The 57,671-nt window shown below is 65.3% G+C and carries 57 protein-coding genes and 1 pseudogene (1 of these 58 running past the window's edge); 44 read left to right on the forward strand and 14 right to left on the reverse strand.

Translation table 11 applies throughout. The features are described 5' to 3' along the window. The 3 genes and pseudogenes from NS6_RS16020 to NS6_RS16030 form a co-directional block, all read left to right on the forward strand. Positions 1-378 (forward strand): annotated as a pseudogene (locus tag NS6_RS16020) (signal recognition particle protein); the annotation flags it as partial. Between the two features lie 35 nt (positions 379-413). Then, positions 414-1,961, forward strand: coding sequence for a recombinase family protein (locus NS6_RS16025; RefSeq protein WP_068042618.1), 1,548 nt, complete (start codon positions 414-416; stop codon positions 1,959-1,961). Positions 1,962-2,179: 218 nt separating this feature from the next. Further along, positions 2,180-2,689: a DUF3558 domain-containing protein gene (locus NS6_RS16030; RefSeq protein ID WP_245669385.1), complete on the forward strand. Its 510-nt coding sequence runs from the start codon at positions 2,180-2,182 to the stop codon at positions 2,687-2,689. Here NS6_RS16030 and NS6_RS16035 read toward each other — a convergent pair. The 3 genes from NS6_RS16035 to NS6_RS16045 all read right to left on the reverse strand — a co-directional run bounded on the left by NS6_RS16035 (position 2,686) and on the right by NS6_RS16045 (position 4,179). Beyond that, positions 2,686-3,054, reverse strand: a complete 369-nt coding sequence (locus NS6_RS16035) for a hypothetical protein (protein WP_068042621.1) — start codon at positions 3,052-3,054, stop codon at positions 2,686-2,688. The two genes, NS6_RS16030 and NS6_RS16035, sit on opposite strands and share 4 nt — an antisense overlap. Before the next feature lie 8 nt (positions 3,055-3,062). After that, positions 3,063-3,278 (reverse strand): helix-turn-helix domain-containing protein, encoded by a 216-nt coding sequence (locus NS6_RS16040; protein ID WP_068042622.1) that lies wholly within the window; start codon positions 3,276-3,278, stop codon positions 3,063-3,065. 352 nt (positions 3,279-3,630) lie between these two features. Continuing rightward, positions 3,631-4,179, reverse strand: a complete 549-nt coding sequence (locus NS6_RS16045) for a hypothetical protein (protein ID WP_068042624.1) — start codon at positions 4,177-4,179, stop codon at positions 3,631-3,633. Positions 4,180-4,340: 161 nt separating this feature from the next. Here NS6_RS16045 and NS6_RS16050 point away from each other — a divergent pair, with 161 nt between their 5' ends. From NS6_RS16050 to NS6_RS16075, 8 genes are all read left to right on the forward strand, one after another. Further along, on the forward strand, positions 4,341-4,544 hold the full coding sequence (locus NS6_RS16050; RefSeq protein WP_157112787.1) for a hypothetical protein: 204 nt from the start codon (positions 4,341-4,343) through the stop codon (positions 4,542-4,544). Positions 4,545-4,569: 25 nt separating this feature from the next. Then, a complete protein-coding gene (locus tag NS6_RS16055; protein WP_157112788.1) occupies positions 4,570-5,010 on the forward strand; it encodes a hypothetical protein in 441 nt (146 codons plus the stop codon). A 1,634-nt stretch (positions 5,011-6,644) separates the two neighbouring features. Next, positions 6,645-6,860: a hypothetical protein gene (locus NS6_RS34750; protein ID WP_157112789.1), complete on the forward strand. Its 216-nt coding sequence runs from the start codon at positions 6,645-6,647 to the stop codon at positions 6,858-6,860. Further along, positions 6,857-7,888, forward strand: coding sequence for an AAA family ATPase (locus NS6_RS16060; RefSeq protein ID WP_068042632.1), 1,032 nt, complete (start codon positions 6,857-6,859; stop codon positions 7,886-7,888). Before NS6_RS34750 ends, NS6_RS16060 begins: the two co-directional genes overlap by 4 nt. A 981-nt stretch (positions 7,889-8,869) precedes the next feature. After that, on the forward strand, positions 8,870-9,076 hold the full coding sequence (locus NS6_RS16065; protein WP_068042634.1) for a hypothetical protein: 207 nt from the start codon (positions 8,870-8,872) through the stop codon (positions 9,074-9,076). Then, positions 9,069-9,599 carry a hypothetical protein gene (locus NS6_RS34755; RefSeq protein ID WP_157112790.1) on the forward strand — a complete coding sequence of 177 codons (531 nt, stop codon included), beginning with the start codon at positions 9,069-9,071 and terminating at the stop codon, positions 9,597-9,599. The genes NS6_RS16065 and NS6_RS34755 overlap by 8 nt, the downstream gene beginning before the upstream one ends. A gap of 14 nt (positions 9,600-9,613) precedes the next feature. Continuing rightward, positions 9,614-10,444, forward strand: a complete 831-nt coding sequence (locus NS6_RS16070; protein ID WP_068042636.1) for a hypothetical protein — start codon at positions 9,614-9,616, stop codon at positions 10,442-10,444. Between the two features lie 219 nt (positions 10,445-10,663). After that, entirely contained in the window at positions 10,664-10,984 is a 321-nt protein-coding gene (locus NS6_RS16075; protein ID WP_068042638.1) for a hypothetical protein, read from the forward strand. Between the two features lie 1,347 nt (positions 10,985-12,331). On the opposite strand, the gene NS6_RS16080 is transcribed toward NS6_RS16075, so the two are convergent. Next, positions 12,332-14,230 carry a vWA domain-containing protein gene (locus tag NS6_RS16080; protein WP_245669379.1) on the reverse strand — a complete coding sequence of 633 codons (1,899 nt, stop codon included), beginning with the start codon at positions 14,228-14,230 and terminating at the stop codon, positions 12,332-12,334. A 335-nt stretch (positions 14,231-14,565) separates the two neighbouring features. Here NS6_RS16080 and rpsP point away from each other — a divergent pair, with 335 nt between their 5' ends. The 5 genes from rpsP to NS6_RS16105 all read left to right on the forward strand — a co-directional run bounded on the left by rpsP (position 14,566) and on the right by NS6_RS16105 (position 17,815). Continuing rightward, the gene (gene rpsP, locus NS6_RS16085; RefSeq protein ID WP_068042640.1) at positions 14,566-15,009 is read left to right on the forward strand and encodes a 30S ribosomal protein S16; all 444 of its coding nucleotides are present in this window, start codon (positions 14,566-14,568) and stop codon (positions 15,007-15,009) included. Continuing rightward, entirely contained in the window at positions 15,009-15,251 is a 243-nt protein-coding gene (locus NS6_RS16090; RefSeq protein ID WP_030521790.1) for an RNA-binding protein, read from the forward strand. Before rpsP ends, NS6_RS16090 begins: the two co-directional genes overlap by 1 nt. Next, a complete protein-coding gene (rimM, locus tag NS6_RS16095) occupies positions 15,252-15,776 on the forward strand; it encodes a ribosome maturation factor RimM (RefSeq protein WP_068042642.1) in 525 nt (174 codons plus the stop codon). It abuts the gene before it with no gap. A 10-nt stretch (positions 15,777-15,786) separates the two neighbouring features. Then, on the forward strand, positions 15,787-16,473 hold the full coding sequence (trmD, locus tag NS6_RS16100) for a tRNA (guanosine(37)-N1)-methyltransferase TrmD (RefSeq protein ID WP_068042644.1): 687 nt from the start codon (positions 15,787-15,789) through the stop codon (positions 16,471-16,473). A gap of 427 nt (positions 16,474-16,900) precedes the next feature. Further along, the gene (locus NS6_RS16105; protein ID WP_174552603.1) at positions 16,901-17,815 is read left to right on the forward strand and encodes a Fic family protein; all 915 of its coding nucleotides are present in this window, start codon (positions 16,901-16,903) and stop codon (positions 17,813-17,815) included. A gap of 62 nt (positions 17,816-17,877) precedes the next feature. Here NS6_RS16105 and NS6_RS16110 read toward each other — a convergent pair whose 3' ends face one another. Beyond that, on the reverse strand, positions 17,878-18,732 hold the full coding sequence (locus NS6_RS16110; RefSeq protein ID WP_068042648.1) for a helix-turn-helix transcriptional regulator: 855 nt from the start codon (positions 18,730-18,732) through the stop codon (positions 17,878-17,880). Positions 18,733-18,821: 89 nt separating this feature from the next. Here NS6_RS16110 and NS6_RS16115 point away from each other — a divergent pair, with 89 nt between their 5' ends. The 13 genes from NS6_RS16115 (at position 18,822) to NS6_RS35195 (ending at position 32,452) form a co-directional block, all read left to right on the forward strand. Then, on the forward strand, positions 18,822-20,453 hold the full coding sequence (locus tag NS6_RS16115) for an AMP-binding protein (protein WP_068042650.1): 1,632 nt from the start codon (positions 18,822-18,824) through the stop codon (positions 20,451-20,453). Between the two features lie 105 nt (positions 20,454-20,558). After that, positions 20,559-23,042: a Tex family protein gene (locus tag NS6_RS16120; RefSeq protein WP_068042749.1), complete on the forward strand. Its 2,484-nt coding sequence runs from the start codon at positions 20,559-20,561 to the stop codon at positions 23,040-23,042. Positions 23,043-23,068: 26 nt separating this feature from the next. Then, a complete protein-coding gene (locus NS6_RS16125) occupies positions 23,069-24,019 on the forward strand; it encodes a hypothetical protein (RefSeq protein ID WP_068042652.1) in 951 nt (316 codons plus the stop codon). 125 nt (positions 24,020-24,144) lie between these two features. Further along, complete coding sequence (rplS, locus tag NS6_RS16130; protein ID WP_062996305.1) at positions 24,145-24,486, forward strand: 50S ribosomal protein L19; 342 nt, start codon at positions 24,145-24,147, stop codon at positions 24,484-24,486. Between the two features lie 113 nt (positions 24,487-24,599). Further along, positions 24,600-25,388 (forward strand): signal peptidase I, encoded by a 789-nt coding sequence (gene lepB / locus NS6_RS16135; RefSeq protein ID WP_068042751.1) that lies wholly within the window; start codon positions 24,600-24,602, stop codon positions 25,386-25,388. Positions 25,389-25,422: 34 nt separating this feature from the next. Continuing rightward, a complete protein-coding gene (locus tag NS6_RS16140; protein WP_084471098.1) occupies positions 25,423-26,148 on the forward strand; it encodes a ribonuclease HII in 726 nt (241 codons plus the stop codon). 150 nt (positions 26,149-26,298) lie between these two features. Next, entirely contained in the window at positions 26,299-26,604 is a 306-nt protein-coding gene (locus NS6_RS16145) for a DUF2469 domain-containing protein (RefSeq protein WP_011210678.1), read from the forward strand. Positions 26,605-26,902: 298 nt separating this feature from the next. Then, complete coding sequence (locus tag NS6_RS16150) at positions 26,903-27,259, forward strand: YraN family protein (protein ID WP_068042656.1); 357 nt, start codon at positions 26,903-26,905, stop codon at positions 27,257-27,259. Beyond that, the gene (locus NS6_RS16155) at positions 27,259-28,767 is read left to right on the forward strand and encodes a YifB family Mg chelatase-like AAA ATPase (protein WP_068042658.1); all 1,509 of its coding nucleotides are present in this window, start codon (positions 27,259-27,261) and stop codon (positions 28,765-28,767) included. The genes NS6_RS16150 and NS6_RS16155 overlap by 1 nt, the downstream gene beginning before the upstream one ends. Then, entirely contained in the window at positions 28,764-30,029 is a 1,266-nt protein-coding gene (gene dprA / locus NS6_RS16160) for a DNA-processing protein DprA (RefSeq protein WP_084471099.1), read from the forward strand. Before NS6_RS16155 ends, dprA begins: the two co-directional genes overlap by 4 nt. 378 nt (positions 30,030-30,407) lie before the next feature. After that, complete coding sequence (locus NS6_RS16165) at positions 30,408-31,331, forward strand: tyrosine-type recombinase/integrase (protein WP_068042753.1); 924 nt, start codon at positions 30,408-30,410, stop codon at positions 31,329-31,331. Positions 31,332-31,733: 402 nt separating this feature from the next. Beyond that, positions 31,734-32,120, forward strand: a complete 387-nt coding sequence (locus tag NS6_RS16170; protein ID WP_084471100.1) for a YidH family protein — start codon at positions 31,734-31,736, stop codon at positions 32,118-32,120. Positions 32,121-32,128: 8 nt separating this feature from the next. Further along, a complete protein-coding gene (locus NS6_RS35195) occupies positions 32,129-32,452 on the forward strand; it encodes a DUF202 domain-containing protein (RefSeq protein ID WP_168443475.1) in 324 nt (107 codons plus the stop codon). A gap of 158 nt (positions 32,453-32,610) precedes the next feature. On the opposite strand, the gene NS6_RS16180 is transcribed toward NS6_RS35195, so the two are convergent. Further along, positions 32,611-33,087 carry a M23 family metallopeptidase gene (locus tag NS6_RS16180; RefSeq protein WP_068042661.1) on the reverse strand — a complete coding sequence of 159 codons (477 nt, stop codon included), beginning with the start codon at positions 33,085-33,087 and terminating at the stop codon, positions 32,611-32,613. A gap of 2,228 nt (positions 33,088-35,315) precedes the next feature. Here NS6_RS16180 and rpsB point away from each other — a divergent pair. The 5 genes from rpsB to NS6_RS16210 all read left to right on the forward strand — a co-directional run bounded on the left by rpsB (position 35,316) and on the right by NS6_RS16210 (position 40,058). Then, positions 35,316-36,182, forward strand: a complete 867-nt coding sequence (gene rpsB, locus NS6_RS16190) for a 30S ribosomal protein S2 (protein WP_068042664.1) — start codon at positions 35,316-35,318, stop codon at positions 36,180-36,182. A 148-nt stretch (positions 36,183-36,330) separates the two neighbouring features. Next, positions 36,331-37,155 carry a translation elongation factor Ts gene (gene tsf, locus NS6_RS16195; protein ID WP_068042666.1) on the forward strand — a complete coding sequence of 275 codons (825 nt, stop codon included), beginning with the start codon at positions 36,331-36,333 and terminating at the stop codon, positions 37,153-37,155. 259 nt (positions 37,156-37,414) lie between these two features. Continuing rightward, positions 37,415-38,143, forward strand: coding sequence for a UMP kinase (gene pyrH / locus NS6_RS16200; RefSeq protein WP_068042668.1), 729 nt, complete (start codon positions 37,415-37,417; stop codon positions 38,141-38,143). 50 nt (positions 38,144-38,193) lie between these two features. Continuing rightward, complete coding sequence (gene frr / locus NS6_RS16205; protein WP_068042670.1) at positions 38,194-38,751, forward strand: ribosome recycling factor; 558 nt, start codon at positions 38,194-38,196, stop codon at positions 38,749-38,751. A 230-nt stretch (positions 38,752-38,981) separates the two neighbouring features. Then, complete coding sequence (locus NS6_RS16210) at positions 38,982-40,058, forward strand: phosphatidate cytidylyltransferase (protein WP_245669380.1); 1,077 nt, start codon at positions 38,982-38,984, stop codon at positions 40,056-40,058. Positions 40,059-40,073: 15 nt separating this feature from the next. On the opposite strand, the gene NS6_RS16215 is transcribed toward NS6_RS16210, so the two are convergent. Next, positions 40,074-40,454: a LapA family protein gene (locus NS6_RS16215; protein WP_068042672.1), complete on the reverse strand. Its 381-nt coding sequence runs from the start codon at positions 40,452-40,454 to the stop codon at positions 40,074-40,076. A gap of 124 nt (positions 40,455-40,578) precedes the next feature. Here NS6_RS16215 and rlmN point away from each other — a divergent pair, with 124 nt between their 5' ends. After that, entirely contained in the window at positions 40,579-41,688 is a 1,110-nt protein-coding gene (gene rlmN, locus NS6_RS16220; protein WP_068042674.1) for a dual-specificity RNA methyltransferase RlmN, read from the forward strand. A gap of 91 nt (positions 41,689-41,779) precedes the next feature. Beyond that, entirely contained in the window at positions 41,780-42,976 is a 1,197-nt protein-coding gene (lhgD, locus tag NS6_RS16225; protein WP_068042675.1) for an L-2-hydroxyglutarate dehydrogenase, read from the forward strand. A gap of 131 nt (positions 42,977-43,107) precedes the next feature. Here lhgD and NS6_RS16230 read toward each other — a convergent pair whose 3' ends face one another. Together NS6_RS16230 and dxr are read right to left on the reverse strand one after the other, a co-directional pair. Then, complete coding sequence (locus NS6_RS16230; RefSeq protein ID WP_068042677.1) at positions 43,108-44,310, reverse strand: M50 family metallopeptidase; 1,203 nt, start codon at positions 44,308-44,310, stop codon at positions 43,108-43,110. Positions 44,311-44,435: 125 nt separating this feature from the next. Continuing rightward, a complete protein-coding gene (dxr, locus tag NS6_RS16235) occupies positions 44,436-45,575 on the reverse strand; it encodes a 1-deoxy-D-xylulose-5-phosphate reductoisomerase (protein ID WP_068042678.1) in 1,140 nt (379 codons plus the stop codon). A gap of 95 nt (positions 45,576-45,670) precedes the next feature. Here dxr and NS6_RS16240 point away from each other — a divergent pair, with 95 nt between their 5' ends. From NS6_RS16240 to NS6_RS16255, 4 genes are all read left to right on the forward strand, one after another. Beyond that, entirely contained in the window at positions 45,671-45,934 is a 264-nt protein-coding gene (locus NS6_RS16240) for a DUF2631 domain-containing protein (RefSeq protein WP_068042680.1), read from the forward strand. Positions 45,935-46,092: 158 nt separating this feature from the next. Next, complete coding sequence (gene ispG, locus NS6_RS16245; RefSeq protein WP_068042683.1) at positions 46,093-47,250, forward strand: flavodoxin-dependent (E)-4-hydroxy-3-methylbut-2-enyl-diphosphate synthase; 1,158 nt, start codon at positions 46,093-46,095, stop codon at positions 47,248-47,250. Between the two features lie 124 nt (positions 47,251-47,374). Continuing rightward, entirely contained in the window at positions 47,375-48,238 is an 864-nt protein-coding gene (locus NS6_RS16250) for a GNAT family N-acetyltransferase (protein ID WP_084471103.1), read from the forward strand. An 86-nt stretch (positions 48,239-48,324) separates the two neighbouring features. Next, on the forward strand, positions 48,325-50,112 hold the full coding sequence (locus NS6_RS16255; protein ID WP_068042685.1) for a penicillin-binding transpeptidase domain-containing protein: 1,788 nt from the start codon (positions 48,325-48,327) through the stop codon (positions 50,110-50,112). A gap of 47 nt (positions 50,113-50,159) precedes the next feature. Here NS6_RS16255 and NS6_RS16260 read toward each other — a convergent pair whose 3' ends face one another. The 5 genes from NS6_RS16260 to NS6_RS16280 all read right to left on the reverse strand — a co-directional run bounded on the left by NS6_RS16260 (position 50,160) and on the right by NS6_RS16280 (position 54,142). Beyond that, a complete protein-coding gene (locus NS6_RS16260) occupies positions 50,160-50,372 on the reverse strand; it encodes a hypothetical protein (RefSeq protein WP_068042687.1) in 213 nt (70 codons plus the stop codon). Positions 50,373-50,586: 214 nt separating this feature from the next. After that, positions 50,587-51,084: a peroxynitrite isomerase gene (locus NS6_RS16265; RefSeq protein ID WP_068042689.1), complete on the reverse strand. Its 498-nt coding sequence runs from the start codon at positions 51,082-51,084 to the stop codon at positions 50,587-50,589. An 85-nt stretch (positions 51,085-51,169) separates the two neighbouring features. Beyond that, the gene (locus tag NS6_RS16270; protein ID WP_068042690.1) at positions 51,170-51,697 is read right to left on the reverse strand and encodes a hypothetical protein; all 528 of its coding nucleotides are present in this window, start codon (positions 51,695-51,697) and stop codon (positions 51,170-51,172) included. Between the two features lie 80 nt (positions 51,698-51,777). After that, positions 51,778-53,166 carry an APC family permease gene (locus tag NS6_RS16275; protein ID WP_068042692.1) on the reverse strand — a complete coding sequence of 463 codons (1,389 nt, stop codon included), beginning with the start codon at positions 53,164-53,166 and terminating at the stop codon, positions 51,778-51,780. A 115-nt stretch (positions 53,167-53,281) separates the two neighbouring features. After that, complete coding sequence (locus NS6_RS16280) at positions 53,282-54,142, reverse strand: helix-turn-helix domain-containing protein (RefSeq protein ID WP_068042694.1); 861 nt, start codon at positions 54,140-54,142, stop codon at positions 53,282-53,284. Positions 54,143-55,194: 1,052 nt separating this feature from the next. On the opposite strand from NS6_RS16280, the gene NS6_RS16290 reads away from it, so the two are divergent. The 4 genes from NS6_RS16290 to NS6_RS16305 all read left to right on the forward strand — a co-directional run. Beyond that, complete coding sequence (locus NS6_RS16290; protein WP_068042761.1) at positions 55,195-55,554, forward strand: DUF4254 domain-containing protein; 360 nt, start codon at positions 55,195-55,197, stop codon at positions 55,552-55,554. A gap of 165 nt (positions 55,555-55,719) precedes the next feature. After that, the gene (locus tag NS6_RS16295; RefSeq protein ID WP_084471105.1) at positions 55,720-56,487 is read left to right on the forward strand and encodes a GntR family transcriptional regulator; all 768 of its coding nucleotides are present in this window, start codon (positions 55,720-55,722) and stop codon (positions 56,485-56,487) included. Positions 56,488-56,569: 82 nt separating this feature from the next. Further along, the gene (map, locus tag NS6_RS16300; RefSeq protein ID WP_068042699.1) at positions 56,570-57,433 is read left to right on the forward strand and encodes a type I methionyl aminopeptidase; all 864 of its coding nucleotides are present in this window, start codon (positions 56,570-56,572) and stop codon (positions 57,431-57,433) included. Continuing rightward, positions 57,430-57,671, forward strand: the beginning of a protein-coding gene (locus tag NS6_RS16305; protein WP_068042701.1) for a cobyric acid synthase. Its footprint extends 1,396 nt past the window's final position; 242 of the gene's 1,638 nt are visible here — the first part of the coding sequence; it begins with the start codon at positions 57,430-57,432; the stop codon falls past the right edge of the window. The genes map and NS6_RS16305 overlap by 4 nt, the downstream gene beginning before the upstream one ends.

Genomic DNA, 57,671 nt, shown 5'->3' on the forward strand with positions numbered 1-57,671 from the left:
GCGGAACGGGACAACCCGAAGATCATCAACGCGTCCCGGCGGCTGCGGATCGCCAACGGGTCCGGAGTGCAGGTCTCCGATGTCAACCAGCTGGTCGACCGGTTCTTCGAAGCCCGCAAGATGATGACCGCGATGGGCCGGCAGATGGGGATGCCGGGCGGTAACCGGCGCACCAAGAACAAAAAGGGGAAGAAGGGCAAGAAGGGCGGTCGCGGGCCGACTCAGCCGAAGATGCGCGGCGGCTTCCCGGGAATGCCCGGTATGCCCGCGGGCGGCGGCGGCATGCCGGACCTGTCGAATATGCCGCCCGGACTCGATCAGCTGCCGCCCGGGCTGGAGAACTTCGATCTGTCGAAATTTCGGAAGGATCTCCAGTAGACGGGTAGCTTACGGGCTACCCAGGAGGTAGCCACGTGACCACCAGCATCACACGCCGGGTACTAGGGCGTATCCGGCTCAGCCGGGCCACCGACGAAACCACGTCACCCGAACGCCAACGCGAGATTATCCAGCAATGGGCGAACACACATGACGCTGTCATAGTCGGCTGGGCCGAAGACTTGGACGTATCCGGGTCCGTGGACCCGTTTGATACCCCGTCGCTCGGGCATTGGTTGAACCACCGGGTACACGAGTGGGACACGCTCGTAGCGTGGAAGCTCGATCGGCTGGGCCGGAACATCCTCCAACTGAACGGGCTGATCGGCTGGGCTGAGAAGCACGATAAGACCATCGTGTCCTGCAATGAGAATCTGGACTTTGCTACCTGGCAAGGTCAGATGCTCGCGGGAATCATGGCTGGACTCGCGCAAGGCGAACTAGAAGCCATCAAAGAGCGCACCGGGGCTGCGCGAAGGAAACTGGTCACCTCCGGCCGCTGGTTCGGAGGCAGACCCCAGTACGGGTACCGCGCGGTTCAGTCCGGAGACGGGTGGACGCTGGAACACGACCCGGAAACACTTCCTGTGCTGCGGCAGATTATCGCTGACACTATCGGCGGTGTGCCCGCAGCGGCGGTGGTCCGGGAGTTGAACACGCAGGGGGTGTTATCGCCCTCTGACAGCTACCGGAAGCGCCAAGGGAAGCCGCTTAGGGGTACGCCCTGGAACCCGACCACGCTGCTTCAGATGCTCAAATCTCGGTCACTGCTGGGTGAGGTCACGCACAACGGGGCTACCGTACGGAACGACGACGGTAGTCCGATACTTGCCGGACCACCTTTGATCAACCTCGACACATTCCAGCGGCTACAGCAAGCTTTGGACAAACGAGCCATCGGTCGGGCTAACCCGCGTGTGGATACGTCCCCTTTGCTCGGCGTTGTCGTCTGTGCGGTGTGTGGAAAGAACCTGATCTACCAACAGCAGTACGACAAACGGAACGGGAACACCCGGAGGTACTACTACTGCCGCGACCGGTGCGGGCAGAACATCCGAGCGGCAGAGTTGGAAAGCTGGCTCGAAGAAACGTTTTTGGACGAACTCGGTTCGTACGAGGTAACCGAGCGGGTCTGGGTACCTGCCAGCAGCAACCAGCAGGAACTACGGCAAGCGCAAGAGACGTTGGACGAACTTCTCACGTTGTTACCGTCTATTGGGTCTCACACTGCACGAGAACGGCTGACGAAGCAGATAGCAGCCATCGATAAGCGGATAACCGAGCTAGAGAACGAGCCGGGGTCCGAAGGCCATTACGAGTACCACGGTACGGGGGAGACCTACGCCGAGGTATGGGCACGCGGGGATCAACGGCAACGGCGCACACTGTTGCTGAAGTCTGGGATATCCGCTACCGCTCGTGTATACGCTCGTACTCGCGGCAGCGGCGGTGCACACGAGTTCAATATCCGCATACCGGGTGACCTACTCGAACGGATGGACGCCGGATCAACCGAAGAGCACTTCAAGCGACGAGAGGCCGAGGCCGCAGAGCTTCGCAAAGGACTCGGTATAGACAAATAAGCGACAGCCCCTGGGTTTCTGACCCAGGGGTTTCGTCGCTTCCCAAGGTAGAAATACCCCCGAACAGTTGTGGGTCCCCCTGCCCCGGCGTTGGTCGCCGGATGGAGCCCCTGTATCGCTCCCCAGATACCCCCGATGTGTAGATCTCGGACCGAGGATGATCGGATACCGTGGGCAGCAACCGAACCGAAGGGGGAGCCGTGCGGGTACGAACCGCCGTGTTGGGCGCTGGTGCGCTACTGCTGGCTGCTGGGTGCGGAACCACCGAGACGGGTACGCCGACCACTGCGGCGGCACCTCCGCCTGACCCCTTCAACGTATGCGAGGACTTGCCTGATGCTGCCCTCGCGACGACTGGCCTGAACCCAGCTACGAAATCGACCGTCACCAACGCACCCTCCGGGCCTACGTCGTGGATCGTGTGCGCATGGGAGCCCACCCAGCCCCCGGCGACGTACCGGGTAGAGGTGTACAGCACCAGTCACACCATGGACGAGACTCGGAAGAACGAGAACCTCACCGACCTCACCGAGGTCGAAATAGCTGGACGTCAAGGACTCACGTTCAAGGAGACGAACACCGCCGATACCCGGTGCCGTGCAGCGTTCGGCGCCGAGCAAGGATCGTTCATCGTGTCCACGGCGTGGTTCGAAACAGGTGCCAAACCGGACCTGTGCGGACTGGCCGTGCAGTACCTGACCGATCTGGAGCCAGCACTACCGGCCTAAGCCAGACCCGTGTTTCCGAGCGCTTGTGACGTCTGCTGGTCCGTCTCGGTGAGCTTGCCGATTGCGGCAAGGTAGGTGTCACGCATCAGCTCGGCAATCTCTATCAGGCCATTCAGACGGTCTACAGCCTCCACGGCCGCTATGGTCTCGAACTTCTTTTTCATGTCCAGCGCGGACGGTAGTCCGCCGTACCCGGACAGGAACCCCAGAGCTTCGGCATCCAGTTTCCGGTTCCGGAGATTCGTCAGAAGCGTTTCACACTCATTCGCCAGAGCTTGACCCATGTCCGGTTCCAGGGTCATATCGCCATTGATCGCTTGCTGCTTGAGCCCTTGCCAGTGCTTGAGCTGGTCTTGCTCGGACACGGCTCCCCCTACTTCAGTAGCTCGATCGGATCAACCCCCAGAGCTTCGGCCAGCCGCTCTACAGATCTCAACGTCATGTTGTGGCGCCCGGCCTCGATGCCTGCCACGTACCGGGTAGAGAGCCCAAGGACATCGTTCGCCAACCGTTCTTGGCTCAGCTTCATCTCACGGCGTATCCGGAGCAGGTTGGTACCGACGACGCGTTGTAGCTCTCCCTCGGCCATAGGTACATGCTCAGGTTCTTGACACGCACATGCCACGATGTCATCAAAGCTGGTAACTATCTGTATCTGAATCGATGACAACCAGAAGTGATAGCTTCATACTCGGTACATGACTACTTTTCAGGTTCAGTGCAGACCGACCCCCGAAGGGGGCTGGTACGTCTACGCCCCGGCGTTCGGTGTAGGGCGCTATGTACGTGCGGAGGATGTCCCCCGGGTAGCCCGGGAGATGATCGCTGCCTGTGGGGCAGCGCCTAGAGAGTTCGGTATCGAGTTCGATAAGGGGTGAGATACCCCCGAACGGTCAGCGCTCCAGAATATTTCGAGCCGCTTCGGTGAGGCGCTCACCCGCCTACCTGTCGACGCGACGAGGGTCGGGTGGCTCCATCCGCTGAAGGACCGTCAATGCCTCTATGGTCAGTTCCCCACCCTTCCGCCCTATGGAGCCAGTGAGCAGGTTTCGTTTGCGTGCCTGCCACAGATGGCCGCGCACGGTTTGAGTCGACTTGCCCAATTCTTCCGCGATCTTCTCAACCGGCTTGGATTGCCCGTCGCTGACTCGGTAGACGTACTCCTTCGACAGCAGGGCTAGGTACTCGGCCGTGATGCCGTTGGCCAGTTCGGCTCGTAGCTTTTTCATCGGCTCGGTTCGATCCCGCCAGCGCTGTTTCATCTGCTCCATGAACCCGACTGGGTTCTTTCCGACATCTTCGTGCAGCTTCGCTGAGGCCCCCCGAAAGTCGATCTCTCGCAGGACTGTGCTGGAGATGCCCCCGGCTGGGGGAGATTCCTCTTCTATCGGCCGGATGAACACCGTAGCTGGCCCGCCTTGGAAGTTGCCTTCGTGCCACTGCATCTCGACTACCCACGGCCCAATTTCTTGGAAGACGAATCGACCCATATGCGCAGCGTATCAGGTCACCCAACATGTTGGGATTGACAAACGTGTTGGTTCCCCGCATTCTGATGTCAGTTCGAACCATGAAGGCCGCCGGCCGGAGGGGGTCGGATCGAAACCCACAAGTCCGCTTCATGGGCGGCCCCGGATCCCAGGAGATTCCGATGACCTTCATTGAGGCCAATGAGTTTGTCGCTTCGGTAGCCGCCGAGCACGGCGTCAAGCTCTCAAACCGCAAGCGGCGCGAGGTCGCCAAGCAGTGGATAAACCCGGCGACCCGGGTTGCCCGCAAAGGCAAAGGCGGCTACGCCGATCCGACCGGCGACACCGCCGTCAGGAATGTACTGGCGCTGCTCCGGCAGCGGTAACAACACCAACCAGATAGGAATCCAGATGAACGACGAACAGATTTTCGAGCACTTCCAGAACAAGGCCAACCGCGACGCGGTTATGGCGAACACGAACAACGAGAAAGCTGGAGACATTTTGGATATCGCAGCTCTCCGCGCCGCCCCTGAGGCGTCGGAAGTCGAGTACGGCGAACAGCAGGGTGGTATGTGGTTCAACGGGTGGAAGCTCGGACTGTGTACCATGCATGGAATTCGGCTGTGGGAGTCGCGTGGTGGGGAAATCGTCATCAAAGGCGTCGAAGGGATGTCAACGGATCAGCTTGACCAGTTCATCGGGTGGGTGGAGAAACTCCAGAAAACCCACATTCAGATACCGATCGGTGTGGATAACTGGCAAACCAGTGAGCAGGATCTTCAAGACCTGCTGATGTCTGACCACGACACGATCATGGAGTTCGGTCATCCCAACGGGGTGGGGGGATGAGCACTTATCGACTCGAAGTATTCGCAGACGGAGAAGACGAACTAGCCTGCGCTCTCGACGAACTCGGCGGTAGGTACCAGTACGCCATTATTGACCAGACACAGGAAGAGAACGAGAAGTGAATTTCACCGAAGACACCGGTAGCCCGCTGGCACCTGGCGGAACTGTCCGCTACCTCATTCATGACGCTATGGGCCGGTTCGTCGGATACATCGGGGATAAGAACGGGCGGTGGTGGATGTCGTACTGTCCTACCCCGGAGTCCCCTCTACTGATCCGGCGCGGGTTTAAGTCTCGGGATAACGCCGAGAAAGCATTGGTAAAGATTGTAGTGGATGAAATTGTGTCCTCGACTTTCAAGGGTGTCTGACATGACAATGACGATGAATATCGCTGAATGCGAGTTCGACGGATGTATCCGACCGAAATCGTCTGTCGGATTGTGTACGACGCATTACCAGCAGAAGCGGAGGGGTAAGACTCTGACACCGATTCGTACAAAACGATCCCGGGAGCTGACATCTCCGGATGTCACCTTCTTCGAAGGATTCCCGCTGGTTACAGATGTCGAATCAGACGGCACCCTGACAATCGTGTCTGTCGAATCTCTTGACATCGACGACATTCACCGTCGATATGCTGAAAGTCATTACGGCAACAGCGTTGCTTGTCAGCTTCGTCACGAGTACGTAAATCGGTTTGACCAGGTTCGGATTATGACAATCTGGACCGTGGATTAATTACTACAAACCCCCGGGCGGAACCTACCCGCCCGGGGGCAGTGGGCACACTACAGGAGAGATGAATGAGAAAGCCTTACGCCACCCGTGCCGACCAGTGGAGACGGGAGCACCCTAACGCCTTACGGCAGTGGCCAGCTAAGTACGGCACGGTGTCACAGTTCTGGGGTTTCCGGGTGTACTGCGGTCGGTGCAAGGATTGTGGGTCGCCAGTGACCACCCGCCGGAACGTGTCCGCGCACAACTGGGGTGAGACCCGGATAGGCCGCTGGCCTGCTCTCTGCGCGGAGTGCAGGGAGGCAAAGCGGCGGCACTATCGGGAACTGGACTCTGACCGAGCCCGGAAGCGGATGGCCGAACGCCGGCGCTGGGACCGATACGTCCGAGACGGCGACCGCGCGGAGCATGGCTTGCCATCGGTTCGGCAAGGCGTCAAGGCCGAGGTAAACGACGCGTACGTAAAGAGGTTTGGAAACAAATAAGCTCTACCTCTGTTCGGGCACTTATTACGATAAGGGTAGAGGGTGAGGAGAGGGCCGCCTACGGGCGGTCCTTTTTTCTGGGCTGAATACCTGATGTCCACAGGAGGTGAAATGGATATGGACAAGCGGTGCCCCAAAGGGCACCTGATCGGATCAACGCAACAGGATCGGGACACCACTGGCTACTGCCGGGAATGCCGTAGGGCGGACACTGCCCGTAGGCAGAAACAGTCTCGTGCTGCGCTACGGATCATCACAGCGCTGAGGAACCGGCGAGAGCCGGACCCTGAGGATTTCCAGGCCCTGGAAGTCCCGTAGGGCCACGAACACCACAACCGAATACCGATACCTACCTGAGCCCCTGACGCCCCGTTAGGAGGCTCGTTTTTATGCCTGGATGAAAGAGAATGAGATGACCAAGGCAGTAACCCCCACCGAAGCGCCCTACGCAGAACGAGCCATGGTCGGCCAATGGTGGTACGACATCACCCCCGGGACGTTCGTTGTTCACGAGGGTTTCTACGAGTTCAAATACAAGCCCCGTTCGCGGCGATTCGGTGATCCGGATCGGACTATGCGACTCCCTCACGACAAGCTTGAAGCTATCCAGATCGCGAGCGCTGAATGATCGACATCGCGACCCGGTTCCCGCGAACCAGCCTCAAGGAGGCATGGATACGTTCCCAGCAGTCCGAGAAGTGGGTATTCCCGGATACGGTCTGTTCGTCCGTGACCATGATCTACGGACGGAGCAACGTCGGTAAGGCGTACCTGGTTTCATCCATGCTGCTGTCGCTGATGGTGGACGACCGGGAGTTCCTGGGGATGCAGCCGACGAACCGTACGAAGGTGTGGCGGCCGGCCATCTTGTGGACCGATCCCGGTTCCGACGAAGAGTACGCCGAGCGGATCTATCCCGAGCTTCCTGAGGAAGCAGAACTAGGGATATTCCATACCGGTCGGACCACGCAGGTTGCAGAGTGGGCAGCGCTGGCCGATCACCTGGTATCCGAAGGGTTCAACTTCGTTGTCGTCGACAACCTGCAAGGGGTCACCGGCGACACGAACGAAGCAGGCACCGTTACAACGGTGTTCGACGGGCTGACCAAGCTCACGAACCGGGGTGTCCCGGTGGTCGTCCTACACCACGAATCGGAGAAAGGGAGGGTGGTCCCTGGGGCATCCCCGATGGGGACGTCTACGGCCGTCCAGAAGTCCAGAACATGGATTCAGGTCCGGCAGACTAACCGTCGCGGCCTACGCGGCGGCAACACGGCGATGGTGATTCAGTCCAACGCTCTGGACCAACCGCAACAGCTCGTTGCCGAACCACTGACCGGCCCTGCTTATCGACGGGTGAACCGGGGTCCATGGACGTCCACGGACAACGAGGAGAAGGCGCCGAAGCAGGATCGCAATGTGCAGGTCTTGGACCGCAACGCCGAGGTCGTGGAATGGATCGTAAACAACGGGCAGGGTGTCGGCGTGAACAAACTTCAGGATCAACTCACCGAGAAGTTCCCGGAGAAGAAAGCCAGCACGTGGCGATATCAGCTACTCCAAGGTGCGTTGTCCAAGATGCTCCGTAGGACCGGAGAGGGTGATTCGACCCGTTGGGTAGCAGTCTCAGGTGGTAGTCAGGGTGGTAGTGCCTGATTGTATCGTCGCAGGTCAGAGTGAGTGGTAGTAGTGGTATCCCCCTATAGGTGTTCGTACCTCACACCACCCCCACTCTTAGATAAGCGCTGGACGTCCAGCGCATAAGGATCATCCCCCGCGCAGCGGGGAAGTAGGGGCCCACGGGCCCCGATTCTTTTTAATCCCTATGCGGGGTACCCCGCAGGATGAATACAGAAAATCAGTCGGCCGTGCCGACATAGGGGGACCACGGGTCCCGAATAGTTTTAATCCGTAGCGTGGTTAGCCACGCAGTGATAAACAAGAGGAGATGTCGACCGTGTCGACTATTGGATTTCACGAAGCTGGGCTTCGTCGTAAGTGTATCGACGGAACCGTGTACCGTCGTGACGATAAGCTAGCCACGTGGCTAGCTGTATCCGCCGGGGAAATCCCCGGTATTATCGAATCGCTCGTACGCGAAGGCGTCCTTCGCTTTGATGGAATTTCCTCGAAAGGAACCGAGCGGTACAAGCTCGGACCTAGGTGCATCTGTTTCGGATCCTCGCGTAATACCGCGTGCGTGGTGCACGCATCGGACCCGTTCAATACCTAATACACCGATTCAGCGCTGTATGTAGTGGCGCTACATAGCGCAGAACGATTATCTGGCCCGGGCATTCCGTTCCGGGCCTTTTCTATGTCCGGAGGACACGATTGATTACCGATGAAGCCGACCGCGAGTCGGCGTTCCAAGAATACTGCTCAAAACTGAACCGTATTTCGATGCCGTCCGCGAACGCGGCGGTACTCCGTGGTTCACCTCGGTCGAAGGACGGCGGGAACTGTTCATGCGCCGGTTCACCCAACCCGCCCCGCCGGATGTCGATGCCTGGTACCCGTTCCAGAAAAAGGAAGCCGAATGATTTGGGTCGTCCTCACAGTCGCCTCTATGGCGGCTACGTCAGGTTCGCTGTGGAGTGTGTACTGCCGCGGTAAGCACCTTCGGAGGATTCTACGGTGAATTCCCGCAAGGTGTTTGTGTTGGTGGATACAGCCGGTAACCGTCGGCGTGCGCCACGGTTCAAATTATTCGATCCGGAGAACCGAATCGGGATGTCGATGCATCCCGAGACCTTCCGCAGATTTCTTGATGACGCCGAAGAGAAATGGGATCTGTGGGAGCAGTCCCAGATACAGAAAACAGAAAGTAAAAGCCATGAGTGAATTTGCAAAACATCTGCAAAACGCCCTGAACGGCACCAATGACTCAGTGTCACGTGACGAACTGAAGGAGATGCTGTCGGGTTATCTACACACCCCTGCGAAGCCTGTGTATGACCCTGAAGCCGAAGCTCTGGGCGAAGCTATCCAAGAAAAGCTGTCGGGCAGGGATAGCCTTAAAGATGAACTTCTAGGGCGTATGCATGCTGCCGGTATGGATGTCCGAAACTGGACGCCACCGGCGGTTGACCCTTTAACCGCGATGGACAATCGGCTAGGTGAATCTATTAAACGTGAGCGAGTAAAGCATGAGGCGATGCTTGCCGAATACCGGGCTTCAGTTGACCCTGAAGCCCAGCGATTGAACGATCTCGCCGACGAGCTTCAGCGTGAGGGTGAAGCACAGAATACACAGGAAATCCGAGGCCCGGTGGACCTCGGTTGGAGTCCCGCCGGTCCCGGTGCTCTTAATCATGATTTCCGAGAGCACAACCACACTTACAACAATATCGCTGACATCTACTAACGATAGGAAAAACTATGTTCAACGAAAACGCCTACGACCTTCACACCAGTAACGCTCGTCTGGTTGCCGCTCACGGCGGTACATTGTCCAAGCGCTGGCACGAGATCGATAACAACTATGACGCCTACCGGTACCGTCAGGCTTCGTGGGCTCACGACCTCGCCCAAGCGGTTATCGAAGGTAAACCCGAATCGGAATTGAATCAGATGCACGCGCTTGCTATGGCTGCCGCAATCGGAAGCCAGAACGGTACCTACACCGGGCAGGTAGGGGGTACCGCTGAAGCGATGATAAATACCCATGTTCGGGAGCGGGTTACTGCTGCGCTGGTCCAGGAGTACAACAAGACCAGTGCCGACAACTTTAAAGCCGTTGGTGCTCATCTCGGCCTCAATATCCAACAGTTCCGTGCCTTGGCTGAACAGGTCGATCCGGACACTGATCCGGCCAAGCTGGTCGGTATCCCGATGGAACAGCAGCAAGCGTGGTTGCAGGCGGCTGAGGTAGTAGCGGATATCGAAGCAGGGTTCAACGCGTTTCGTGCCGCTGCTGCTCTTGAGGGGCGGGTGCTGACCAAGAATGATTCGCTGGTGGGCTTGGTGTGCCCGACCACGGGAACCGGCGCCGACCGCCGGAAGCTCTGGGATGCTTGGGATTCTAAGGGCCGAACCGGAAGGTTCGGTGCCCTCATCAAGGCAGGGATCGAAGTGAATCCCATCGGTTCGGTCCGTGAGTATCGGAGCTACGACCGGCCGATGTCCGAGAACAAGATTGTGCGTGGCGCTATGGGCGGTATGCAGCAGTTCTTGGTGGACTCTGAAGACGATTCAATCGTCCTGCGGTAGTACCGGAATCGCCCGTAGACGGGCGTTCGTAGATTCTGAGGGTCTGGGTATAGGTGCAGGAATTCCAGGCCCTCTTATCGAAGCTCTGACCTGCACGTATGGGGGTAGGGGGAGGTTCCCCCTCCCTTCTGGTACGGCCCCACCTCGGCCATACAGGTCAATTTATTTACGAAGGGGGGGAGGGGGTCGGCTCAGGCATCCCGACCCCGGAAAGGAACCATGGAAAACCACGATAATGCCCTTGACCAGCTCAATGCGTTGAAACAAGAACTCGTCGCGAGGATGAGCGAAGCTTCGCCGGGAGTGCTCCCGCAGTTCGCTAAAGCGATCGCTGATCTTACCGAGCAGATCGCCGGGATACAGTGGACCGCCCGGCAGTCGCTGACCCCGCTCGCGGTTGTCCAGCTGCGGAAACTCACCGACCCCGGAACCGACCCCGGGGTGCGGAAGATGAATAAGCAGCAGCTTGTGAAGTCCGGTGTGCTCGATCAGATGTCGGCCGACCTCTTGGAGTACGTTCCCGCTCGAGATTCGGCCTAGTCTCTGCTACGGCCGCCAACGGGGCACGTGCCGTGCGCGACTTCGTACCTGCACAGCACAAGGGGGTGACAGAAATCGTCACCCCTGGTGGAAAATAGCAGGTCACAGTGGTTAGTGAGGCCGGTGTTTACCGGTTGATTATGCGTAGCAAGGTCCCCGGCGTCTGTGACATGTTCCCCAAGGCGGCCCGTTCGGGCCACTTTGGGTTAGGCTCGACTAACGAGCCGGACCCGTCCGGTGCTGCAACACCGAACGGGTCCATGAAGGTTCGTTATCACCTCCTCTTGCTGAGCCAGCGGCCAGCGAAGGTCAGCCCAGCCCCGAGTACTGAAATGATGAAGGGGAAGGGCGGGACGACATCAAGCAGCGGCAGTGCCGGTGCTGCGGTGCGAATGATTCGGCCGGTGGTGGTCATGTATTTGCCCACCACCGCCCACTTTTGGGCTGGGCGCGGATCATCGTCTGTAGGCTCAGGGGAACCCGTGGATGTAGGATGCGGAGTGTTCATGCTGTGCTTGCCTTTGCGCTGGGCCCCGTATGGTTACTGGGGCTGTGGATAGTGCTTGTGGCATAAGGGCTGTCCTTCGTTAGAGGAAAGATCACCGGGAGATTTGCGGTGTGATGAGCTGGCCCGGGCTCACCCCGGCTCGGGATTGAGCCGACAGTGAGAAACACTAAACCTTGTGTCTAGAAGGTCAATCTTCTACTACATGTTGTGGTTTGTGATCGAGATCACGCCGAACAATATCGGCTTTGGGTGACAAAATTTCTACCTGCCACGATCTGAACTGGACGCATGTCAAAAACCGGCGAGTAACCACTGAAATTGTGGCGACCATCACATCGATTAGCGGCGGTCGGATAGCGTGGCGCACAGGGTTTTTGGGTCTTAACCCACCGCTGCCCACCACCCTCAGCTGACTCTGAACGCGTATGAGGCCATGCCGCATGGGGCTGATGTCGTCGACGCGGCCGCGGTCTGCGGTACTCGCGTACATCCCTCACTAGGGGAACCGAGAGTAAGTGATTGATCCGGAGGATCTACCTCGAATGCTTGTGACCGAGGTAAGGCAGTCGGAATGCGCCCCGTGGACTCGGTAGGCCGTGTGCACCGCCGCTGCGAAGTGGTCAAATGTCGGCAGTGTATGTTTGGAGATGATCCACAAGTTTCGATCTCTCCAAGTTCAAGTTCCCGGATAAGTAGTAGCCCCGCTGTAAACCGTTGATGCTGCGCCGCCCCTTTTCCGCAAAGGGGCGGCGCAGCATCGTTGTATTCAGGAACGTGGTTGCGGTGCAGCCAACGGCCGGGCCCCCGAGCGATTTCGCCTGCTCAGGGGTCCGGCCGGCTCAGTGCCTGCGCCGGCGGGCCAGGAGCAGTGCGCCGGCGAACGCCGCCACTGCTACCACCACTGCGCCCGCAACCGCGACCCACACCAGCGGCGATATTCCGCTGTCGGAGGTTTCCCCGGCCTGCTCGGCCGAATCGCCGGCGGCCACCTGCTTCGCTTTCTCGCCGAATGTTCCCTCGCCCGCGGCATCGCCTTGCGCGTACTGCGGACCGGGTTCCGGCGCTCCGGTGACGGCGACCTCCAGCTCGATCGGTACCGGCGCGACCGTACGGGTGCTGTGGATCGTCGGGCTCAGTTTCACCGCGATGTAGTGCCAGCCCGCCACCGCCTGATCGGCGACTTTGCCGCGTTCTTCTCGATTGAGGTAGCGGATCGGGACGGTCGCCAGCGCCGCATCATTGGCCGGCAGGACGCGTTCGGTACCGGCGTAGGAGGTGGTATCGGACTCGAGTTCCGCGCGGTACGGATTGTAGAGCGTGGTCGCGATATTCGAGGTGTATTCGCTGCCTTCCTCGGCGCTGCTGCCGAACCGCACCCGGTAGGCCAGCCCCTGGCCCCAGTCCACCTTCACCCGGTAGAAGACGAACTCGCCCCGCTGCACGGTATCGGTGTAGCGGCCCGCGCCCGGGAGATCCGTTGCAACATTGAACGAACCGCCGCCGACAACCGGGACGACAGGCGTTGTGGGAGCGCTGAACTCCACCGGCTGCGGGTCCGCCGCGGGACCGGGGTCGGTGACCGCCGGTTCCACACCGATATTCAGCTCGATCGGCAACTGCCCTGGTGCACCGTCGGAAACATGTGCCCATTCGAGCGCGAAATAGTAGTGGCCGCCACCCCGGCAATTGTCCGTACCCGTGTTACCGGAATCGGCTTCGGCGGCACCCCGCCAGGCACTGCTCACCGTCAGCGCCACCCCGTCGACGGAACGGGTCGCCAACTCGCTTTCGCGGCTGTGGCAATCTTGGCCCTCGGCGCCGTAGACCTGCAGATCGAGCCGGTTGTTCGAGGTGGACGCGTTGGTGCGGTCACCGCGCGGGAACGACACGGTACCGCTGAAGTACGCGTTCGCGCCGTCGGGTACGTCCACCGCGTAGTACTGCGGTTTCTTCTGCCCGATCACGTCCAAATATTGCCCTGGTTCGGCCACCGGCGCCTCGCGGTAGCCCGATGCGCCCGTGATCGGGAGCCCGACCGGGGCGTAGCTGCGCAAGGCGACGGCACTGACACGGGGTAGCACCTGCTCGAGTGCCGCGCCGTCGGCGGCATCGGTGTAGGTGCCGCCGGTGCTCTGGGCGATACAGGTCAACTGTGCGCGTGAGGCATCGTCGACCCCGAAACCGATGGCGTGCATCACGATTTCGTTGCCCTGGGCGCTGAGTTCGCGGGCGACATCGCAGGGGTCCGGTGGAGCGCAGGTGTCCAGGCCGTCGGAAACCAGCACGATCGAGCGCGGTCCCTCCTGCGGCAGTGCGGCAGCGGCAGCGCGCAGCGATGCCCCGATCGGGGTGTAGCCGCGCGGGACGATCTGGTCCGTGGCCGCGGTCAGCCCCGGCTTGTCGATGGTTTCGGCCGGATGCAGGATCTGCACGTCCTGACAGCCCGCGGCCTTTTCGGCATCAGAGTTGCCGGTGCCGGTGCCGTAGGCAGAGAGCCCGACCTTCGCGTTGCCGGGTGCCGCGGTGACGAAATTGCGGACGGCGTTCTTGGCCGCGTCCATCTTCGTGCCACCGCTGGGGTCGGCCGCCAGCATCGACCCCGACGCGTCCAGTACCAGCATTGTCGGGGCGTATTCGGTCCTGGCCTGTGGCGACTGCTGCGCGAGTGCGGGCATGGCGACAGGCACCGAGGCGATTACCGCCGCGGCCGCCGTTGCCAGGACTCTGTTCAGAAACAACACGCTGTCCGTACTCTCGATCGTTCCCGCCGCGCGGACAGCGCGACCCAGCGGACATTACGCACGCGCGTCACGGCCCGCCACCCCGCGAGATGGTTGTTCAGCATTCGGGCGTCCTCGATCGGTGAGCCGGGCGCCGGAAGCAGGACGGGGCGGGCGCGATTTCGGGCTCGGACCTGCATCTGGCAGAATGGTCGATCGTCCTTCCGGACAGTGTCAGCCCGTCTCCGGTTACGTACCGCGCGGCGGTCACACACTCCTTTCGCAAAACCGGGCTCGCGAACCGCGTGAGCCGCTGAATTGCGCCGTGACCACAACGAAAGGCAGATCAGCAGATGGCTGTTCGCATCAAACTCACCCGTTTGGGCAAGATCCGCAACCCGCAGTACCGCGTCGTCGTCGCGGACGCCCGTACCCGCCGTGACGGCCGGGCCATCGAGTCCATCGGCAAGTACCACCCGAAGGAAGAGCCCTCGCTGATCGAGATCGATTCCGAGCGCGCCCAGTACTGGCTGGGTGTCGGCGCGCAGCCGACCGAGCCCGTGCAGCGGCTGCTGGAGATCACCGGCGACTGGCAGAAGTTCAAGGGCCTGCCGGGCACCGAGGGCACCCTCAAGGTCGCCGCGGCCAAGGCGTCCAAACTGGACCTGTTCAACGCCGCACTGGCTGCCGCCGACAACGAGCCGGTCGCCGAGGCCGTGACCCCGAAGAAGAAGGCCAAGAAAGACAAGGAAGAGGGCGCCGCCGAGGCGACCGAATCCGCCGAGGCTGCCGAGTAATGAGCGTCGTCGTCGCCGATGCCGTGGAACATCTGGTCCGCGGCATCGTCGCCAATCCCGATGATGTGCGCGTCGAGCTGATCACCGGCCGCCGCGGGCGCACGGTCGAGGTGCACGTCCACCCCGATGACTTGGGCAAAGTCATCGGCCGGGGCGGTCGCACCGCGACTGCGTTGCGCACGCTCGTCGCCGGTATCGGCGGCCGCGGTATCCGGGTCGACGTGGTCGACACCGATCAGTAGATGGAACTCGTAGTCGGCCGGGTCGCCAGATCGCACGGCGTGCGCGGCGAACTGGTCGTCGAGGTCCGTACCGACGAACCCGAGGCGCGTTTCGCGCCCGGCTCGACCCTGCGGGGCCGGGCGGCACGGTCGAAAGATGTGCGGAATTTCACCGTGGAGTCGGCCCGGGAGCATTCGGGCCGGCTTCTCGTGCAACTCGCCGGTGTCACCGATCGTGGGGCCGCGGACGCCCTGCGCGGCACCTTGTTCCTGGTGGACAGCGCGGATCTGGGCTCGGCGGCGGACCCGGACGAGTTCTACGATCACGAACTCGAGGGTCTGCGCGTTGAACTCACCGACGGTTCCGCAGTCGGCACCGTTACCGACGTACTGCACTCCGCGGCGGGTGAACTGCTGTCGGTCCGTGCCGCCGGCGACGACCGCGAAATCCTGATCCCGTTCGTGACCGCTATCGTGCCGACGGTGTCGATCGCCGACGGGCTGATCGTGATCGACCCGCCCGAAGGCCTGCTGGATCCGGAATGAGGCGGTCGTCGTGAAGCTCGACGTGATCACCATTTTCCCCGAATATCTGGAACCGCTGCGCACCGCTCTGCTGGGCAAGGCCATCGACAACGACCTGCTCTCGGTCGATGTCCACGATTTGCGCCGATGGACTCGCGATGTGCACAAATCCGTCGACGATTCGCCGTACGGCGGCGGCCCCGGCATGGTGATGAAACCCACAGTCTGGGGTGCTGCACTCGACGACGTGTGTCCGGACGATGCCCTGCTCGTCGTACCGACACCGGCCGGGGTGCCCTTTACCCAGGACACGGCCGCCCGCTGGTCCGGTGAGCAGCATCTGGTCTTCGCCTGCGGCCGGTACGAGGGGATCGACCAGCGAGTATTCGACGATGCGGCCCGCCGGGTGCGTGTCGAAGAGGTCAGTATCGGCGACTACGTACTGATCGGCGGCGAAGCCGCGGTCCTCGTGATGACCGAGGCGATGGTGCGGTTGATTCCCGGGGTGCTCGGCAATCAGCAGTCCCACGAACAGGATTCGTTCTCCGACGGGCTGCTGGAAGGCCCCAGCTACACCCGCCCGGTATCGTGGCGGGGACTCGAGGTCCCGCCGATCCTGCTGTCCGGTGACCATGCCAAGGTGGCGGCCTGGCGCCGGGAACAAGCGCTGATCCGCACACGGGAACGTCGCCCGGACCTCCTGCCCGGAGACGACTGACCGGATCTCGGGTCGATCTGCGACGTCAGGGCACTGCTGGTGAGAGGTGGCGCAACGACCGGACGAGCTTTGCCGTGGGTCGCTTCGATACGGCGGCGACGAGCCGCACCTGGGGCCGAATAGCGGAACCCTGCACGCTTCGTGGAAGATCGACGAAACGCCGCTAGGGTGAGCAGGATCTGGGATGCGGATCAGCAGGGCCATTGCCGACATATTTCGTGATCGAATAGTGCCGGGAATTCGTCGGGCGGGTGAGGTCGCCGAACTCGATGCGAGGGTCGTGCGCAGGATCGGGACCGAGGCGAGAACGGCCGCGCACAGGGCGGAAACCGCCGACCGGGCGGGCGCGAGGCAGATTCTTGGAAGTCGAACCGACGCTATCGGTGGTTCGCTGCGAGAACCGGGCGTACCGGCACCGCAGCGCACTGTGTCCCGGCAGCCGCCGGACGACGAAACACCGTCGGATGTAATCGAGAACCGGTCGGCCGCGCTGGGGCTGAACACCCCGTCGCAGCGTGCGATGGAGTCGAGTTTGTTCATCGACGAGCCGGTCCATCACGCGGCCCTGATTTCAGGTCATCCGCGACCGGATCTGATGTTCGGTGAGAAAGCATGGGCGGGCTATCTGGACGCCCGCGCATTCAGCCGCCGTAACGGCGACCGGGAATTATCCATGCCGTTCATCACCGAACTCCATCAACGGGTTGCGCGTTTCGAGGGACCCGGTGGCGGCGTCATCGCTGTGCGCGAGCGATGGTTCATCTGCGGGAGGCCCGTCACTCCCGAAGAGATAGCGAACGTGGAGGCGAATCCCTTGCTGGCACGGATCCCCGACGGAACCGTGCCTCTGAAACCCAATATCGGCGCAGTTTTCTACAAGCTCAAGGATCCAGTCGTAATACGCAACGAACTCGATTCCCTGTGTGACTGGTACAACACGGCGCGCAGCGCGCCAGGAACCGATCCCTATCGGCTTGCTGCCGAACTCCAGCAGCGGTTCGTATCCATCCACCCGTACGGGGACTACAACGGTCGCACGTCGCGACTCCTGATGAACTGGTCATTGGAGCACAACGGGCTGTCGCCCAGCGTACTGCCGGATTTCAACAAGGATATTCTCTCCTCGACCGATCAATGGACGGACGCAGTTCGCGCGGGCAGCCAGACCTTCGCCGACCGCACGGATCGACTCCAGCAATTGGGGGTTTCGGCGGACCCGGTCCAGACATTCGGCCTGCAGGATCTGCAAGAACGCTATCGGAATCACAACGGGGAGACCGAGCCACTCGGGTCGGGATATCACGACGTCGATTGGTGGCGAGACTTTCTGGAAGAGCTATAGGTCCACGCCGGATAACCGTGCTGATTCCGTCCAGGAATTTGTCGGCGGTATTGCATCACACATCACGGGATGAGACCGAAGCGGCGCGCGGCGACCACGGCTTCGTGCCGGGACCGGGCGTCGAGTTTGTGCATGGCGCTGCGGAGATAGCTCTTGACCGTTTCGGGGCCCAAGGAAAGACGTTGTGCGGTCTCCTGATTCGAGCACCCCAGCGCGACCTGTACCAGCACATCGATTTCCCGGCGAGCGAGCCGGGGCGCCTCCGGGGCAGCAGGACCCGACAGGGCCCTGGCCAGTTTGTCGCCGATCCCTCGCAGGGCTGTGCTCAGCTGTGTATCGGCGTAGCCGTCCGCGAGAGTATGGAGCTCCGCCTGGACGGCGCGGATTTCCTCGGCCAGCGCCCCGCCGGCCGCGGGCGACGGGGCTGCTGCGTCCAGCAACCGCAGCCGCCGATCGACCTCGTCTCGGATCATGATCTCCGACGCCAGTCGGCGACCTGCCTGTAGCAGTGCCTCGGCGGTGCGGCCGCCGATCGGGTCCGGGCCGCGCATTGCCGCGTACAGCACAGCGCGCGACCGGTCTTCCACGACCACGGGCACCGCCAGAACCGAACGGATTCCCTCACCGAGCACGGGGCCGTCGTAGTGATGGGTGATCGACAGTGCGCTGCGATAGTCGGTCACCGCCGCGGGCCGCCGCGAATCGAGGACCTGGCCGCCCAGACCGGACGCGCGCCGGACCGACAACCCGCGCAGCCCATTGGTGCGGATCCCGCAGAACTCGCTGAGCAGCAGCGTATCGGTCTGAACTTCGCCACCGAAGAACACCGGAACCCCGGTAGCGCCCGCCAGCCGGCGGATTTCGGCGCGCAGCGCGTCACTGTCACGGGGGCGGAGCAGCGCGGGATCTGCGGTCATGAAGTTTCACCCCTTTTCGGGGGTAGTGCCGACGAACTGTGACCTACATCCTATTGCAACACCGGATCGATGAACCGAGGAGATGCGAGATGGGTGCCGACCCGAATACGCGGGTGCGTGAACTGCTGGACACCTACGACCGCGGCGATGCGTGCGCAGCCGAGTTGCTCTGCGACCGGCACCCGGCCGAGGCCGTCGCGTTCACGGTTGTCGAGAGCGACCTCTCGTCGGTCGACCTGACCTACGGTGAGCTGCGTGAACGCTCCGAACGGTACGCGGCTGCGCTGGCCGGTCTCGGGATCGGCCCAGGCGATCGGGTCGCGACGTTGATGGCGAAATCCGCGGATCTGGTGGCCGTGCTGCTGGCGGTCTGGCGCCGCGGCGCGGTCCATGTCCCGTTGTTCACCGCCTTCGCCCCACCGGCCATCGCTTTCCGGTTGCGCGCCGCGGATACCGCCGTCGTGATCGCCGACCCGGATCAGGCCGGAAAGCTGGCACCGGGCGGGGATATGCCCGCGGATCCGCCGTGGCGCACTGTCGTCACCGGCCAGGACGATATCGCGGGCGCCGTGCGGCTGGCCGATCTCCCGGCGTCGGACACCGGCGCACCAGCGGTGACGGTGGGCGGGGACGGTCTGCTGGTCCAGTTGTTCACCAGCGGTACCACCGGCACCCCGAAGGGCGTGCCGATTCCGGTGCGTGCGCTGGCGTCCTTCCACGCCTATCAGGAATTCGCGCTCGACGTGCGTCCCGACGATGTCTTCTGGAACGCCGCGGACCCCGGCTGGGCCTACGGTCTCTACTACGCCATCCTCGGACCTCTGGTATCGGGCACCCGGAGTCTGCTGCTGCACGCCGGCTTCTCTCCGGAACTGACCTGGCAGGTGCTGGACCGGTTCGGGGTCACCAACTTCGCGGCCGCGCCGACGGTCTATCGGGCGCTGCGGGGCGGATCCGAGGGGCATTCGGCCCGATTGCGCCGCGCGTCGTCGGCGGGCGAGCCGTTGACGCCTGATGTGGTTGCCTGGTCGGCCGAGGCGCTCGGTGTCGCGGTCCGTGATCACTACGGCCAAACCGAACACGGCATGGTCATCTGCAACGCCTGGCACGACGAACTGAACGCCATCGCACCCGCAGGGTCGATGGGCCGTTCTCTACCGGGCTGGGCCTGTACCGTGCTCGCCGACGAGGCCGATATCGAGGCCCCGCCCGGACAGCTCGGCCGGATCGCCATCGACACCCGGCACAGCGCCCTGCTGTGGTTCGTCGGCTATCTGGGCGACCCCGAACGCTCAGCGCAGCGTTACACGTCCGACGGCCGCTGGTACCTCACCGGTGACGCCGGCTCCCGCGACAGCGACGGATTTTTCCACTTCTCGGCCCGCGACGACGACGTGATCATCATGGCCGGCTACCGGATCGGCCCCTTCGAAGTGGAAAGTGTGCTGGTTCTGCACTCCGGTGTCGCCGAAGCTGCGGTCGTCGGTCTGCCGGACGAGCTCCGCGGCGAGGTGCTGGAAGCGTTCGTGGTTCTGCGCGAGGGGGTTACGGGCACCGACACACTGGCCGAAGAGCTGCAGACCCTGGTCAAGAAGAAATTCGCCGCACACGCCTATCCACGGCGCGTGCATTTCGTCAGGGATCTGCCCAAGACGCCCAGCGGCAAGATCCAGCGTTTCCTGCTCCGGGATCAGGGACGTACCGCGGCCGGTCAGCGGTAGCGGTGCCGGGCCGGTAGTGCAAGACCGGGCCGGGTTCGCCTGTCACCAGGCGCAGGTAGTGTGCGGGTCGTGACGACAGCGCCAGAGACCTCGGGTCCCGACACGATCCAGACAGACTCGACTGCCACCACCGGTACCGGCCCGGCCGTTTCCGGCACCGTGACCCGGCGCATCGCCGACGAACTGGCGGTGCGCGAGAACCAGGTCGCGGCCGCCGTCGAACTACTCGACGGTGGATCCACGGTGCCGTTCATCGCGCGCTACCGCAAAGAGGTCACCGGCGGCCTGGACGACGCCCAGCTGCGCACTCTGGAAGAACGCCTGCACTACCTCCGGGAACTGGACGAACGCCGGGCCACTGTTATCGAATCCATCCGCAGCCAGGGCAAACTCGACGATGCCCTGCACCGGCAGCTGCTGCTGGCCGAGACCAAAGCCCGCCTCGAAGATATCTACCTGCCCTATAAACCCAAGCGCCGCACCAAGGCTCAGATCGCCCGCGAGGCCGGTCACGAACCCGTCGCGGATGCCCTGCTCGGCGATCCGGCCACCGATCCGGCCGGTTACACCGCCGAACAGCTCGACGGGGCGCGGGCCATTCTGGTCGAACGGTTCGCCGAGGACGCCGATCTCGTCGGCGAACTCCGGGAGATGATGTGGAGCCGGGGCCGGGTTACCGCGACTGTGCGCGCCGGAAAGGAAGAGGCCGGCGCGAAATTCGCCGATTATTTCGATTTCGCCGAGGAATTCACCGGCCTGCCCTCACACCGGATCCTGGCGCTGTTGCGCGGTGAGAAAGAGGAGGTGCTCTCCGTGCACCTCGATCCCGAACCCGCGGATTCCGAACTCGAGCCCGGTGAGCGCAGCGTCTACGAGGCGCGGATCGCGCAGCGGTTCTCCCTGGCCGCTCGGGGCCGCCCCGCAGATTCCTGGCTGCTGGATACGGTGCGCTGGGCCTGGCGGACCAAACTGCAGGTCAGCCTCGGTATCGATACCAGGATGCGCTTGCGGCAGGCCGCCGAACGCGATGCGGTCGAGGTGTTCGCCGCCAATCTGCGAGATCTGCTGCTGGCCGCACCGGCCGGTACTCGCGCCACCATGGGCCTGGATCCGGGCTACCGCACCGGCGTGAAGGTTGCGGTGGTCGACGGTACCGGCAAGGCCGTGGCGACCGAGGTCATCTATCCGCACAAACCGCAGAACCAGACCGAGAAATCGCTGGCGGCCCTCGCCGCCCTGGTGGAGCGGTTCGGGGTCGAGTTGATCGCCATCGGGAACGGCACCGCCTCGCGGGAAACCGATGCGCTGGCCGCGCAGTTGATCGAACGGATTCCGGAGAACAAACCGACCAAGATCGTGGTGTCCGAGGCAGGCGCCTCGGTGTATTCGGCCTCCGCCTATGCCTCGCAGGAGCTTCCCGAAATGGATGTCTCGCTGCGCGGCGCGGTCTCCATCGCCCGCCGATTGCAGGATCCGCTGGCCGAACTCGTCAAGATCGAACCGAAATCCATCGGGGTGGGGCAGTATCAGCACGATATCTCCGAAACCTTGCTGGCTCGCTCCCTGGGCGCGGTGGTCGAGGACGCGGTGAACGCGGTCGGTGTCGATGTGAACACCGCCTCGGTTCCGCTGCTGTCGCGGGTTTCGGGCATCACCGGTTCGGTTGCGGAAAGTATCGTCGCCCACCGCGACCACAACGGTCCTTTCCCGAGCCGGACCGCGCTGCTGGACGTTCCGCGGTTGGGCCCCAAGGCGTTCGAACAGTGCGCCGGCTTCCTGCGGATCCGCGACGGCGTCAACCCGCTCGATACCTCGGCTGTGCACCCGGAGGCCTATCCGGTGGTGCACCGCATCCTCGACTCCACCGGCAGCGGAATCGCCGAGATCATCGGCAACGGATCCGTGCTGCGTGGCCTGCTTCCCGCCGAATTCACCGACGAGACCTTCGGCGTACCGACCGTCACCGATATCATCGGCGAACTGGAGAAACCCGGTCGCGATCCGCGGCCGGAATTCAAAACCGCCGAATTCGCCGCCGGTATCGAGAAGGTCGCCGATCTGCAACCCGGAATGGTGCTCGAGGGCGTGGTCACCAATGTCGCCGCGTTCGGTGCGTTCGTCGATGTGGGCGTGCACCAGGACGGGCTCGTCCACGTGTCGGCGATGTCGAAGAATTTCGTCCGCGATCCGCGGGAGGTCGTCAAATCCGGTGACGTGGTCAAGGTGAAGGTCCTCGAGGTCGATATACCGCGCCAGCGGATCGGGCTGTCGTTGCGGCTCGACGACGAGCCCGGCGCCGGTAAACCGGAACGCGGCCAGGGGCCGGGTGGTGACCGCGGCCGCAGTTCCGGTGGACGCGACGATGCGGGCCGTGCCGGCGGAGGGGATCGCGGTGGTCAGGGCCGGGCCGCGAAGAACCGTGGGGGCCAAGGTAATGCTGCCGGTCGCGCCGGTGGTCAGGGCGGCGCCGGTGGCCGCGCGGGCGATCCGGGTCGCAATCGAGGCCAAGGGCGTGGGAATCGGCGGGATAATGCACCTGCGAACGGCGCCATGGCCGATGCGCTGCGGCGGGCGGGTTTCGGAAAGTAGCGCCTTCGGAGTGAAGGAGAGCCGGTATGCGGCAGTGGTGGTCCGAGGACGTCATTGCCGCGGGCAGGCTCCCGCTCCTGTGCTTCCTGTTCGGATTCATCATCGGATTCCTGGTGATCCGGGTCAGCGTCCGGCTGATCCGGGCTCAGGTGCGCTGGTGGCCCGGCAATCTGAAACCCGGTGGTGTGCACATCCACCACATGGTGTTCGGGGTGGTGCTGGTCCTGATCTCGGGGATCGGGATGATCGCCACCGCCGACGCAGGTGGTGGTCCGGCCGTCGCAGCAGGGTTGGCTGCATCGTTCGGTGTCGGTGCGGCGCTGGTCCTCGACGAGTTCGCGCTGCTCTACTACCTACGCGACGTCTACTGGGAGAAACAGGGCCGCACCTCGGTGGATGCGGTTTTCGTCGCGCTCGCCGTGACCGGCCTGCTGCTGCTCGGTTTCCACCCGCTGTGGCTGCTCGAGATCAACGGCCTGCGCGATTACCCGGGCGCGTGGGTGCGGGGGGCAGTCGTCGCGTTCGCGCTGGGGAATCTGGCGTTGGCCGCCGTGGTGATCGCCAAGGGCAAGATCTGGACCGGTCTGTTCGGGATGTTCTTCCTGCCGTTGCTGGTGGTGGGAGCCCTGCGGCTGAGCCGGCCCGGGGCCCCCTGGGCGCGCTGGCGCTACGGTAACAACCGGCGGCGGCTGATGTACCGGGCGATCGTGCGGGAACGGCGCTACCGCCGCCCGGTGATCCGGGCCAAGATCTTCGTCCAGGATCTGATCGCCGGGAAACCGGATGCCGAGCATGTCCGGTCGGCGGCGGAGGAAGAACTGGCCCGCCGGGTGGTTGCCGCGCCACCCGCGCCACACCGGGATCACCCGCTGCTGCACGATCTGAACCGGTGGGCGCACGGCGGCACGGCAGAAACTGCCGAGGACTCCGTCGACCCGCAGGCCGCACCGGGGCCCATTTCCGGAAGCGATCCCTGATCTGGCACAATGCACGGGTTGCCCTGGTCGCATTCGGCCCGGCGCATCCCACATTCGGAGCACGAACCGGTCGAGCGCCCGCGCCGCCAGGTTCCTCTGTTCGCGCGACCATCAGAAGGATGATCATGAACACCCTTGATTTCGTCGACGAGAGCTCGCTGCGCAGCGATGTCCCCGACTTCCGTCCGGGCGACACCCTCAATGTGCATGTGAAGGTCATCGAGGGCTCCAAGGAGCGTATCCAGGTTTTCAAGGGCGCCGTCATCCGGCGCCAGGGCGGCGGTATCCGCGAGACCTTCACCGTGCGCAAGGTGTCGTTCGGTGTCGGCGTGGAGCGCACCTTCCCCGTGCACAGCCCCACCATCGATCACATCGATGTGGTGACCCGCGGCGATGTCCGCCGGGCCAAGCTGTACTACCTGCGCGAGCTGCGCGGTAAGGCCGCCAAGATCAAAGAGAAGCGCTGACCTGCCCTTGATCGCCGACACCCGCGCGCCCTCATGCGTGCCGGTGACCTCGGCGAACGGCATAAGTAGCCCGGTACCGCGTAACCATCGCGGTGCCGGGCTACGCTGTTCGCGTGGCAGACGAGAGTTGGTCGAGATCGGGGTCGGATCCCGCGGACGGGCAGCCCCGCAGGCGCCGGTCGCGGCGGGCCGTCAAAGCGAAGAAACAACGGCCGTTCTGGCAGGAGCTTCCCATCCTGCTGGTGATCGCGGCGGTGATCGCCGCTCTGATGGTGACTTTCGTCGGCCGTCCCTACGTCATCCCTTCCCAATCCATGGAACCGACCCTGCACGGCTGCGCCGGTTGCACCGGCGACCGGATCTATGTGCAGAAGGTGAGCTACTACTGGAGCGACCCGAAGCCGGGTGACGTCGTGGTCTTCGTCGGGCCGCCCTCCTGGAACGGGCACTACCGTTCCATCCGCTCGGACAATACGGCCGTCCGCGGTGTGCAGAACTTCTTCTCGTTCTTCGGTCTGGTACCGCCGGATGAGAACGACCTCGTCAAACGCGTTATCGCGGTCGGCGGGCAGACCGTGGAATGCTGTGACGACCAGGGCCGGGTCATGGTCGACGGGCAGCCGCTCGTCGAGCCCTACGTCGAGGACGATTACCCGTGGATGCCCGGTCAGGCGAACGCCTCCTACCCGGTGGGCCGCGTTTTCGGGCCGGTGACCGTGCCCGAGGGCAATCTGTGGGTGATGGGCGACAACCGCAACGAATCCGCGGATTCCCGGGCGCATATCGGTGACGAACTCCAGGGCACCGTGCCCATCGACAACGTCCGCGGCAAGGCGGTGTTCAAGATCTGGCCCCCGGGCCGGATCGGGCTCATCGATGGAACGAATCCGCAGGAGAATTGAGCCGGGGCGGATCGAGTTGGCGACGAATACGCGTATGAAAACAGTACGAGACCAAAGCTGGCCGCCGCGGGCTGTGATGCGCCGGGCGGGTGGATTGCGGACCCTGGAATCGGCACTGCATCGCTGCGGGCTGGGGCCGGTCGCCGGAGTCGACGAGGCGGGGCGCGGCCCGAGCGCAGGGCCACTCGTGGTGTCCGCGTGTGTCCTCGGGCCCCGCGCGCACGACGCGCTGGCCGGGCTGGACGATTCCAAAAAGCTCAGCGAGGCGACCCGTGAGGCCCTGTATCCGGTGATCACCCGGCTCGCTGCGGCCTGGTCGGTCGTGGTGATCCCGGCGGCCGAAATCGACGCCATCGGTATCCACGTGGCGAATATCCAGGGGATGCGCCGGGCCGTCGCCGGTCTCGGGCGAAGCCCCGGCTATGTGCTCACCGACGGGTTCCGGGTACCGGGACTACCGGTGCCGTCACTACCGGTGATCGGCGGGGACGGCACCGCGGCGTGTATCGCCGCGGCCAGTGTGCTGGCAAAGGTCACCCGCGACCGGATGATGGTCGAACTCGATCAGCGCCTGCCCGGATACGGGTTCGCCGAACACAAGGGGTACAACACCACCCGGCATACGGAAGCGCTGCAACGGCTCGGACCGTGCCCGGAACATCGCAGGTCATGGCGCAATGTGCGGGACAGTGAGGTCGCGCTGTCCCCGGCCGGCGACATACTGGTGGAGGTCACCACCGGGGCCGGTGGAGCCGCCTGACGTGCCACACGGCGGGTCTGGCCACCTGTGGTTGCGGCAGGTTACGCCCGGAGCCGAGGGGTGGTCGACCGGCCCACGGTGACATGCGCAGGCGGCATGAGCGATGATGACAACATACGCATGGCGGCGAGAAGGAGGACGTTCCACCCGATGAGTGCCGAGGACCTCGAGAAATACGAAACCGAGATGGAACTCTCGCTGTACCGGGAGTACAAGGACATCGTCGGTCAGTTCTCGTACGTGGTGGAAACCGAGCGCCGTTTCTATCTGGCCAACTCCGTGGAACTGCGGCCGCAGAACGCCGACGGCGAGGTGTACTTCGAAGTCCGGATGAGCGATGCCTGGGTGTGGGATATGTACCGGCCGGCTCGGTTCGTAAAACACGTCCGGGTGATCACCTTCAAGGACGTCAATATCGAGGAGCTGGAGAAGCCGGACCTGCGGCTGCCGGAGTGATCGACCCCGGCCCTGACCGTTGATTCCGGTCCGGCGCCGGCCCCGATCGCGGCGTGCATCGGCGCCGGTGGCCGGGCCCGTCCGATGGCGAACGCACGTGGTGCTGTCATCGTGGTCCCGGCAGTGCTCGTGAGCCCGGTATTCCGGGAAAGAACCGGGGCGGCACGATTCCGGATTCGGTGCAGTCCTTCCCGCCTGCGCTTGCCGATACTTGTCCACAGGATCTGGTTGTCCACAGGTTCGGTGTCTTCCCAGGTCGCCGACCCGCACCGCGGCGAACGCCCGCGATGCTGAGCGGGTGGCACACAACACGGCGCTCGGCGCACAAGGGGAGGAACTGGCGGCGCAATATCTTCAGGCCGCCGGAATGGAAATCATCTGCCGCAACTGGCGCTGCCGGTACGGCGAACTGGACCTGATCGTCCGCGATGCCGGGATCACCGCATTCGTCGAGGTGAAGACGAGGTCTGGTCTCGGGTACGGCACACCGGCCGAAGCCGTCACCTACGAGAAACAGCGGCGGATCCGCCGGCTCGCGCTGCTCTGGCTCACCGAGCAGGACGGGCCGTGGCAACGCATTCGGTTCGATGTGGTCTCGGTCCTGCTGGCGAAAACCACCGAACCCGTGATCGAGCACCTCGAGGCGGTGTTCTGATGCCGCTCGGCCGGGCCTGCTCGATCGCCGTCCGCGGGATCGATGGACAGGTCGTGGAGATCGAAGCCGACATCGGACAGGGGCTTCCTTCTGTGCACCTTGTCGGCCTGCCGGACACCTCGCTGCAGGAATCACGTGATCGAGTGCGGGCCGCCGTGGCCAACACCGGTGAGAAATGGCCCGATGGGCGCGTCATCCTGGCGTTGTCCCCCGCGACGCTTCCGAAAGTCGGCTCGACATACGACCTGGCGCTGGCCGTCGCCGTGCTGGACGCGGCCGATATCGTGCCTTCCGCCAAACTCGCCGGTACGGTCCTGCTCGGCGAACTTGCGCTCGACGGCCGGCTGCGGCGGGTCCGTGGGGTCCTGCCCGCTGTGCTGGCGGCGCGGCAGGCGGGCCGGAAAACCGTGATCGTCCCCGAGGAAGCGTTGTGCGAGGCGGGGCTGGTCGCGGGGATCCGGGTCCTGGGGGCACCCACATTGCGCGCCACCCTCGATTGGTTACGTGGAGAGCGAGAGCTTGCGGAATCACGCGGCCTGCCGGCGCATCAGGCGTCGCCGGTGGGCGATCTGCGCGATGTCGCGGGACAGCACGAGGCACGGTGGGCGCTGGAGGTCGCCGCGGCCGGCGGGCACCATCTGCTGTTGACCGGTTCACCCGGTATCGGCAAGACCATGCTCGCGCAACGGTTGCCGGGCGTGCTGCCGTCGCTGTCGGAGAACGAGGCGCTGGAGGTCACCGCGATCCATTCGGTGGCCGGCACCCTCTCCGAGGAACAACCGCTGATCACCACCCCACCGTTCGTCGCACCCCACCACTCGACTTCGGTGAGTGCCATGGTCGGCGGTGGGTCGGGTTCGGCCCGGCCCGGCGCGGTCAGCCGCGCCCACCGGGGTGTGCTGTTCCTGGACGAATGCGCCGAAATCGGTGCCAAGGTGCTGGAGGCGATGCGCACCCCGCTGGAGGAGGGCGAAGTCCGGATCGCCCGGCGCGACGGGGTCGCCCGGTTCCCGGCCCGGTTCCAGCTCATCCTGGCCGCGAACCCCTGCCCCTGCGCCCCTGCCCGCGACGTGGACTGCATCTGCGCACCGCTGGCCCGGCGCCGGTACCTCGGCAAACTGTCCGGTCCGCTGATCGACCGGATCGATATCTGGATGCAGATGCATCCCATGTCGTCCGCCGGTCTGGCGGCCGCGGAAGCCGAGGACAGCGCGACGGTACGGACAAGGGTCACAACCGCCCGCTCGGCCGCTGCGGCTCGCTGGCGCGAATTCGGCTGGCTGACCAACAGCGAAGTACCGGGCCACGTCCTGCGGCGGCAGTTACCGCTACCCGCCGAGTCCACGGCACCGGTAGAAGCCGCGCTGCGGCTGGGGCGGATCTCGGCACGGGGAGCCGACCGCGCGCTCCGGGTCGCCTGGACGGTATGTGATCTGCGCGGCGGCGATGTGCCCACCGCACACGACGTGATGCAGGCGCTCAACTTCCGGCAGCGGGGAACGCAGTGACAGCCGGGCGGCCCGGAGCGTCGGCTGCGCAGGGGGCCGCCGACGATCCCGGCCGCAGACAGCTCGCGTGGGCCTATCTGTCCCGGGTGGTCCTGGGGCCGTGCCCGGCGCTCACCGCATTGATCGAATCCGTCGGCGTAGTAGAGGCGGCACGAGCCGTCCGGGAACGGGAACTGCCGCAGGTTCTGCACGCCGCGACAGCATCGCGCCGCGCGGAAGACCAGGCGGCCCGGGACCTGGAGACCGTTGGCGGGCTGGGCGGCCGGCTGGTCACACCCGACGATCCGGAATGGCCTGCCTGGCGGATGCTCGGCCTATCGCAGCTACCGCCGGGACGTGATCCCGACGGCGCGGTTCCGCTGGTGTTCTGGGTACGCGGCACCCGCGATCTGACAGAGCTGACCGAACGCTCGCTGGCAGTGGTCGGAGCCCGCTGCAGTACCGGATACGGTGATCGGGCCGCCGGCGCGCTGGCCGGAGAGCTCGGGGCCCGCGGCTGGACCATCGTCTCCGGTGCTGCCTTCGGTATCGACGGTATGGCTCACCGTGCGGCACTCGCTGTCGGCGGCGCCACCATCGCCGTGCTGGCCTGCGGAGTGGACCGGCCCTATCCTGCCCAGCACGATCGCCTGATCGACCAGATCGCCGAAACAGGTCTGGTGGTCAGCGAATATCCGCCGGGCGTTACCGCACGCAAACATCATTTCCTGGCACGGAACCGGCTTATCGCGGCCCTGTCCGATGGTGTGCTGGTGGTCGAAGCAGGGGTGCGCAGCGGGGCGCGCAATACCGTGAAATGGGCTCGCCGTATCGGTCGTCCTGCCATGGCGGTCCCCGGGTCGGTGGATTCCGCGGCGTCCGCCGGATGCCATCGGATGATCAGCGAGGGGGAAGCGGTCCTGGTCGGCAGCGTGGACGAGGTACTGGCCGTCGCCGCACCGCTGCACCTACCATCGGCCGGCGACTCGGAACCACCTGCCGCACAACAGCTCACAGCAGCACAGTCGTCGGTGTGCGCGGCTCTGCCCGATACCGGCGGACGCTGGCCACACGAATTGTGCGCCACCACCGGGCTGACCGTCGCCGAGGTCCGTGCCGCGCTTGCGGCCCTGGATATGGCCGGATTGGCCGAGAGCGCCGGGTCGGGCTGGTTCCGGCTACACAACGGAAAGCGCACTCCGGCGGACCGGCCGGCGGACAGCGGTGTCGTACCGGGGCTCACGTTGCACAGTGATTCGAGCAGCATGAGCAAAGGATGCTGATCCATACCGGCACCGCCGGTCGGGGGAATCTTCGAAGGTGAGGACCAGCTTCGTCGGCGGCTGAGCTGCACCGTTCCCGGGTTTTTGTGGGGAGGCCGGGCGATTCGTCGCGGACGTGCGGGTGGGTTCGTCTCCATCAGTCGGGCCGCGATCGCTGTCCCGACCAGGATGCGCGAACCCGATCCGGGCCACGACGCCGCGCCGGCTGTGTGCCGGCGCAGTTGATCCGACTGGCCCAGGAGCCGCGCGGCCGAACGCCCACCCGACGACGAGCGCTGTGCACCGCCCTACCGGACTCGTAGTCCGGCAGCGGGCGAGCGCTGGTGGTCGGTCCCGGCGCGTGGGGTTGCGGAGCCGCGGGCCGCGAGCAACGGTGTGGTGGTGGAACTACCCGAGGACCTCGAAGCATTGCTGACCGAATACGGGCGATACCTGGAACTCGGCCGTAACCGGTCGGCGCATACCGTGCGCGCATACCTCGGCGACATCCGATCGCTGCTGCGGCATCTGCTCGGCCAGTCTGCCGATGCTTCGCTGCGCGAACTCGATCTGACCACGTTGCGATCATGGCTGGCGGTGCACGCGGACCAGGGGGCCGCACGCACGAGTATGGCGCGGCGTGCCTCCGCGGCCCGGGCCTTCACCGCATGGCTCACCCATACCGGCCGGCTCGACCGTGATCCCGGTTTGCGGCTGGCCGCGCCCAAAGCGCACCGCAGCCTGCCCGCAGTATTGGGTCAGGAACAGGCCGCCCGGATCATGTCTGCGGTGGAATCGGGTGCGGCCCAGCACGACCCGATGGCATTACGAGACAGGCTGATCATCGAACTGCTCTATGCCACCGGTATCCGGGTCAGCGAGCTGTGCGGCCTCGACATCGATGATGTGGACCGGGAACGCCGAGTCGTGCGCGTACTCGGCAAAGGACGCAAGGAACGGGCCGCACCGTTCGGGCTGCCGGCCGACCAGGCGGTACACAACTGGCTGAATCACGGCCGGTCGATGCTGGCCGTCCCGGATTCCGGTCGCGCCCTGTTACTGGGCCGGCGCGGCCGGCGCCTCGACCAGCGCCAAGCCCGGACCGTCGTGCACTCGGCCATTTCCGCAGTGCCGGGAGCCGCCGATATGGGTCCGCACGGGCTGCGTCATACGGCGGCCACGCATCTCCTCGAAGGCGGCGCCGATCTGCGGGTCGTGCAGGAACTACTCGGCCACGCCAGCCTGGCCACCACCCAGCTCTACACGCACGTATCCATCGAACGCCTCCGCACAGTGCACGACCAGGCGCACCCACGGGCGTGAGAGAGGGGCGACCGATCGTCGCGAACAGGTTCTGTGACGGCGGTGATCGACCGGACGGAGCGGGTCCGCCTACGGCCTGCGCGCAGAGTTCCGGCGCAGCCTGCGGAACCCGATCTCACAGACCGATCGAGATCGACCTGGGAGATGATTTCGATGTGCGGAAACGAGGGGGCTGCCTGATCTTTGCCCAGTCGCCGATCCGTATCCCCGCCGGCACGAAACCGGGGCAAAGTCCGGTGAACGCGCTTTCCGCGGTATTCGCTCGGCCCGACATACCGAATCAGCGCGTGGACGTGGACTCGTGTACGGCGCGGCGTTTACGCTGTCCAGCGGATCCGTTCAGCAGTTTCCGAAGGCGGATCGGGAGGCGAGCGTGCAGACCGCTACCAGTGCGAATACCCGATGAGCCCGGTACCGGAGGCAGCCGGGGAACCGGGCGCCGATGAGACACGGGAACCGGTAGTGGCTCCGATCGATTACCGGTTCACCCTTGCCAATGAGCGGACCTTCCTGTCCTGGATTCGCACCGCACTCGGGTTGCTCGCCGGTGGTGTCGCCGTGCACACCGTGGTGGTGGAGCAGTGGCCATCGGATCTCCGTTCTGTGCTGGCGGTGAGTTGTTTGCTGCTGTCGCTGGTGGTCGCGGTCGGTGCCTTCCTGCACTGGCGGCGCATCCGGTCGGCCATGGACGAGGGTCGGCCACTGCCCGGCACGGTGCTCGTTCCCGTACTTTCCGCGGGTACCGCAGTCGTGGCAGTACTCGCCTGCGTGGCAGTACTGCTGCATTGAGGTGTGCCGTGCCTGATTCCACCGAAATCCGATTGGCTGCGGAACGAACCGCGCTGTCGTGGCGACGAACATGCCTGGGCACGGTGGCCGTCGCGCTGCTGCTGCTCCGCGCGGTGCTGCAGGCCGGCTGGGATCCGGCCGCGCTGGCGCCCGGTATCGCCGGTCTGGTCCTGCTCGTCGTCGCTGGTCTGGGGTACCGCCGAAATCTTCGGCTGCACCGAGGTGCGGGCGGCTCCGGCGCCACGACCATCCGGTGGACCACCGTGGCGTTGGCCGTAGTTGTGGCCGTCACGGTCGGGTTCACGCTGTTCACGCCGGTCGCCGGCTGGTGAATTCGTGGAACGGGTGCGGAACCGCACCGCATGGTTTTCGGCCATGACCTGGTTACCGTCGGCAACGAGGTCATCGACTTCGGTGACCGCGATGCCGGAGTACCGGAATCGGGGCGCTGACGCGGCGATGATCGTGCCTGTGTACTTGTCGGATCTGGTTACCGGCCAGGGTGCACTGGTTTCAGACGGATAGAGGACAGCCGCAGCAAGCCGAGTGGGTCCAGATACTCCCGCCTCGCCCGGCCGCTCTGTTCCCGCCGCACCCCCCAGTGCAGACAAGCCGCCGCGCATTCTGCGTGCCCCGCCTCGAGGACACCGATTGCGGTGTGGTGGGTGACTCGTCTACCTACCGTGACCTCGGCCACCACCGGTTCATATGTAGTCCGCAGGTCTCCTTCGTGGCGTATCGATACGACCGGCCTGCCGGCCACTTCGCCGGCGAAGACCACCACTCCCGGGCCGGCTGCGTAAACCGGCTGCCCCGGCGTTCCGGCGAGATCGACACCGCGATGCCCGGGCAGCCAGTCCTGTTCCGGTGGGTCGAAGATTCGTTCGACGGCCGGGCGTGGCCGCAACGGCCAGGTGAATGGCTTGTCCGGGCGGGCTGCGGCCGTATCGGTGGAGGCCAGTGCCATCAGCAGAACCAGAAGCCCGATAAAAGAGCCCGTGCCGGGCCGGGCGTACCCCCTCCATACGCCCGGCCCGGCGGCGCTCCTATTTCCGGCCATGCGGGCACGGACAGGGCGGAGCGATCTTCGGCGCGAGCCGGATCAACGTACGTAGCAGCTCACCCAGCGCCGGAACGACCGTGCAGGCCGACCCGGACCCGGAAGCCGATCCCGACCCGCCGCATGCAGCGACTGCAGCCGGTGTGGTCGGGCCTTCGCCGGAGACGGCCGCCGAATTCGGGCCGTGCCCCGTCAGGTCGAGAGCGGGGGGAACGGTAGGCCCCTCCAGCACCGCCTCCCGGTGGGAGACGGGCAAATCTCGGGTTGTCGCACCCAATACGACGTGTTGTGCCTCGTCATAGGCAGGTGCGGAGATCGGCGTTGTCCGTGCCCGCCCACCATCGGAAGAAAGGCCCGGAGGCAGGGAATTCGCCCCCGGCGTCCCCACCGCCCGGCGGCCGGCCGCGTTATCGCCGGTGAAGGACTGTGCGAGCACCACCGACCCACCGGAATAGGCGGCGGCCGTGGCTCCCGGGCCCAACGGGAACGCGACGAGCACCGTGGTGAATGCGGCACCGAGTAGCACCTCCCACCGCCGATGCCTCGCCACCGAGCGACGGTGCCGAGCTCGGACGGAGACCGAACGGGTGACCAGTTGGTGGCCGGCCGCGGTCATCACCCGGGTCGCGGGGTTTTGCTCGCCGCCGCTCGCTCGCGCGCTCGGAGCAGGTAGATCGGCCACGCGGCCTCGTCCTTTCGGTATCCGAGGTGCTGCCGAGGGGAACCGCGTATCGCCGACCTTCCGCGATGCGTGGATCTGTGCAGTTCCGTCGCCCGTAGGGCGGAGCGTCAACGCCGTGGAGCGCGGCGACCTGCCGGCTATCGCCACGCCTCGGTACCGCGACGATCGGCTCGGGGTGCCGGTGTGGTCTTCCGGGACAGCACGCCGGACCGGGTTCCGGACCGGTGAGCGGCGGAATCGCCGACCGGGTGCGAGCCGTGACGGCGTCCCCGAGGGCAGCGGTGACCCATCGGGTGGCACGGCGGGAGACCGGCGCTCCGGGGCTGCACGCTGCGATTCGAGCGCGCCCAGTAGAACGGGGACACACTCGCGGTCTGTGGGACGGCCGGCAGTGTGGGCCATCCGGCGTTCGTATCGCCGGGCGCGCCGTTCGATATCGCCGGGCCCCGCAGCGGCCGGCTCCGAACTTCCGGGCCCGATCACCTGAGACACGGCGGACATACCGGCTGCGGCGCCCGCTGGGACCGCGGTCCGGACCGAGCGACGCCGGCCGGACATCGTTTCGCTACCGGCACGAGCTGATGATGTTGCGGGTATGTCCTGGTGGTGTGCACGAGCGCGGACCGGGAGGGAGCGGCGAACCGCAGAGCGTGCAGAGGTACTCCACTCGGTCTCGCAGCTCTGCCGCTCCGGGGCGCTTCCGGTTGTATCGGCGGGTGCGGCGACGGGCCGGGCGGCGTCCGTCCTCCGGCGGCTGTCGGCACACCACAGGTGGCGTGCGAATCGCGTGCCGCGGCCGTGCCCGGTGCGTGCGGAGGGGCCGGGCATGCCGGTATGGCGCCGCAGCACCCCGCGCCGTCGAGGACACGCCGCCGGTGGTTCGGGCGATCTTCGCGGCCATGGTGGCAACGGTTCGCCGCGGAGTGCGGCACGGGCGGAGACCGGCCGGTCGCGTGGTGCGATATGGGGCCAGTTGCGCGGCGCGGATGGGAGCCCTGCCGGTGCGGTAGGGGTGTGGTCGGCGGTGTCGTGACGGCTCATAGGCTCAGCGTGCCCGTGGCTGATTCCGGCCGGAACCCGCAATTCCGGCGCCTGTGGATAACCCGCCGTCTGTGAACAAGACGTGTTTCGAAATGCTTGCCCGTATCTCGCCGGAGGCGTCGCGCGACCGGCCGATTTCCGATTCTCGCAGCGCACGCCGTAAACTGGCCGAGCGGTCTGTGTTCGCGGGTTTCTGTGTGGCACCGACCGACTTCGCGCACCACCGTGCTTGTTCATCACGGCGCTGCCCGCCCCGCGCTCCCCGGGAGCCGACGGCCGGCGGCCCGATTCCGGAACAGGGGACATCTCGGCTGGTCCCGATCCATGATCGGGTCCGAGTGTTCTGTGGTGCCAGGGCAGCAGGCCGCCGGCTTGCTGTGACAACCGGCAACGAAAGAGAGATACGAGAGCAATGGCTGTCGTAACAATGAAGCAGCTGCTCGACAGCGGCGCGCATTTCGGGCACCAGACCCGTCGCTGGAACCCGAAGATGAAGCGGTTCATCTTCACCGACCGCAACGGCATCTACATCATCGACCTGCAGCAGACGCTGACCTACATCGACAAGGCCTACGAATTCGTCAAGGAGACCGTCGCCCACGGCGGCACCGTCCTGTTCGTCGGCACCAAGAAGCAGGCCCAGGAGTCCATTGCGGCCGAGGCCACGCGGGTCGGTATGCCGTATGTGAACCAGCGCTGGCTGGGCGGCATGCTCACCAACTTCTCCACCGTGCACAAGCGTCTGCAGCGTCTCAAGGAACTCGAGGCCATGGAGCAGACCGGCGGTTTCGAGGGTCGCACCAAGAAGGAAATCCTCATGCTCACGCGTGAGATGAACAAACTGGACCGCACCCTCGGCGGTATCCGCGATATGCAGAAGGTGCCCTCGGCCATCTGGGTCGTCGACACCAACAAGGAGCACATCGCAGTCGGCGAGGCTCGCAAGCTGAACATCCCGGTTATCGCGATCCTGGATACCAACTGCGATCCCGACCTCGTCGATTACCCCATCCCGGGTAACGACGACGCGATCCGTTCCGCCGCGCTGCTCACCAAGGTGGTCGCCTCCGCGGTGGCCGAGGGCGTGCAGGCCCGGGCCGGCCGCTCCAGCGGCGACGACAAGCCCGAGGCCGGTGCGGAACCGCTGCCGGAGTGGGAGCAGGAGTTGCTGGCGCAGGCCGCGCCCGGCGCAGAGACCCCGGCCGAGGCCCCCGCGGCCCCCGCCGAGGCCCCCGCGACCCCGGCCGAGGCGCCCGCGGAGACTCCGGCCGAAGCCTGAGTCGTCACCCTGTGTTCGGCCGGCGCTCACCGGCTGCTGCCGAGGTGAGCGCCGCCGAACTCGAATTTCCCACAGCGGTGGCCACGGCTGTACGAGCCGCGGCCACCGCTGACCGGTACCTGACTTTCTCGAAGGAGGCTCGCCCCCGATGGCGAACTACACCGCCGCTGACGTGAAGCGGCTGCGGGAGCTCACCGGCTCCGGAATGATGGACTGCAAGAACGCGCTGGTAGAGACCGACGGTGATTTCGACCAGGCCGTGGAATTGCTGCGCATCAAGGGCGCCAAGGATGTCGGCAAACGGGCCGAGCGCACCACCGCCGAGGGCCTGGTCATCGCCAAGGACGGCGTGATGGTCGAGATCAACTCCGAAACCGACTTCGTCGCCAAGAATGCGGAGTTCCAGGAGCTGGCGGACAAGATTGTCACTGCTGCCGCGGCTGCCAAACCGGCCGATGTGGATGCCCTCGCGGCCGTGGCCCTCGACGGCTCGACGGTCGACGAGGCGCTGCAGGCGTTGGCGGCCAAGATCGGCGAGAAGCTGGAACTGCGCCGCGTCGTCTCCCTGGACGGCCCGGTGGCCACCTACCTGCACAAGCGGGCCTCGGATCTGCCGCCGGCCGTTGGCGTGCTGGTCGAGTACACCGGTTCCGGTGACGCCGCTGCGGAGGCCGCCCGCGGCGCCGCCATGCAGGTCGCTGCGCTCAAGGCCAAGTACGTCACCCGCGACGAGGTCCCCGCCGATCTCGTCGAGAACGAGCGCCGGATCGCGGAGCAGACCGCCCGCGAAGAAGGTAAGCCCGAGGCTGCGCTGCCCAAGATCACCGAGGGGCGCGTGAACGGCTTCTTCAAGGACACCGTGCTGCTCGAGCAGCCGTCGGTCACCGATAACAAGAAGACCGTGAAAGCCCTGCTGGACGAGGCCGGTGTCACCGTTACCCGGTTCGCCCGGTTCGAGGTCGGCCAGGCCTGATCCGTTTCGCACGAACCCCCGTCGCATACGCTGCGGCGGGGGTTTGCTGCTGAGCGGGCACTTTCCGGCCTCGCCCGCCCCGTCGTACGGGCGCCGAGCGACGTAGGGCAGGATAGAAGCCGCCCTGTAGTGGCCTATGCTACGTAGCCGCGCGCCGCGCCCGGGCCATTCGGAAGCGGGCGGCACCGGTTCCCCGGCGGCCCCGCACCATGAACACTATCTACCGAGTACCGCCGATCGCCGAAGGAGACGCCAGCCGATGACGCACCCCGGGACCCACCGCCCAGGATTTCGCCGGGTACTGCTGAAACTGGGTGGTGAGATGTTCGGCGGCGGCACGGTGGGGCTGGATCCCGATATGGTGCAGACCGTCGCGGAGCAGATCGCCGAGGTCGTTTCCACCGGGGTACAGGTGGCGGTGGTGATCGGTGGCGGGAACTTTTTCCGCGGCGCCGAACTCGAGGAGCGCGGTCTCGAACGTGCGCGGTCGGATTACATGGGCATGCTCGGCACGGTCATGAACAGTCTTGCGCTACAGGATTTCCTGCAGAAGCAGGGCGTGGACACCAGGGTGCAGACCGCCATCACGATGGGGCAGGTCGCGGAGCCCTACCTGCCGTTGCGTGCCAAGCGGCATCTGGAGAAGGGGCGCGTGGTGATCTTCGGCGCGGGGATGGGGATGCCCTACTTCTCGACCGACACCACCGCAGCCCAGCGGGCGCTGGAGATCGGCGCAGAGGTGGTGTTGATGGCCAAGGCGGTCGACGGAGTGTTCGACGCCGATCCGCGGCTGGATCCGGACGCCAGCATGTTCCACGAGATCACGCACAAGGAAGCCATCGAACGCGACCTGAAGGTTGCCGATTCGACGGCGTTCAGTTTGTGCATGGACAACCAGATGCCGATGCTGGTGTTCAATTTGTTGACCAAGGGCAATATTGCCAGGGCGGTGGCCGGTGAGAAGATCGGCACATTGGTTCGATCCTGATACCGCGGGCCCGCGGGTCATGACGATGACGACGCAGTGGAGGAACGGTCGTGATTGAAGAAGCGCTCTTCGACGCCGAGGAGAAGATGGAGAAGGCTGTCTCGGTGGCGAAGGACGATCTGGGTGGCATCCGGACCGGGCGTGCGAACCCGGGGATGTTCTCCCGGGTCGTGGTCGACTATTACGGATCGCCGACCCCGATCACCCAGTTGTCGAGTATCTCGGTCCCGGAGCCGCGGATGGTGGTGGTGAAGCCGTACGAGCAGGCACAGCTGGGGCCGATCGAAACTGCGATCCGCAATTCCGATCTCGGGGTGAACCCGACCAACAACGGCGATATCCTGCGGATATCGATCCCGCAGCTCACCGAGGAGCGGCGCCGCGAATTGGTCAAGCAGGCCAAGCAGAAGGGCGAGGACGCCAAGGTCTCGATCCGCAATGTGCGGCGCAAGGCGATGGAGGAGCTGGGCCGGATCCAGAAGGACGGTGAGGCCGGTGAGGACGAGGTCGGCCGGGCCGAGAAGGAACTGGACAAGACCACGGCCAGATATGTCGGTCAGATCGACGAGCTGGTGAAACACAAGGAATCCGAACTGCTCGAGGTGTGACCCGGCGTTCTCCGATGTATCCGCCGCCGCGGCGGTGGTGTAGTTTGCGCAGGCGTATCGGGTGACGTGGGCCGCGTACTGTCCGTAGTCGGCAGAGCGGTGGGTGCCGTGCGGAAACGGGGCCGTATCGGCGCTGCAACGGCGGGCCGGCGGCCCGGGGATTGACGCACAATGAGAACAGCGGAGCGGCGACGCCTGCTTCGGGTGGGAACGAACGGAACGACGACGAGTTGAGCGACGGGACAATCGTGGCCGAGAAAGCCGCCGCGACCGGTGCGGCCCGACCGCAGCCGCCGGCCGAGGGCATATCCGAATCGACACCGGCGTCTGCCGGTGCGTCCGCAGGCGTCCCGGAGGCCGGCGCGCCCTCTGGTGCCGTGCCCATCGAGATGACGACGGCGGCTGTGCCTCCCGATACGCCGGCCGGGGCACCTTCCGGCGGTGCAGGAGGCGCGAGTAATGCCCCTGCGGCTCCGGCGCCGCGGCGGTCCCGTGCCGGACGCAACCTGCCGGCGGCGCTTGCCGTCGGCCTGACGCTCGGGATCTCGTGTATCGCGGTCCTGTTGTTCGTCCCCAAGGTGTTCATCGGCGTCGCCGGCGTCGCGGTCGGTATCGCGACCTGGGAGGTGGCCAAACGACTCCGCGAAGCGGATGTGCTGGTACCGCGCGCGCCGCTGATTGCCGGTGGTCAAGCGGTGTTCTGGCTGGGCTGGCCGTTCGGTGCGAGTGGAGTGGTCGGCGCCTTCGCGGCGACGGTTCTGATCTGTATGGTCTGGCGCCTGTTCGACCACGGCCTGAACACGGCGCCGCGCAATTTCTTGCGTGATACCGCTATCACGGTGTTCACGCTGGCGTGGATTCCGTTGCTGGCCTCGTTCGCGGTCCTGCTGCTCCTGGAGGATCCTGACGGCAACCTGCGGGTCCTGACGTTCATGATCCTGGTGGTGTGTTCCGATGTGGGCGGTTACGTGGCGGGCGTGTTGTTCGGCCGCCACCCCATGGTGCCGTCGATCAGTCCCAAGAAATCCTGGGAGGGATTCTGCGGGTCGCTGGTGTTCGCGATCATCGGCGGTCTGCTCACCGTGACGCTGCTGCTGGAAGCCAACTCGATGGTCGGGGTGGTGCTCGGTGTGGGCCTCGTGGTCGTCGCGACCCTCGGCGATCTGATCGAATCGCAGATCAAGCGCGAACTGGGTATCAAGGATATGGGCACGATGTTGCCCGGGCACGGCGGCATCATGGACCGGCTCGATTCCATGCTGCCGTCGGCCTTCGTATCCTGGCTGGTACTCACCACCCTGGTCTGAGGCCGCGTCTGCCGGTCATTCCTTGTGTACTGCTCGGCGCAATTGCATGATGCGGACGCCGCCCACCAGCGCCATGACCAGGGCACCCGCGATCACCGATAGCAGAATCGTCACGCCCAGGGGCAGCGAGAAGTTCCAGAAGAGCATTTCGACATTCGCGCTTTCCGAGTTCTGGATGATGAAAATCAGCAGGATGATGCCGAGGATGGCCGCGATGATCAGGGCGATCCAGGCATTTCCTACGCGGGAACTGCCCGCATTTTTGCGCCGACCGGCCTTGTCGGTTGCCTTTCGGCCGGTGGGGGCGGGTGCCGGCTTTCCCCGCACAGGTTCACCCGGTGGCCGTGCGCCGGGCAGCGCACCGGTTTCGGGAATTCGGTCATCAGAGGTCGCCATACGTCGATGATTGCCGACAGCTATCGCCCCCGCGGGGATTTCCGCACCGCCCGTCGATCGTGCCGCTGTCCAGCCGGCGGCTTGTCGCTGGTCACATCGAGCGAGATGCCACACTGGTAGGACTATGACCGCCCCCTTGCCCTTGGTTTTCGATGCACCCCGCCGTGGGATGCCGCCCCGCCACCTCGCCGATCTCGACGCCGACGGGCGCCGCGCCGCCATGGTGGAGCTGGGCCTGCCGAAGTTCCGGGCCGACCAGATCGCCCGCCAGTACTACGGCCGGCTCCAAGCCGACCCCGCCGCAATGACCGATCTACCCGCCGCGGTGCGGGACACGATCGCCGGTGCGCTGTTCCCGCCGCTGCTGACCCCGGTGCGGCATATCGCCTGCGATTCCGGCGAGACTCGCAAGACGCTGTGGCGCGCCGGCGACGGCACCCTGCTGGAAAGCGTGCTGATGCGCTACCCGGACCGCGCCACCCTGTGTATTTCCAGCCAGGCCGGTTGCGGTATGGCCTGTCCGTTCTGTGCCACGGGTCAGGGCGGATTGAACCGCAACTTGTCCACGGCAGAGATCGTCGACCAGGTGCGCGCCGCGGCGGCCGACTTGCGCGACGGCGCGGTGCCGGGTGGGGCCGGACGCCTGTCCAATATCGTGTTCATGGGTATGGGGGAGCCCCTGGCGAACTACAAGCGGGTGGTGAACGCCGTCCGCCGGATCGTCTCGCCCGCTCCGGACGGTCTCGGGATTTCGCAGCGCAACGTCGTGGTGTCGACCGTGGGATTGGCCCCGGCGATCCGCAAACTTGCCGACGAGGGCCTGTCGGTGACGCTGGCCGTCTCCCTCCACACCCCTGACGACGAACTCCGCGACACCCTCGTCCCGGTGAACAACCGCTGGCCGGTGGCGGAGGTCCTCGACGCCGCCCGTTACTACGCCGACAAGACAGGTCGGCGCATCTCGGTGGAATACGCGCTGATCCGCGATATCAACGACCATCCCTGGCGCGCGGAGATGCTCGGCGCGAAACTGCACAAGGCGCTCGGGTCGCGCGTGCACGTGAACGTCATCCCGCTGAACCCGACACCGGGCAGTAAATGGGACGCCAGCCCGAAACCGGTCGAACGCGAGTTCGTGCGCCGGGTCGAAGCGCAGGGTGTTCCGTGCACGGTCCGGGATACTCGCGGCCAGGAAATTGCCGCCGCCTGCGGGCAGTTGGCCGCCGAGGGCTGAGCAGGCCCGGCGTCGCTTCGCCCAGAAGGCAACACCACGTGGCCTGTCCGCCGATACGCTGACGAGTACACGTGAAACAGGAGCGACAGGTATGGCCGACCGAGTGGTCGTCGTCGGTGCGGGAATCGTAGGCCTCGCGGTGGCCAGGGAGATCGGTCGCCGCCGGCCGGGGGACCGAGTGGTGGTGCTGGAGAAGGAAGACCGGGTTGCGGTGCACCAGACCGGTCACAACTCGGGAGTGGTGCATGCCGGGATCTACTACCAGCCGGGGACTTTGAAGGCAGTATTGTGCGCGCGGGGCCGCGATATGCTGCGCGCCTACTGCGCCGAGCGGGATTTGCCGTACGAGGAATGCGGCAAGCTCGTCATCGCCGTGGACGCCGAAGAAACAGCTCGCCTGGACGCAGTCCAGGCACGGGCGGTGAGCAATGCGGTGCCCGGATTGCGTCGAGTCGATTCCGCCGGTATTCGCGATATCGAACCGTTCGCCGAGGGGGTTGCGGCGCTGTATTCACCGCATACCGCGATCACCGATTTCCGTCGCGTGGCCGAGGCTTTCGCGGCGGATGTGGTGGCCGCCGGCGGCGAGGTCAGGACCTCGTGCGCGGTGGACCGGATTGCCCGGACGACCTCGGGTATCGAAATCGGTGTGGGAGAGCAGGTTCTGCACGCGGAACGGGTCGTCATCTGCGCCGGATTACAGGCAGATACCGTGGCCGGTCTCGCGGGCGGCGACCCCTCGCCGCGGATCATCCCTTTCCGCGGCGAGTACATGAATGTGGTGCCGGAGAAGAGTGATCTGGTGCGCGGGCTCGTCTATCCGGTTCCGGATCCGCGCTACCCCTTCCTGGGTGTTCATTTCACGCGGCGAGTATCGGGAACGGTCGAGGTCGGGCCCAATGCGGTTCTGGCCTTCGCGCGGGAAGGGTATCGACGTACCCGATTCGTACCCGGGGATATGGTGAAAACCCTGGCTTGGCCGGGTTTCCGGCGCATGGCGCGCCGGCATTGGCGCACCGGGCTCGGGGAAATGTACGGTTCGATGTCGATCGCCGCGTATATGCGTAAGGCGCAGCGCTACATTCCCGCGATCGGGGCGGCAGACGTGTTCCGCGGGGGAGCGGGGGTCCGCGCCCAAGCCCTCGACACCGACGGCACTTTGGTCGACGATTTCCGGATCGACCGCCTGGGCGCGGTCACTGCCGTCCGTAATGCGCCGTCCCCCGCGGCGACGTCATCGCTCGCGATCGCCCAATATGTCGTCGATGTGATCGACGGAAAAGGCTGAGGCGCGCTGCGGCGGCATGCGCTCGCCCAAGGGCGGGCGCTTACCGGCAAGGAGGCGATTGTGTGCTTCCTCCGGGCTCTTCGCCCGGGACCGACATTCGCCGCATGCGGCGATATCGGCCGAACCGGCGGTCAGGGGAAGAGATTGATCGGGTTGACGATGTCTGCGGCCAAAGTGAGCAGCATGTACGCCCCGCCGATGACGACCGCGACATAGGTGAGCGGCAGCAGCTTCAGATAATCGACGGGTGCGCCGGGCGCGAGGCCCTTCCGGCCGCGGAAGGTGTTGCGGATCTTCTCGTACAGCACCACGGCGATATGGCCGCCGTCGAGTGGCAGCAGGGGCAGGATATTGAACGCACCGAGGAAGAAGTTCAGGCTCGCCAGGACGAGTATGAACATATTCCAGTAGCCGCGTTCGGCGGTTTCACCGCCGATCTTGCTGGCGCCGTACACGCTGACCGGGGTATCCGCATCGCGTTCTCCGCCGGTCACCGCGTCCCACAGCGAGACCACCTTCGCCGGCATCTGGGCCAGCGATTGGAAGGTGCGGATGAACATATCCCCGGTGAACGCCGCCGACGCGGGAATTGCACCGAGAACGTCGTACTGGACCGGTTCATAGAATTCCTGGCCGACCCCGACCACGCCGACTTCCCGGCCCGGACCACCCTCGCTGGGGTAGCGCATCGTCTGCTCGGGCACGACCTCGACATCCATCGTCTGCCCGCCGCGTTCGAGGGTGTAGGTGAACGGGCCGTCCTGCTGCTGGGTGAGGGTCTGGAAGTCTTTCCACGTGTCCACGGGCTCGCCGTCGACCGCGGTCACCACGTCGCCCCGTTGCAGGCCGGCGCGCTGGGCGGGGCCCTCGCCGGTGCAGGTGCCGACGGTTCCGTCGGGATTCTGCGGCGCGACGCAGCTCATATCGCCGAGGGCGGTTTCCGGGGGCTGGTTCAGGTTGGGGAGCCCCCAGCCGACCGCCAGCACCATGATGAGGATGAATCCGAGTAGGAAGTTCATCGCGATTCCGCCGGACATCACGACAAGGCGTTTCCAGGCCGCCTGCCGGTACATGGCGCGCTCGACTTCCTCTGGTTCGAGTTCGTCGAGCGCGGTCATTCCGGCGATGTCACAGAAGCCGCCGAGCGGTAGCCATTTGACCCCGTACTCGGTTTCCCCGCGCCGGAAGGAGAAAATTTTCGGCCCGAAACCGATGTAAAACCGGCGGACCTTCATTCCGGTCGCCTGCGCGGTCCACATATGCCCGCATTCGTGCAATGCGATCGAAATCGTGATGCCGAGCGCGAACAGCACGAACCCCAACACGAACAGCATGTGGTCTACAGCCCTCCTGCGGTGCGCAGATCATTTCTCCCGGCCCGCACGGAGACCGGAGCGGCCGCGAGCACGTGTCCACAGTAACCGCCCGCGTGCCGGGCCTCGACCATCTGGGACATGGATTACCCGTGTGCCAGTGCGCGGGCGCGGTCACGAGCCCATTCGTCGGCCGCCAGGACCTCGGCGAGTTCGCCCGGTTCGGTACGCCACTGGCCGGCGTCACGGACCACCCGGGCGACGGTGCGCACGATTTCCGGGAAGCGGATCCGGCCGTCGAGAAATGCCTGTACCGCGACCTCGTTTGCCGCGTTGTACACCGCGGTGACGCAACCGCCCGCGGTCCCGGCTTCCCGGGCCAGTTCCACGGCCGGGAACACCGCATCGTCGACGGGCTCGAATGTCCAGGTGGCGGGCGTACCGAAATCGCAGGCTGTGGCCGCGCCGGGGACCCGCTCCGGCCAGCCCAGCGCCAGCGCGATCGGCAATTTCATATCCGGCGGACTGGCCTGTGCCAGCGTGGACCCGTCGGTGAAGGTGACCATGGAATGCACAATCGACTGCGGGTGCACCGTGACCTCGATGCTGTCGTAGGGAATCCCGAACAGCAGATGCGTTTCGATCAACTCCAAGCCCTTGTTCACCAGCGAGGCCGAGTTCAACGTGTTCATCGGCCCCATGGACCAGGTGGGGTGAGTTTTCGCCTCGGCGGGATTCACGCCGTCCAGCATTTCGGCGGTCCAGCCCCGGAACGGGCCGCCGGAGGCGGTGAGGACCAGCTTGGCGACTTCCTCGGCGCGACCGCCGCGCAGGCACTGGGCCAGCGCCGAATGTTCCGAATCGACCGGCACGATCTGGCCGGGTCGAGCTACCCGGGTGACCAGCGAGCCGCCGGCCACCAGCGATTCCTTGTTCGCCAGCGCCAGCGTGGCGCCCGATTCCAGCGCCGCCAGGGTCGGTTCCAGGCCCAGTGAACCGACGAGCGCATTGAGCACGACATCGGCCTCGGTATTGCGGACGAGTTCAGTTGCCGCGTTCGCGCCCGCGAACGGTACTCCCAGCCGGGCTGCGACGGCCGGGTCGGCGACGGCCACGTTGGTGGTGCCGGTGGCGGCCATCTGCGCGGCCAGCAGTTCGGTGTTCGCGCCGCCCGCAGCAAGGCCGACGATTTCGAACCGTCCGGGGTTGGCTGCGATCACCTCGAGCGCCTGGGTGCCTATGGAACCGGTGCTACCGAGCAAGAGAACTCTGCGGGGATCTGACACCCGCCCATTGTCACCGACCGTGCCCCTACTGGCTACGACGGGCAGTCGTATGCCACGATAACGGGCAGTATCCGTTCTCTCGAGGAGGAGCGATCGTGGCCGCCACGGACGTCGAACCCGCCACTGACCAGCACGTCACCACGGTGGACCCAGCTGAGGTTCCGTCGGCGGCATTTGGTTGGAGCGGCGAATCGCGCAAGACCTTCCGGGTGGCCGCGGTGGTCGTGATCATCGCGCTGCTCGGCATGCTGATCGGCAATCACTCGGGTCAGGTCGAGAACCTGTACCTGATCGGATTCGCGGCCGCCCTGGCCGGAATCCTCATCTACGACGTGATCTATCGCCGCAAACCGCGCTGAACTGCGGTTTCGCCTATGGTGCCGACCATGCCGGGTGTCCTCGGGGTGACGCCGCGGTGTCGGTTGCCGATGTAGTCCATGTCTCGGCGGCATGCCCCCGCGGCGGTACTAGACTCGGCACCGACCGGCCGGACCAGGACGAAAGTAGGCAGCCGAAAGTGACCAGCACAGTCGGATTGGGGATGCCGACCGCACCGATAGCGGTGCTCGCACCGCGGCGCAAGACCCGTCAGCTCATGGTGGGTGGTGTCGGTGTGGGCAGTGACCACCCGATCTCCGTGCAGTCGATGACGACGACCAAAACGCACGATGTGAACGCGACCCTGCAGCAGATCGCCGAACTCACGGCGTCGGGCTGCGATATCGTGCGGGTGGCGTGCCCGCGGCAGGAAGATGCCGACGCACTGCCCATCATCGCGAAGAAATCCCAGATCCCGGTGATCGCCGATATCCATTTCCAACCGCGCTATATCTTCGCTGCCATCGATGCCGGTTGCGCGGCGGTGCGAGTGAACCCGGGAAACATCAAGGAGTTCGACGGGCGCGTGAAAGAGGTCGCCAAGGCGGCCGGGGACGCCGGTATTCCGATCCGGATCGGTGTGAATGCCGGATCCCTCGATAAGCGGATGATGGACAAATACGGTAAGGCCACCCCGGAAGCACTCGTGGAGTCGGCGCTGTGGGAAGCCGGCCTGTTCGAGGAATACGGGTTCGGCGATATCAAGATCTCGGTCAAGCACAACGATCCCGTGGTGATGGTCGAGGCCTACCGGCAGCTGGCCGCGCAGAGCGACTATCCGCTGCACCTCGGTGTTACCGAGGCGGGCCCGGCCTTCCAGGGCACCGTGAAATCCGCGGTCGCGTTCGGCGCCCTGCTGAGCGAGGGGATCGGCGACACCATCCGGGTCTCGCTGTCCGCGCCACCGGCCGAGGAGGTCAAGGTCGGCGGGCAGATCCTGCAATCGCTGAATCTGCGCCCCCGAAAACTGGAGATCGTGTCCTGTCCGTCGTGCGGGCGCGCGCAGGTCGACGTGTACACCCTGGCCAACGAGGTAACCGCCGGACTCGACGGCCTCGAGGTGCCGTTGCGGGTCGCGGTCATGGGCTGCGTGGTCAACGGTCCCGGCGAGGCTCGGGAGGCCGATCTGGGTGTTGCTTCCGGCAACGGCAAGGGGCAGATCTTCGTCAAGGGCGAGGTCGTCAAGACGGTGCCCGAGGCACAGATCGTGGAAACCCTCATCGAGGAAGCCATGCGGATCGCCGAGGAGATGGGTGCGGACGCGGGCAGCGGTGAACCGGTCGTCAGCGTGGGCTGATCGGCGTGCGCTCTCGGCTCGCGGTTCCCGCGAGCCGAGCGGCGCTGCCTCGGTGACACCGCCGCGGTACACGCTTTCGGGATATCCGTATCGTATGGTCGCACTTCATGGCAGGCTGTACTAGGTGCGGAGTCTGCTGGAGCCGGCCCGGCGCGCGAAGTACGTTCCCGCGCGCCAGCTCGCCGAGCGGGACCTGGGACAGGTGCTCAGGGTGCTCGACGAGGACCCGGTGGCGGCCTGTATGGTCGCCGCCCGGCTACAGGAATACGGTCTGGACAACCGGTACGGCCAGGGCGAGTTGTGGAGCCACGGTGGACCGGCCGAGTCGTTGTGCTTCTCCGGCGTCAATCTGATGCCGTTGCGTGGTGACCGAGCGGCCATCCGCGCCTTCGCCGACCGCGCCCTGCGCTGGCCCCGGATGTGTTCATCGGTGGTGGGCCGCCGGGAGCTTGCGCTACCGCTGTGGGAGATGCTCGCCGATCACTGGGGCACGGCGCGGGAGCTGCGTGCAGACCAGCCGCTACTGGCGCTCACCGGTCCCGCGCTCGCGGCCGCCGACCCGGAGGTCCGTCAGGTACGCCCCGATGAACTGGACCGTTATCTGGCGGCCGCTATCGCCATGTTCATCGAAGAGGTGGGGGTGGATCCGCGGGCCGGTGACGGTGGTCGCGGCTACCGGCGCCGGGTCGCCGGATTGATCGGGGCCGGCCGGGCCTGGGCCCGGTTCGTCGACGGCGAGGTCGCCTACAAGGCCGAGGTGGGGTCGATGTCCCGGCGTACCGGGCAGATTCAGGGGGTATGGGTCCATCCGGAGTACCGAGGGCAGGGGCTGGGCACCGCGGGAACGGCGGCGGTTGCCGATGCGGTGGTCGCGACCGGCCGGACGGCGAGTCTGTACGTCAACGACTACAACGAGATCGCCCGTCGGGCCTACCGTGCGGTCGGGTTCCGGCAGATCGCGACCTTCGCCACGGTGCTGCTGGACTGAGCCGGGCCGATCCTGCCGGCCGAGCCCGGGCAGGATCCGGTGCGCCGCAAGTGAACACCGGGCCCCGATCGCTACGATCGGGCTCGATGACGATCCGTCTGGTACTCGTATTCGCGGTCACGGTGCTCGCTTTCGCCACGACTGCCTGCCTCGGGGGGTCCTCGGGACCCATCACCGCGGCCGATGGTTTCCTGGAGGCCTTCGCGGCCCACGACCTCGACCGAGCCGCCGCCCGCACGACCCGTCCCGAGAAGGCCGGGCTCGCACTCGTCTCCGTCTGGTCCGAACTGGGCGCCGAGGAGTTGCGTGCCCACTCCGGTGCGGCCCGGATCTCCGGTGACACCGCTACCGTCGACTACACCTATGAATGGCGGCTGGCCGGTGGGCGCGACTGGTCCTATACCGGGCAGTTGCCGCTGGTGCGCAGCGGTGGAGGCTGGACGGTGCGGTGGAGCGGTTCTGCTTTGCATCCCCGGCTCGGTGACACCCAGACCATGGCATTGTCGGTGCGCCAGGCGCCGGGTGCCCGGGTGAACGAGCAGTCCGGTAGTGATGTACTGATACCCGGCACGGTCTCGCGGGTGACCTTCGACGCTGCCGAAAGCGCGGAACCGCAGCAAGTGGCGGCGACGGTCTCGCGGGCGCTGATCGGTATCGACGAGCGGCTGACCCCGCAGCGCATCCTGGATTCCGCCCGCGCCGCCGACGGCAGCTACACGGTGATCGTGCTGAACGAAACCGAGTTCGGCCGCGCCGGACCGCAGCTCATCGGCCTGCCCGGGGTCCGGGTCACGCAGGAATGGGATCTGATCCCGGCGGATCGTAAGTTCGCTCCTGATCTGATGGCCCAGGTTCGCCAGGCCGTGATCGACGATGTGCACGGCCGGGCCGGCTGGCGCGTGGTCGCCCGGAACGAAGGTGGCGCGGAAACCGGCGTGCTGCACGAGGTGGCGGCGCAGCCTGCGCCGTCGTTCACGTTGAGCGTGGACCGGTGGGTACAGGACGCCGCCCAGCGGGCGGTCGACGGGCGCCGGGAACAGTCCATGATGGTGGTGATCGAACCGTCTACGGGGGGCATTCTCGCGGTCGCGCAGAACGCCGCCGCCGACCGTGACGGCCCGGTGGCCACCATCGGTCAGTATCCGCCCGGATCGGTGTTCAAAACGGTGACCGCCGCGGCCGCGATCGCCGGCGGCTCGGCCACGCCGGACACCGTTGTGGCGTGCCCGAGCGCAATCACCATCGGTGAGCGCCTGATTCCCAACTACAACGGTTTCACGGTCGGGAATGTCGCATTGTCGACCGCCTATGCGCGCTCGTGTAATACATCGTTCGCGAAATTGGCCAGTGAATTGCCGGCCACCGCGCTTTCAGAAGCGGCGGCGGCTTTCGGGATCGGCCCGGATTATGTGATTCCCGGTTTACCGACCTTCTCCGGTTCCGTACCCGTTTCCGAAGATCGCATACAGCGAACCGAGGACGGAATCGGGCAGGGCCGGGTTGTGGTCAGTCCCTTCGGCATGGCATTGCTGGCCGCGGCGATCGCGCACGGCAGCGCGCCGACACCGTATCTGATCGCCGGCCGCGAGACCGTGGTCGACGGGCCGCGGCCGGTACCGGATCCGGCGGTCGTGCGCGGGCTTCGGGCGATGATGCGTGAGGTCGTGCTGACCGGAACTGCCGACCGGATCGCCGACCAGGGGGCGGTATTCGGCAAGACCGGCGAGGCGGAGGTGGCCGGCGGTTCACATTCCTGGTTCGTCGGCTACCGAGGTGATCTCGCATTTGCGACGCTGCTGGTCAAGGGCGGTAGTTCCGATAACGCCGTCGCGGCGACCCGCGATATGCTGGCGGCTCTCCCCGATGGCTACTGATGCCGTGGCCGGGTAGGTTACACCCGGCCGCATGCGCTGTGATCCGATCACGGGCCGGTGGCGACGTCTCCGGTGACGGTCGCATATCGGTGACCGGTATCGGTATCCACCGGATCGCTGACCCGTGCGGGCGCGACAACCGAAACGGCCCGGTCGGAGACGGGGGCCGACGCGGCGGTATCGGTGCCGAGGATTTCGACCACCCCGGTGCCGCCGAGAATCAGTCCGGCGGTGACGAGAGCAACGGTGGAACGCTTCATATCGGGCTCCCTCCGATTCAGAGGTTCGACAGCTGTCGAGCTCGGGTCGCACGTGGGCGACCCAGCTCCGCATAAGAGTTTTCTGAAGGTTTGCTGCTCAGGTCAACCTAAGCCGGAATGCCGCATCGAGACAAGATGGAAAGCTGCGGAAAATCGGCGATGGGCAAATCGTGACCCGCGCCTGGATATTCGTGACGTTTTCGTAACGCTCAGTTCAGGTCTTCTGCAAACTCGCGGCGAGATGATCCTGTAGGGGGAGACCCACGGCGCCCATCTGCAATGTGTAGTCGATGACGTCGCCGTGCATATGAATGGTCCGGCTGAGCGCGGTCACCGTTTTGGCGGTACTGCTCAGGCCGATCGCGGTGGACTCGAGCTCCAGGCGGATCTCCGCGTCGGCAAGGGTGAGTTTGCCCTCGGAGATCTCGGTGATACCGGTGGGGTGGGACAGGATGAGTTCCACCCGGTCCGGCCCCGGGCAGCGCAGGTAACCGGTCTCTACATGCAGGGGACGGTTGTCGTCGGCATGCCGGGTGCGCTGCCGGTAGGTCAGGAAAGGGCGGCCGAGATGGCCGAAGGTGATCTCCTCCAGATAACCGAACGGCTCGATGGTGGGATAGTCGCCCCGCCCGGCGCCGCGCCAGGTCCCGAGGAGGCCGGCCAGCGGCGCGATAGCGGGATGCGGGGCGGAAGGTGTTTGCGGTTCGGCCACGGCGCACAAGAATAGCCCCTCAGCGGCCGATCGGATACATCCGATCGGCTCCTCAGCGTGCCGCCCGGGAGGTTTCCGGTGGATGTTACTTGTTCTTGCGGCGGCCGAAGGGCCAGAACGAGCGGGTGCGGCGCCTCGGCAGCGCCGCGTAGACCATGGTCATCTCGGCGAAAACACCCGCTTCCCGCTCTCGGTCGTCACCGAAATCGTCGCGACCCAGAATCTGGGTGATCGACCCCGGGGCGATGGTCGCCAGCGCGTCCAGCAGTGCCGGGTTGAGGGCGCCGATCGAGATCCGGGTGATATCGGCGTCCTCGGAGCCCGGACCGCCGTGGCCGAGCAGCATATGGCCGATGGCGTGCAGCACGATGTGGTCGGCGTTCCGGCCGGATGCCGAGGCGTCGTAGACGATGATGTCGTCGTGCTTACGCGCGATCCACAGTCCGTTGCCGCTGCACCCCAGTTCGCCCAGTGCCGAGCGATGTGCCGGCTGCAACGAGATCGGCCGCTTGCGATATGCGGCCACTTCGGCGAGGTAGGTGTTGAGATCCCACGGGCTGGGGAGGGGCACCGACCCAGCCGCATCGCCGAATCTGGCGTCCATGCTTGTCATCGGCGAATACGTTACCGATCGCGCGCGCGCTCGTCACTTCAGCGATTTCCGGCCCGTGCTGCGCCGCCGGCCGACCGAGGTTACCGGATATCGACCTCGGGCCCCAGGGGTTTCACGTTGTGCGGTTTGTTCCACAACGCCGTCAGCGCCCACAGCACAACCCCCACCGCGAGCAGAATCCCGGCGATCACATACTGCTGTGGATTGCGATCGGTGAACGGTGTGGCCAGATAGGCGCAGCACACCGCGCCGAGTACCGGAAGTGGTGTCGGGGTACGGAAGTGCCCGTGGCCGACCCGGTCGCGCCGCAACACCAGGACTGCGACATTGACGATGGTGAAGACCATGAGCAGCAGCAGGGCTGTGGTGCCGCCGAGCTCGGGGACCTCGCCGACCAGCAGCAGCAGTCCGAGCGCCACCAGGGTGGTGAAGATGATCGCGATATGCGGGGTGCGGCGGGTCGGATGCACCCGGCCGAGCGAACGGGGTACGACCTTGTGCTTGGCCATACCGTAGAGCAGGCGGCTGGCCATCAGCATGTTGATCAGCGCCGAATTGGCGACCGCGAACATGGTGATGAAGGCGAAGATCTGGGTGGGGAATCCGGGAGCACCGATCTCCACCACTTTCAAAAGCGGCGTATCGCCCTCGACGAGTTCGTCCGGCGGCACCAGGGCCACCGCCGTGATCGACACCAGTACGTAGATGGCGCCGGTGATCAACAGGCCGGTGAGCAGGATCTTCGGGAAGATCCGGCTCGGTTCCTCGGTCTCCTCGGCCATGTTCACCGAATCCTCGAAGCCGACCATGGCGAAGAAGGCCAGGGTGGTTGCGGCGATCACCCCACCGAACACGGAACGGTCGCCGGTGTCGAATTCGACGATCCGCCCGAAGTCGCCGTTGCCGAAACCCAGCGCCCACAGTCCGATACAGATCACGATCAGCAGACCCGAGAGCTCCACACAGGTGAGTAGGACATTCGCCTTCACGCTCTCGCTGACCCCGCGCAGGTTGACGGCCGCGACCAGGGCGATGAAGGCGAGCGCGATGAGGGTGAGGACCAGACCGTTCGCACTGTCGAATTCGAAGGCCTCGGCGAAATTCGCCGCGAACGCCTTGGCGGCAGTGGCGGCCGAGGTGATCCCGGAGCTCATCACGGCGAAAGTCACCATGAAGGTCAGGAAATGGATGCCGAACGCCTTGTGCGTATACAGGGCGGCACCCGCGGCCTGCGGGTATTTGGTGACCAGTTCCAGGTAGCTGAATCCGGTGATCATGGCGACCCCGAAGGCGACCAGGAACGGTACCCAGACCGCGCCGCCGACCTCGCCGGCGACGCGGCCGGTCAGGGCGTAGATGCCGGTGCCGAGAATATCGCCCACGATGAACAGCAACAGCAGCCAGGGGCCGATGACACGCTTCAGTTCGGGCTGCTGCTCCGGACCGGTCCGGGCGGTGACGTCTGCCAAGGTCGTCTCGCTCCCGCAGTGACCGGTATGCGCCGGTGATCGGACAGATGCGCCTTGTATACCCGTTCACCAGGTCCGCAATGCCCGTACTGCGCCGATTCGTGCGAAATACGGTTCAGCTCATGGATTCGGCGGCCTCGGCGATCATCACCGCAGAGTCCCGGGGGCTCAGTGCCATGGCGCGCAGCTGGTCGAACATGACACCGAAGCGGCGGATCTCGGAATGGCCTTCGATCAATGCATCACCGGAAATGCCCTCGACATAGACCAATTCAGGGTCGGTGGGGTCCGGGAAGTCCAGAATCGTGAAGGAACCGGCCATACCCGGGTGGGCTCCCGCATCGAACGGCAGGATCTGCAGGATCACGTTCTTGCGTTTGATCGCCTCGCCCAGTCGTCGCAACTGGCCGCTCATGACCTCTGGACCGCCGACGACGCGGCGGATGGCGGCTTCGTCCAGCACGACCCACAGTTCGAGTGGTTCGTCCTTGGCGAGCACCGCCGCCCGGTCCATTCTGGCCCGCGCTCGGCGTTCCAGGTCGGAGGCCTCCAGTTTCGGCATGTAGGTGTCGATCACCGCCATGGCGTACTGCTCGGTTTGCAGCAGTCCCGGCATGAACGAGGTCTGGTAGTGCCGGGCCGAGAGCGCCACCGATTCGAAATTGATGTACGCGGCATAGACCTCGGAGAGGCTGGCCTCGTAAGGCCGCGACATTCCCGGCTTCTGTGCGTCGGACAGTAGTTCCAGTGCGTCCTGGCGCCGCTCCGCGTCGATACCGTAGAGGTCCAGCATCGTCATCAGCGTGCGGCGCTGCGGACGTGCCTGGGCGGTTTCGATCCGGTACAGGGTGGTCACGTTGATTCCGGTGCGGGCGCTGACCTCCTCTTTGCTGAGCTCGGCGTCCTCGCGCATCTCCAGCAACAACACCGAGAGCCGGCGCAACCCCGCCGTGAGGACGGTGCGTTTGCCTGCCATGTCATCCCTTTCGGCCAGCGCTACATGCGATGGGCGGTGCCCCCCTGGTTCGCGGCGGCCGCACGCCCTGTGGTGCCACCATAACGAGCGACCGGAACCGATGTGATCGGCAGTGTCGTATGGGGGGTGCCGGGCGAAGTTCCGAGCCCGCCGGTGCCGCGTGAGTGATCGCGCATCCGGCGCGGAACCGGCTGCCGGTGGCGGGGCCGCGGTTCGGTGGAGAGTTGCCGGCGTGGCACTTCGGTCGTTCGCGATCCGCGGTCGTGGCCGAGGCCTGCGGCATTGCTACCGGGTCGACCGCTGCACCGGCGGCTCCGGAATGTGGTTCTCCGCCAGGACCGGTTCCGATCGACGGTCGGTAAGGGTAGTTCGTCCGGTCGGTAGGCGAGGCTGTAATCCGTCGAGAGCGGACAACTTATGGTGAATATGGCAAATATATGGCAATCTTTCACGTGTGTGCGGGAGAGTCTCTGCGCGAATCCGTAACGCCGGACTGTGTATGCGTGAAACGTCGTGGCGACGGGCGTGGTTCGGGGGGCCCTCGGTACCGGTTGCCACCGTCGGGGGCCTGCATACGGGCACCATAGGGGTAGGTACGGCGCCGGAGTGTGGTGCGGATAGATCTCGGCACGGTTGCGATGTGGTCGCGTAACGCGTTGTCCCGGCGGTGATCGCGGGGCCGGCGGCTATTGTTCGGCGCGCCGGGAATTCGGGCCGCCGGCGGGAACGAGCTTGGCGGGTAAGCGTTTTCGGTGGGACCGCGGTGAGGCTCCGTGAAGGGGATCGTTAGGCTTGCGCACAACGCTGTTCGCAACATTGCATACCGAAGTCTTGTGTTCTTGCATCTGTAAGAGCATGATCCAGCTAGCCTTGTTGTGAACAACGATCCGATGTCCGGGATTACCGAATCGAGAGTCGATCATGTTGGTACAGAGTGTGATGGTGCCGGGTGAGTCCGAGGGGTGCAGATGAGTGCGCCCACACTTGGGACCCTGCCGACAGCGCCACAGTTGCTGTGCGCTTTTCAAGGACGGCGGGCCCAGGACCGGGTGCTGCTACGTTTCGCACATGCGCTCGTCGAACTGCACAAGCGTCGGGCACATGTCCGGGATCTGGCCGAGATTGCCGAAATCGACGGCCGCCGAAGCGAACTCGTGAACGATATCAACGACTGGATCATCCGCAAGATGCCGCAGCATCGCCACGGAGCCTCGCTGCACACCGAAAGTCTGGGCGCGGTGATCGATCGCATGGCGCACAGCTGGGTCGCGGCGAATCAGGCCATCGAAGCCGACGGCGTGCGCAGTGACCGCACCCACCGGCACTGGTACCACCTGGCGGAACTCGTTGACGGGTACACGGATTTGATCGCCGAGGTGGCCGGTGGCCGCCGCCGGTTACCGGTGCAGTAGCAGGGCGCCGCGGATCTCCCGGCTGTCCAGTCCGATGAACGCGAAATCCCTCGCGGTGGGTCCGGGAACCGCCGCGAAATGTCGAATGGCCTAGACCCAGCGGTGAGTCGGTGGCGAATACTCGGTTAACCGGGTGGTGTAGGTCAATTGGAGGTAGGTTCTGCCATGATTCACACGAATGGCGTCGCAACCGTATCGGCGCCGGAAGACCTCCGTACCGAGGTGCGGGCGCCGGTCGGCGTGGCGCTGTCGAAGGTCTATCGGGTACGCGCCGAAATCGACACGATGCTCGACGAGCTACGCCCCGGCGACCGGGTGCCCGCCGAACGCGAACTGGCGGGACGGTTCGGCGTCGCGCGCGAAACCGTCCGGCATGCCCTTCGCGACCTCGCCGTCGAAGGCCGTATCCGCAGACAGGGCCGCGGCACGGTGCTGGCCCGGCCGAAGGTCGTCCGGCCACTGGCCCCCGAATCCGCCGGCGAAGAAGCCGCCGGGGTGGTGCGCCGGTTGTTGTCCTGGGAGGACGGCATCGCCGACGCCGAGGTCGCGCGTGATCTCGACCTGCCGCCGCGAACCCCCATCATGACCCTCGAACGTCTGCTTTTCGCCGACGGCGACCCGATCGCGCTGGAACGTATCGACCTGTCGCTGGACAGGTTCGGCTGGTTGCGCGCGGCATTCGACCCGCTGGGTTCGCTCGCCACGACCATCGGCGATTCGGGCGTGGAATACGCGGGTGCCACCGAGCGGATCGAAACCGTCCTCGCCGCGCCCAGGGAGGCCGGGTTGCTCCGGTGCCGTCCGGCGGTGCCGTTGTTCCGGGTGGTCCGGCGCGGTATCGACACGCAGGGCCGGCCCATCGAACGGGTGGCCGCGCTCTACCGCGGTGACCGGGTCGCCTTCGAGGTCCGTACGGGTGGCCGGGGTCGCTGAGCGGAGGCTCTCGCGGCTGTTGCGGTGTACGGCCGGGAACGTTCCCGGCGACCTCTCGGCCGGCGCCTACTACTCTTGAACCATGTCCGTGCGTACCCGTCAGCCGCTGCTCCCTGGAACCCCCACCCCGATTCGTGAGGTTCCCCGCGCCATCGAACGCCCGGAGTATGTGTGGAAGGAAACCGCCCGCGAAGGCTCCGAACCGTGGGTGCAGACGCCCGAGACCATCGAGAAGATGCGTATTGCCGGCAAGATCGCGGCCCAGGCTCTGGCCGAGGCGGGTAAAGCGGTCGCGCCGGGGGTCACCACGGATGAGCTGGACCGGATCGCGCACGAGTACATGTGCGACCATGGGGCCTATCCCTCCACGCTCGGTTACAAGGCGTTCCCCAAGTCGTGCTGTACCTCGCTCAACGAGGTGATCTGCCACGGAATCCCCGACAGCACTGTGGTCGAGGACGGTGACATCGTCAATATCGATGTCACCGCCTATATCCACGGGGTGCACGGCGATACCAATGCGACCTTCCTCGCCGGTGAGGTGGACGAGGAGGTGAAACTCCTGGTGGAGCGCACCGAAGAAGCCACCAGGCGGGCGATCAAGGCGGTGCGTCCGGGCCGGGCGCTCAATGTGATCGGCCGGGTGATCGAGTCCTATGCCAACCGCTTCGGCTACGGCGTGGTCCGCGATTTCACCGGGCACGGGGTCGGGCCCACCTTCCACAGCGGCCTGGTGATCCTGCACTACGACCAGCCCGCCGTGGACTCCGTCATCGAACCCGGGATGACCTTCACCATCGAACCGATGATCAACCTGGGCGGTATCGAGTACGAGATCTGGGACGACGGCTGGACCGTCGTCACCAAAGACCGTAAGTGGACGGCGCAGTTCGAGCACACCCTGGTCGTCACCGACACCGGAGCCGAAATCCTGACGCTGCCGTGAGCGTCCCCGGCGGGGCGCTGCTGGTCGCCGGGACCACCTCCGACGCCGGTAAGAGCGTGCTGGTCGCCGGGATCTGCCGGATGCTGCGACGCCGTGGGGTGCGGGTGGCGCCGTTCAAGGCCCAGAACATGTCGAACAATTCCGTCGTCACCCTGGACGGCGGCGAGATCGGCCGGGCCCAGGCGTTGCAGGCGCAGGCCTGCGGGCTCGAACCGAGCGTGCGATTCAATCCGGTCCT

Source organism: Nocardia speluncae NBRC 108251 (genome assembly GCF_001613245.1).
GTDB lineage: Bacteria > Actinomycetota > Actinomycetes > Mycobacteriales > Mycobacteriaceae > Nocardia > Nocardia speluncae.

Coding starts and splice junctions, on each gene's coding strand:
- NS6_RS16040 (WP_068042622.1), bottom strand. CDS start 3,278: ATGGCCGAGGGAGAGCTACAACGCGTCGTCGGTACCAACCTGCTCCGG.
- NS6_RS16045 (WP_068042624.1), bottom strand. CDS start 4,179: ATGGGTCGATTCGTCTTCCAAGAAATTGGGCCGTGGGTAGTCGAGATG.
- NS6_RS16050 (WP_157112787.1), top strand. CDS start 4,341: ATGACCTTCATTGAGGCCAATGAGTTTGTCGCTTCGGTAGCCGCCGAG.
- NS6_RS16055 (WP_157112788.1), top strand. CDS start 4,570: ATGAACGACGAACAGATTTTCGAGCACTTCCAGAACAAGGCCAACCGC.
- NS6_RS34750 (WP_157112789.1), top strand. CDS start 6,645: ATGACCAAGGCAGTAACCCCCACCGAAGCGCCCTACGCAGAACGAGCC.
- NS6_RS16060 (WP_068042632.1), top strand. CDS start 6,857: ATGATCGACATCGCGACCCGGTTCCCGCGAACCAGCCTCAAGGAGGCA.
- NS6_RS34755 (WP_157112790.1), top strand. CDS start 9,069: ATGAGTGAATTTGCAAAACATCTGCAAAACGCCCTGAACGGCACCAAT.
- NS6_RS16070 (WP_068042636.1), top strand. CDS start 9,614: ATGTTCAACGAAAACGCCTACGACCTTCACACCAGTAACGCTCGTCTG.
- NS6_RS16075 (WP_068042638.1), top strand. CDS start 10,664: ATGGAAAACCACGATAATGCCCTTGACCAGCTCAATGCGTTGAAACAA.
- rpsP (WP_068042640.1), top strand. CDS start 14,566: ATGGCTGTTCGCATCAAACTCACCCGTTTGGGCAAGATCCGCAACCCG.
- NS6_RS16090 (WP_030521790.1), top strand. CDS start 15,009: ATGAGCGTCGTCGTCGCCGATGCCGTGGAACATCTGGTCCGCGGCATC.
- rimM (WP_068042642.1), top strand. CDS start 15,252: ATGGAACTCGTAGTCGGCCGGGTCGCCAGATCGCACGGCGTGCGCGGC.
- NS6_RS16110 (WP_068042648.1), bottom strand. CDS start 18,732: ATGACCGCAGATCCCGCGCTGCTCCGCCCCCGTGACAGTGACGCGCTG.
- NS6_RS16115 (WP_068042650.1), top strand. CDS start 18,822: ATGGGTGCCGACCCGAATACGCGGGTGCGTGAACTGCTGGACACCTAC.
- NS6_RS16125 (WP_068042652.1), top strand. CDS start 23,069: ATGCGGCAGTGGTGGTCCGAGGACGTCATTGCCGCGGGCAGGCTCCCG.
- rplS (WP_062996305.1), top strand. CDS start 24,145: ATGAACACCCTTGATTTCGTCGACGAGAGCTCGCTGCGCAGCGATGTC.
- NS6_RS16140 (WP_084471098.1), top strand. CDS start 25,423: ATGAAAACAGTACGAGACCAAAGCTGGCCGCCGCGGGCTGTGATGCGC.
- NS6_RS16145 (WP_011210678.1), top strand. CDS start 26,299: ATGAGTGCCGAGGACCTCGAGAAATACGAAACCGAGATGGAACTCTCG.
- NS6_RS16155 (WP_068042658.1), top strand. CDS start 27,259: ATGCCGCTCGGCCGGGCCTGCTCGATCGCCGTCCGCGGGATCGATGGA.
- NS6_RS16170 (WP_084471100.1), top strand. CDS start 31,734: ATGAGCCCGGTACCGGAGGCAGCCGGGGAACCGGGCGCCGATGAGACA.
- NS6_RS16180 (WP_068042661.1), bottom strand. CDS start 33,087: ATGGCACTGGCCTCCACCGATACGGCCGCAGCCCGCCCGGACAAGCCA.
- rpsB (WP_068042664.1), top strand. CDS start 35,316: ATGGCTGTCGTAACAATGAAGCAGCTGCTCGACAGCGGCGCGCATTTC.
- tsf (WP_068042666.1), top strand. CDS start 36,331: ATGGCGAACTACACCGCCGCTGACGTGAAGCGGCTGCGGGAGCTCACC.
- pyrH (WP_068042668.1), top strand. CDS start 37,415: ATGACGCACCCCGGGACCCACCGCCCAGGATTTCGCCGGGTACTGCTG.
- NS6_RS16215 (WP_068042672.1), bottom strand. CDS start 40,454: ATGGCGACCTCTGATGACCGAATTCCCGAAACCGGTGCGCTGCCCGGC.
- rlmN (WP_068042674.1), top strand. CDS start 40,579: ATGACCGCCCCCTTGCCCTTGGTTTTCGATGCACCCCGCCGTGGGATG.
- lhgD (WP_068042675.1), top strand. CDS start 41,780: ATGGCCGACCGAGTGGTCGTCGTCGGTGCGGGAATCGTAGGCCTCGCG.
- NS6_RS16230 (WP_068042677.1), bottom strand. CDS start 44,310: ATGCTGTTCGTGTTGGGGTTCGTGCTGTTCGCGCTCGGCATCACGATT.
- NS6_RS16255 (WP_068042685.1), top strand. CDS start 48,325: ATGACGATCCGTCTGGTACTCGTATTCGCGGTCACGGTGCTCGCTTTC.
- NS6_RS16260 (WP_068042687.1), bottom strand. CDS start 50,372: ATGAAGCGTTCCACCGTTGCTCTCGTCACCGCCGGACTGATTCTCGGC.
- NS6_RS16270 (WP_068042690.1), bottom strand. CDS start 51,697: ATGACAAGCATGGACGCCAGATTCGGCGATGCGGCTGGGTCGGTGCCC.
- NS6_RS16280 (WP_068042694.1), bottom strand. CDS start 54,142: ATGGCAGGCAAACGCACCGTCCTCACGGCGGGGTTGCGCCGGCTCTCG.
- NS6_RS16295 (WP_084471105.1), top strand. CDS start 55,720: ATGATTCACACGAATGGCGTCGCAACCGTATCGGCGCCGGAAGACCTC.
- map (WP_068042699.1), top strand. CDS start 56,570: ATGTCCGTGCGTACCCGTCAGCCGCTGCTCCCTGGAACCCCCACCCCG.